The sequence below is a fragment of the Sphingomonas sp. P3_C6 genome (assembly GCF_056402595.1).
The window spans coordinates 228,124-281,739 of the sequence record NZ_JBFUHB010000001.1 but is presented as its reverse complement, the minus strand read 5'-3'; the positions used below and the strand labels follow the sequence as shown (position 1 = coordinate 281,739).

The 53,616-nt window shown below is 66.0% G+C and carries 62 protein-coding genes (2 of these 62 cut by a window edge); 36 read left to right on the top strand and 26 right to left on the bottom strand.

Annotated elements, in window-relative coordinates:
- Window positions 1–863, bottom strand: partial view of an FAD-dependent oxidoreductase gene (locus tag AC1DT7_RS01325; RefSeq protein WP_478033701.1) — the 5' portion only. The gene continues 793 nt to the left of window position 1, outside the view; the window shows 863 of its 1,656 coding nt (coding positions 1–863); it begins with the start codon at window positions 861–863; its stop codon lies off the left edge, out of view.
- Window positions 864–959: 96 nt separating this feature from the next.
- On the opposite strand from AC1DT7_RS01325, the gene AC1DT7_RS01320 reads away from it, so the two are divergent.
- Window positions 960–1,763: a DUF72 domain-containing protein gene (locus tag AC1DT7_RS01320; protein WP_478033699.1), complete on the top strand. Its 804-nt coding sequence runs from the start codon at window positions 960–962 to the stop codon at window positions 1,761–1,763.
- Here AC1DT7_RS01320 and AC1DT7_RS01315 read toward each other — a convergent pair whose 3' ends face one another.
- From AC1DT7_RS01315 to hemC, 3 genes are read right to left on the bottom strand one after another with little or no spacing between them, the layout of a single operon-like run.
- Entirely contained in the window at window positions 1,764–2,627 is an 864-nt protein-coding gene (locus AC1DT7_RS01315; RefSeq protein WP_478033697.1) for a hypothetical protein, read from the bottom strand.
- 22 nt (window positions 2,628–2,649) lie between these two features.
- On the bottom strand, window positions 2,650–3,321 hold the full coding sequence (locus AC1DT7_RS01310) for a uroporphyrinogen-III synthase (protein WP_478033696.1): 672 nt from the start codon (window positions 3,319–3,321) through the stop codon (window positions 2,650–2,652).
- Window positions 3,318–4,238 carry a hydroxymethylbilane synthase gene (gene hemC, locus AC1DT7_RS01305; protein ID WP_478033694.1) on the bottom strand — a complete coding sequence of 307 codons (921 nt, stop codon included), beginning with the start codon at window positions 4,236–4,238 and terminating at the stop codon, window positions 3,318–3,320. The genes AC1DT7_RS01310 and hemC overlap by 4 nt, the downstream gene beginning before the upstream one ends.
- Before the next feature lie 110 nt (window positions 4,239–4,348).
- On the opposite strand from hemC, the gene tsaD reads away from it, so the two are divergent.
- Genes tsaD through AC1DT7_RS01290 form a run of 3 tightly spaced genes read left to right on the top strand, consistent with a single transcriptional unit; the run spans window position 4,349 to window position 6,886 of the window.
- Window positions 4,349–5,383: a tRNA (adenosine(37)-N6)-threonylcarbamoyltransferase complex transferase subunit TsaD gene (tsaD, locus tag AC1DT7_RS01300; protein WP_478033693.1), complete on the top strand. Its 1,035-nt coding sequence runs from the start codon at window positions 4,349–4,351 to the stop codon at window positions 5,381–5,383.
- On the top strand, window positions 5,380–6,357 hold the full coding sequence (locus AC1DT7_RS01295; protein WP_478033692.1) for an NAD(P)H-dependent glycerol-3-phosphate dehydrogenase: 978 nt from the start codon (window positions 5,380–5,382) through the stop codon (window positions 6,355–6,357). The genes tsaD and AC1DT7_RS01295 overlap by 4 nt, the downstream gene beginning before the upstream one ends.
- A gap of 52 nt (window positions 6,358–6,409) precedes the next feature.
- Window positions 6,410–6,886 carry a DUF1697 domain-containing protein gene (locus AC1DT7_RS01290; RefSeq protein WP_478033690.1) on the top strand — a complete coding sequence of 159 codons (477 nt, stop codon included), beginning with the start codon at window positions 6,410–6,412 and terminating at the stop codon, window positions 6,884–6,886.
- Here AC1DT7_RS01290 and AC1DT7_RS01285 read toward each other — a convergent pair.
- Window positions 6,883–7,050: a DUF1674 domain-containing protein gene (locus AC1DT7_RS01285; RefSeq protein ID WP_478033689.1), complete on the bottom strand. Its 168-nt coding sequence runs from the start codon at window positions 7,048–7,050 to the stop codon at window positions 6,883–6,885. The two genes, AC1DT7_RS01290 and AC1DT7_RS01285, sit on opposite strands and share 4 nt — an antisense overlap.
- Window positions 7,051–7,065: 15 nt before the next feature.
- Between AC1DT7_RS01285 and AC1DT7_RS01280 the strand changes: the two genes are divergently transcribed.
- The 4 genes from AC1DT7_RS01280 to purH all read left to right on the top strand — a co-directional run bounded on the left by AC1DT7_RS01280 (window position 7,066) and on the right by purH (window position 12,567).
- Window positions 7,066–8,421, top strand: coding sequence for an RsmB/NOP family class I SAM-dependent RNA methyltransferase (locus tag AC1DT7_RS01280; protein WP_478033688.1), 1,356 nt, complete (start codon window positions 7,066–7,068; stop codon window positions 8,419–8,421).
- Window positions 8,422–8,463: 42 nt separating this feature from the next.
- On the top strand, window positions 8,464–9,126 hold the full coding sequence (gene rpe, locus AC1DT7_RS01275; RefSeq protein ID WP_478033687.1) for a ribulose-phosphate 3-epimerase: 663 nt from the start codon (window positions 8,464–8,466) through the stop codon (window positions 9,124–9,126).
- Window positions 9,123–10,856 (top strand): heparinase II/III family protein, encoded by a 1,734-nt coding sequence (locus AC1DT7_RS01270; RefSeq protein ID WP_478033685.1) that lies wholly within the window; start codon window positions 9,123–9,125, stop codon window positions 10,854–10,856. The genes rpe and AC1DT7_RS01270 overlap by 4 nt, the downstream gene beginning before the upstream one ends.
- Window positions 10,857–10,983: 127 nt before the next feature.
- Window positions 10,984–12,567, top strand: coding sequence for a bifunctional phosphoribosylaminoimidazolecarboxamide formyltransferase/IMP cyclohydrolase (gene purH / locus AC1DT7_RS01265; RefSeq protein WP_478033684.1), 1,584 nt, complete (start codon window positions 10,984–10,986; stop codon window positions 12,565–12,567).
- A gap of 7 nt (window positions 12,568–12,574) precedes the next feature.
- Here the strand turns inward: purH and AC1DT7_RS01260 are convergent, their stop codons facing one another.
- The 5 genes from AC1DT7_RS01260 to AC1DT7_RS01240 form a co-directional block, all read right to left on the bottom strand.
- Window positions 12,575–14,095 (bottom strand): lipopolysaccharide biosynthesis protein, encoded by a 1,521-nt coding sequence (locus tag AC1DT7_RS01260; protein WP_478033683.1) that lies wholly within the window; start codon window positions 14,093–14,095, stop codon window positions 12,575–12,577.
- Window positions 14,092–16,848, bottom strand: coding sequence for a DNA polymerase I (gene polA, locus AC1DT7_RS01255; protein WP_478033682.1), 2,757 nt, complete (start codon window positions 16,846–16,848; stop codon window positions 14,092–14,094). The genes AC1DT7_RS01260 and polA overlap by 4 nt, the downstream gene beginning before the upstream one ends.
- A gap of 67 nt (window positions 16,849–16,915) precedes the next feature.
- Window positions 16,916–17,986 carry a serine hydrolase gene (locus AC1DT7_RS01250; protein WP_478033680.1) on the bottom strand — a complete coding sequence of 357 codons (1,071 nt, stop codon included), beginning with the start codon at window positions 17,984–17,986 and terminating at the stop codon, window positions 16,916–16,918.
- A 270-nt stretch (window positions 17,987–18,256) separates the two neighbouring features.
- Window positions 18,257–19,843: an L-aspartate oxidase gene (gene nadB / locus AC1DT7_RS01245; protein WP_478033679.1), complete on the bottom strand. Its 1,587-nt coding sequence runs from the start codon at window positions 19,841–19,843 to the stop codon at window positions 18,257–18,259.
- 99 nt (window positions 19,844–19,942) lie between these two features.
- The gene (locus AC1DT7_RS01240; RefSeq protein ID WP_478033677.1) at window positions 19,943–20,866 is read right to left on the bottom strand and encodes an ABC transporter ATP-binding protein; all 924 of its coding nucleotides are present in this window, start codon (window positions 20,864–20,866) and stop codon (window positions 19,943–19,945) included.
- 115 nt (window positions 20,867–20,981) lie between these two features.
- Between AC1DT7_RS01240 and AC1DT7_RS01235 the strand changes: the two genes are divergently transcribed.
- The 8 genes from AC1DT7_RS01235 (at window position 20,982) to AC1DT7_RS01200 (ending at window position 26,704) form a co-directional block, all read left to right on the top strand.
- Window positions 20,982–21,215 (top strand): zinc-finger domain-containing protein, encoded by a 234-nt coding sequence (locus AC1DT7_RS01235; RefSeq protein WP_478033676.1) that lies wholly within the window; start codon window positions 20,982–20,984, stop codon window positions 21,213–21,215.
- A 19-nt stretch (window positions 21,216–21,234) separates the two neighbouring features.
- Window positions 21,235–22,665 carry a metalloprotease TldD gene (gene tldD, locus AC1DT7_RS01230; protein WP_478033674.1) on the top strand — a complete coding sequence of 477 codons (1,431 nt, stop codon included), beginning with the start codon at window positions 21,235–21,237 and terminating at the stop codon, window positions 22,663–22,665.
- A gap of 38 nt (window positions 22,666–22,703) precedes the next feature.
- Complete coding sequence (locus AC1DT7_RS01225; protein ID WP_478033673.1) at window positions 22,704–23,636, top strand: DUF5996 family protein; 933 nt, start codon at window positions 22,704–22,706, stop codon at window positions 23,634–23,636.
- Window positions 23,637–23,678: 42 nt separating this feature from the next.
- A complete protein-coding gene (locus AC1DT7_RS01220) occupies window positions 23,679–24,230 on the top strand; it encodes a pyridoxamine 5'-phosphate oxidase family protein (RefSeq protein ID WP_478033671.1) in 552 nt (183 codons plus the stop codon).
- Complete coding sequence (locus tag AC1DT7_RS01215) at window positions 24,230–24,433, top strand: putative signal transducing protein (protein ID WP_478033670.1); 204 nt, start codon at window positions 24,230–24,232, stop codon at window positions 24,431–24,433. Before AC1DT7_RS01220 ends, AC1DT7_RS01215 begins: the two co-directional genes overlap by 1 nt.
- 144 nt (window positions 24,434–24,577) lie before the next feature.
- Entirely contained in the window at window positions 24,578–24,916 is a 339-nt protein-coding gene (locus tag AC1DT7_RS01210) for a P-II family nitrogen regulator (protein WP_478033669.1), read from the top strand.
- 14 nt (window positions 24,917–24,930) lie between these two features.
- Window positions 24,931–26,277, top strand: coding sequence for an ammonium transporter (locus AC1DT7_RS01205; protein ID WP_478033668.1), 1,347 nt, complete (start codon window positions 24,931–24,933; stop codon window positions 26,275–26,277).
- Window positions 26,278–26,452: 175 nt separating this feature from the next.
- A complete protein-coding gene (locus tag AC1DT7_RS01200; RefSeq protein ID WP_478033666.1) occupies window positions 26,453–26,704 on the top strand; it encodes a DUF6959 family protein in 252 nt (83 codons plus the stop codon).
- Here AC1DT7_RS01200 and AC1DT7_RS01195 read toward each other — a convergent pair.
- The 7 genes from AC1DT7_RS01195 to recQ form a co-directional block, all read right to left on the bottom strand.
- Entirely contained in the window at window positions 26,698–26,889 is a 192-nt protein-coding gene (locus tag AC1DT7_RS01195) for a hypothetical protein (RefSeq protein WP_478033665.1), read from the bottom strand. The genes AC1DT7_RS01200 and AC1DT7_RS01195 overlap by 7 nt on opposite strands.
- Window positions 26,890–26,937: 48 nt before the next feature.
- Window positions 26,938–28,527: a GMC family oxidoreductase gene (locus tag AC1DT7_RS01190; protein WP_478033663.1), complete on the bottom strand. Its 1,590-nt coding sequence runs from the start codon at window positions 28,525–28,527 to the stop codon at window positions 26,938–26,940.
- Window positions 28,528–28,640: 113 nt separating this feature from the next.
- Window positions 28,641–29,543, bottom strand: a complete 903-nt coding sequence (locus AC1DT7_RS01185; protein ID WP_478033662.1) for a sterol desaturase family protein — start codon at window positions 29,541–29,543, stop codon at window positions 28,641–28,643.
- Between the two features lie 9 nt (window positions 29,544–29,552).
- A complete protein-coding gene (locus tag AC1DT7_RS01180; RefSeq protein ID WP_478033661.1) occupies window positions 29,553–29,942 on the bottom strand; it encodes a hypothetical protein in 390 nt (129 codons plus the stop codon).
- A complete protein-coding gene (locus tag AC1DT7_RS01175; RefSeq protein ID WP_478033659.1) occupies window positions 29,939–30,367 on the bottom strand; it encodes a protein tyrosine phosphatase family protein in 429 nt (142 codons plus the stop codon). The genes AC1DT7_RS01180 and AC1DT7_RS01175 overlap by 4 nt, the downstream gene beginning before the upstream one ends.
- Window positions 30,364–30,726, bottom strand: a complete 363-nt coding sequence (locus tag AC1DT7_RS01170) for a hypothetical protein (protein ID WP_478033658.1) — start codon at window positions 30,724–30,726, stop codon at window positions 30,364–30,366. The genes AC1DT7_RS01175 and AC1DT7_RS01170 overlap by 4 nt, the downstream gene beginning before the upstream one ends.
- Window positions 30,716–32,482, bottom strand: coding sequence for a DNA helicase RecQ (gene recQ, locus AC1DT7_RS01165; protein ID WP_478033657.1), 1,767 nt, complete (start codon window positions 32,480–32,482; stop codon window positions 30,716–30,718). The genes AC1DT7_RS01170 and recQ overlap by 11 nt, the downstream gene beginning before the upstream one ends.
- Window positions 32,483–32,624: 142 nt before the next feature.
- On the opposite strand from recQ, the gene AC1DT7_RS01160 reads away from it, so the two are divergent.
- Window positions 32,625–32,906, top strand: coding sequence for a GNAT family N-acetyltransferase (locus AC1DT7_RS01160; protein ID WP_478033656.1), 282 nt, complete (start codon window positions 32,625–32,627; stop codon window positions 32,904–32,906).
- Between the two features lie 3 nt (window positions 32,907–32,909).
- Here the strand turns inward: AC1DT7_RS01160 and AC1DT7_RS01155 are convergent, their stop codons facing one another.
- On the bottom strand, window positions 32,910–34,727 hold the full coding sequence (locus AC1DT7_RS01155; RefSeq protein WP_478033655.1) for an ABCB family ABC transporter ATP-binding protein/permease: 1,818 nt from the start codon (window positions 34,725–34,727) through the stop codon (window positions 32,910–32,912).
- Between the two features lie 95 nt (window positions 34,728–34,822).
- On the opposite strand from AC1DT7_RS01155, the gene AC1DT7_RS01150 reads away from it, so the two are divergent.
- Together AC1DT7_RS01150 and AC1DT7_RS01145 are read left to right on the top strand one after the other, a co-directional pair.
- The gene (locus AC1DT7_RS01150; RefSeq protein WP_478033654.1) at window positions 34,823–35,053 is read left to right on the top strand and encodes a hypothetical protein; all 231 of its coding nucleotides are present in this window, start codon (window positions 34,823–34,825) and stop codon (window positions 35,051–35,053) included.
- A 62-nt stretch (window positions 35,054–35,115) separates the two neighbouring features.
- On the top strand, window positions 35,116–35,514 hold the full coding sequence (locus AC1DT7_RS01145; protein ID WP_478033652.1) for a hypothetical protein: 399 nt from the start codon (window positions 35,116–35,118) through the stop codon (window positions 35,512–35,514).
- Between the two features lie 161 nt (window positions 35,515–35,675).
- Here the strand turns inward: AC1DT7_RS01145 and AC1DT7_RS01140 are convergent, their stop codons facing one another.
- On the bottom strand, window positions 35,676–36,626 hold the full coding sequence (locus AC1DT7_RS01140) for an NAD-dependent epimerase/dehydratase family protein (protein ID WP_478033650.1): 951 nt from the start codon (window positions 36,624–36,626) through the stop codon (window positions 35,676–35,678).
- Window positions 36,627–36,715: 89 nt separating this feature from the next.
- On the opposite strand from AC1DT7_RS01140, the gene AC1DT7_RS01135 reads away from it, so the two are divergent.
- On the top strand, window positions 36,716–37,594 hold the full coding sequence (locus AC1DT7_RS01135; RefSeq protein WP_478033649.1) for a LysR family transcriptional regulator: 879 nt from the start codon (window positions 36,716–36,718) through the stop codon (window positions 37,592–37,594).
- Window positions 37,595–37,682: 88 nt separating this feature from the next.
- On the opposite strand, the gene AC1DT7_RS01130 is transcribed toward AC1DT7_RS01135, so the two are convergent.
- The 3 genes from AC1DT7_RS01130 to AC1DT7_RS01120 all read right to left on the bottom strand — a co-directional run bounded on the left by AC1DT7_RS01130 (window position 37,683) and on the right by AC1DT7_RS01120 (window position 39,128).
- Window positions 37,683–38,150 carry a RidA family protein gene (locus tag AC1DT7_RS01130; RefSeq protein ID WP_478033648.1) on the bottom strand — a complete coding sequence of 156 codons (468 nt, stop codon included), beginning with the start codon at window positions 38,148–38,150 and terminating at the stop codon, window positions 37,683–37,685.
- Between the two features lie 85 nt (window positions 38,151–38,235).
- On the bottom strand, window positions 38,236–38,859 hold the full coding sequence (locus tag AC1DT7_RS01125; RefSeq protein WP_478033647.1) for an HAD family hydrolase: 624 nt from the start codon (window positions 38,857–38,859) through the stop codon (window positions 38,236–38,238).
- The gene (locus AC1DT7_RS01120) at window positions 38,856–39,128 is read right to left on the bottom strand and encodes a DUF3572 family protein (RefSeq protein ID WP_478033645.1); all 273 of its coding nucleotides are present in this window, start codon (window positions 39,126–39,128) and stop codon (window positions 38,856–38,858) included. Before AC1DT7_RS01120 ends, AC1DT7_RS01125 begins: the two co-directional genes overlap by 4 nt.
- Window positions 39,129–39,166: 38 nt before the next feature.
- On the opposite strand from AC1DT7_RS01120, the gene AC1DT7_RS01115 reads away from it, so the two are divergent.
- On the top strand, window positions 39,167–39,568 hold the full coding sequence (locus AC1DT7_RS01115) for a response regulator (protein ID WP_478033643.1): 402 nt from the start codon (window positions 39,167–39,169) through the stop codon (window positions 39,566–39,568).
- A gap of 142 nt (window positions 39,569–39,710) precedes the next feature.
- Here AC1DT7_RS01115 and rpmG read toward each other — a convergent pair whose 3' ends face one another.
- Window positions 39,711–39,878, bottom strand: a complete 168-nt coding sequence (gene rpmG / locus AC1DT7_RS01110; protein ID WP_034157855.1) for a 50S ribosomal protein L33 — start codon at window positions 39,876–39,878, stop codon at window positions 39,711–39,713.
- A gap of 165 nt (window positions 39,879–40,043) precedes the next feature.
- On the opposite strand from rpmG, the gene AC1DT7_RS01105 reads away from it, so the two are divergent.
- The 4 genes from AC1DT7_RS01105 (at window position 40,044) to AC1DT7_RS01090 (ending at window position 41,784) form a co-directional block, all read left to right on the top strand.
- Window positions 40,044–40,361, top strand: coding sequence for a hypothetical protein (locus tag AC1DT7_RS01105; RefSeq protein WP_478033642.1), 318 nt, complete (start codon window positions 40,044–40,046; stop codon window positions 40,359–40,361).
- A gap of 9 nt (window positions 40,362–40,370) precedes the next feature.
- Complete coding sequence (locus tag AC1DT7_RS01100; RefSeq protein ID WP_478033641.1) at window positions 40,371–40,937, top strand: TMEM165/GDT1 family protein; 567 nt, start codon at window positions 40,371–40,373, stop codon at window positions 40,935–40,937.
- Window positions 40,938–41,038: 101 nt separating this feature from the next.
- On the top strand, window positions 41,039–41,542 hold the full coding sequence (locus AC1DT7_RS01095; protein WP_478033640.1) for a Dps family protein: 504 nt from the start codon (window positions 41,039–41,041) through the stop codon (window positions 41,540–41,542).
- 56 nt (window positions 41,543–41,598) lie between these two features.
- Window positions 41,599–41,784: a DUF1328 family protein gene (locus AC1DT7_RS01090; RefSeq protein WP_478033638.1), complete on the top strand. Its 186-nt coding sequence runs from the start codon at window positions 41,599–41,601 to the stop codon at window positions 41,782–41,784.
- Here the strand turns inward: AC1DT7_RS01090 and AC1DT7_RS01085 are convergent.
- Complete coding sequence (locus tag AC1DT7_RS01085; RefSeq protein ID WP_478033636.1) at window positions 41,781–42,617, bottom strand: metallophosphoesterase; 837 nt, start codon at window positions 42,615–42,617, stop codon at window positions 41,781–41,783. The genes AC1DT7_RS01090 and AC1DT7_RS01085 overlap by 4 nt on opposite strands.
- A gap of 83 nt (window positions 42,618–42,700) precedes the next feature.
- On the opposite strand from AC1DT7_RS01085, the gene AC1DT7_RS01080 reads away from it, so the two are divergent.
- Entirely contained in the window at window positions 42,701–44,296 is a 1,596-nt protein-coding gene (locus AC1DT7_RS01080; RefSeq protein WP_478033634.1) for a cisplatin damage response ATP-dependent DNA ligase, read from the top strand.
- A gap of 370 nt (window positions 44,297–44,666) precedes the next feature.
- Window positions 44,667–45,500: an EamA family transporter gene (locus AC1DT7_RS01075; RefSeq protein WP_478033632.1), complete on the top strand. Its 834-nt coding sequence runs from the start codon at window positions 44,667–44,669 to the stop codon at window positions 45,498–45,500.
- A 221-nt stretch (window positions 45,501–45,721) separates the two neighbouring features.
- Here AC1DT7_RS01075 and AC1DT7_RS01070 read toward each other — a convergent pair whose 3' ends face one another.
- Together AC1DT7_RS01070 and AC1DT7_RS01065 are read right to left on the bottom strand one after the other, a co-directional pair.
- The gene (locus tag AC1DT7_RS01070) at window positions 45,722–46,225 is read right to left on the bottom strand and encodes a thioredoxin family protein (protein WP_478033631.1); all 504 of its coding nucleotides are present in this window, start codon (window positions 46,223–46,225) and stop codon (window positions 45,722–45,724) included.
- Window positions 46,226–46,368: 143 nt separating this feature from the next.
- A complete protein-coding gene (locus AC1DT7_RS01065; protein WP_478033630.1) occupies window positions 46,369–47,181 on the bottom strand; it encodes a cold-shock protein in 813 nt (270 codons plus the stop codon).
- A 198-nt stretch (window positions 47,182–47,379) separates the two neighbouring features.
- On the opposite strand from AC1DT7_RS01065, the gene AC1DT7_RS01060 reads away from it, so the two are divergent.
- The 9 genes from AC1DT7_RS01060 to AC1DT7_RS01020 all read left to right on the top strand — a co-directional run.
- A complete protein-coding gene (locus tag AC1DT7_RS01060) occupies window positions 47,380–48,174 on the top strand; it encodes a TerC family protein (RefSeq protein WP_478033629.1) in 795 nt (264 codons plus the stop codon).
- A gap of 31 nt (window positions 48,175–48,205) precedes the next feature.
- On the top strand, window positions 48,206–48,826 hold the full coding sequence (locus AC1DT7_RS01055) for a ribonuclease D (protein WP_478033627.1): 621 nt from the start codon (window positions 48,206–48,208) through the stop codon (window positions 48,824–48,826).
- Between the two features lie 29 nt (window positions 48,827–48,855).
- A complete protein-coding gene (lptC, locus tag AC1DT7_RS01050) occupies window positions 48,856–49,494 on the top strand; it encodes an LPS export ABC transporter periplasmic protein LptC (RefSeq protein ID WP_478033625.1) in 639 nt (212 codons plus the stop codon).
- Window positions 49,495–49,500: 6 nt separating this feature from the next.
- Window positions 49,501–50,037, top strand: coding sequence for an LptA/OstA family protein (locus AC1DT7_RS01045; protein WP_478033623.1), 537 nt, complete (start codon window positions 49,501–49,503; stop codon window positions 50,035–50,037).
- Window positions 50,038–50,195: 158 nt separating this feature from the next.
- A complete protein-coding gene (gene lptB / locus AC1DT7_RS01040; protein ID WP_478033621.1) occupies window positions 50,196–50,972 on the top strand; it encodes an LPS export ABC transporter ATP-binding protein in 777 nt (258 codons plus the stop codon).
- A gap of 4 nt (window positions 50,973–50,976) precedes the next feature.
- A complete protein-coding gene (rpoN, locus tag AC1DT7_RS01035; protein WP_478033619.1) occupies window positions 50,977–52,479 on the top strand; it encodes an RNA polymerase factor sigma-54 in 1,503 nt (500 codons plus the stop codon).
- A complete protein-coding gene (locus tag AC1DT7_RS01030) occupies window positions 52,476–53,141 on the top strand; it encodes a hypothetical protein (protein WP_478033618.1) in 666 nt (221 codons plus the stop codon). The genes rpoN and AC1DT7_RS01030 overlap by 4 nt, the downstream gene beginning before the upstream one ends.
- Window positions 53,142–53,161: 20 nt before the next feature.
- Complete coding sequence (locus AC1DT7_RS01025; protein WP_478033617.1) at window positions 53,162–53,455, top strand: putative quinol monooxygenase; 294 nt, start codon at window positions 53,162–53,164, stop codon at window positions 53,453–53,455.
- A gap of 43 nt (window positions 53,456–53,498) precedes the next feature.
- Window positions 53,499–53,616 carry the beginning of a SpoIIAA family protein gene (locus AC1DT7_RS01020; RefSeq protein WP_478033616.1) on the top strand. The gene runs 299 nt beyond the window's last position, so 118 of the gene's 417 nt are visible here — the first part of the coding sequence; it begins with the start codon at window positions 53,499–53,501; the stop codon falls past the right edge of the window.

Genomic DNA, 53,616 nt, shown 5'->3' with positions numbered 1-53,616 from the left:
GTGGGGAAACCCAGATAATTCTCGATCTTCGAGCTGGTGCCGGCCTGGCCGCCGGGTGCCAGCCCTTCGATCACGATCGTGTCCAGCCCCTCGGACGCCGCATAGACCGCTGCGGCCAGCCCGGCAGGCCCCGCGCCGACCACCACGACGTCATGGATGCGTGCGGGATCGAGCGTCTCGGTCAGCCCCAGGGCGTCGGCCAGTTCGCCCGTCGGCGGGTTGCGCAAAACTGCCTGGCCGGTCGGGATGACGACGGGAAGCTGATCGGGTGTGATCGAGAAACATTCCAGGAAGCCATCGGCATCGGGATCGGTGTCGGTATCGAGCAGGCGGTGCGGATAGCCGTTGCGCTCGAGGAAGCGCTGCAGCCGCTGGGTATCGCCCGAATGCCCCGATCCGATCAGGGTGGCGCCGCCATGCGCATGCTTGATCAGGCCGACTCGGCGCAGGATGAACGCGCGCATGATGATCTCGCCGATGTCGGCCTCGGTCGAGACCATGCGCCGGAAATCCACCCGGCTGATCCGCAGCACGCGGCTGTCCTCGCCGGTGCGCCCGGTGACGAGGATTGCGCGGTCGTTGAACAGGTCCAGTTCGCCGGTGAATTGGCGCGCCTGGTGCGTCGTGAAAACGCTCGCGACGCCGCATTCGTCGGTGTCGAGGACCTCGATCGATCCTTCCAGCACGACGAAGAAATCGACCCCGCGCTCGCCGCGGGTGTAGAGCGCCGTACCCTTGGCGACCGATTCTTCATGGCCATAGGGCAGCATCCGCGCCACCATCGCCTCGCTCAGGACCGGAAAGGTCTGTGCGGTCCGTTCATAGGGATCAGTCGGATCGAACTCCGTCCGGTTGGTCGCCATCGTCTTCCCCGTGCCATGTCCGATATGGTTCTAGCAGCGTCGGCCGTCTTCGCGAAAGCCGATTGCCGTCCTAGAACCCGCTCCCAGGAGAATGGCATGAGCAACGGCATGATTCGCACCGGCATCGGCGGCTGGACCTACGAACCCTGGCGCGGGACCTTCTTCCCCGATGGCCTGGCGCAGAAGCGGGAGCTTGAATATGCCTCCCGCGCGGTGACGGCGATCGAGGTCAACGGCACCTATTATGGATCGCAGAAGCCGGCGACCTTCGCCTCCTGGGCCAAGACTGCCCCCGATGGCTTCGTCTTCGCCCTCAAGGCCTCGCGCTTCTGCACCAACCGCAAGATACTGGCCGAGGCGGGCGAGTCGATCGCCAAGTTCGTCGGTCAGGGCATCGTTGAGCTGGGCGACAAGCTCGGCCCGATCCTGTGGCAGTTCATGGCGACCAAGAAGTTCGACGCGGACGATTTCGCTGCTTTCCTGAAGCTGCTGCCCGCGTCGCATGAGGGCGTCGCGCTCCGCCACGCGATCCAGGTCCGGCACGACAGTTTCCATGTGCCCGAATTCGTCGCCATGGCGCGCGCTGCCGGCGTCTCGCTGGTCTTTGCCGATTCGGCCGAATATCCCGCGCTTGCCGACGTCACGGGCGATTTTGTCTATGCCCGGCTGGAAAAGGCCGTCGAAAGCGTACCGACCGGCTATACCGCCGGGGAGCTCGACCGCTGGCTTGAGATCGCTCGGGGCTGGTCGGCTGGCGGACAGCCCGACGGCTTGCCCTATGCCTCGCCGGAGCAGCCGGCGAAGAAGGCGCGCGATACCTTCGTCTTCTTCATCAACGGTGCGAAGGTGAGGGCGCCAGCAGGGGCGATGGCGCTGCTCGAACGGATCAACGCCGCCTGATCAACGGGGGCCGGCTGCGCCCTGGCCCATGATCGCCGCCGTTTCGATCGTGTCGAGCGCCTGGCGTGCGCCGATGTAGCGCCGTGCCGCCGTGGTCCAGCGTTCGGCGCTGGAGGCGCCCGGCATCCGCGCCACCTCGGCCAGGGCCGCCTCGACATGACCTGCCTCAAGCGTGCGCCGTGCCCGGGCGAGCCGGTCGGCAGGTAGCGGCGAAGGCGTGTCCGCATGGTGCAGGACGACCAGATTGCCCAGCTCTCGACGCAGGCTGGCGAGCCAGCCATCGCGTGCCAGGCCGGTCCTCAGGTCGGGCGCGATGGCGTCGAGCCCGACGCGAAGATCCTCGATCGTCACCGGTTGCTGCGCCGCCTGGATGATCGTGCCGGTCGCCTGGGGCTGGATCGGGCCGAAGCGCTCGCGCAACTGCTCCTCGATATAACCGAGCGGCAGGCCGCGATCGATCTGGCGCCGCGCGGCGAAGGCGATCATCAGCCCTTCCGCGCGGGTGGCATAGCCTGAAGCGGCGCGCGCCTGCCCACCGACACTGGCAGTACGCGCCTCCAGGTCGGAAAGGCGCGTCGCCAGCTCGGTTTCGCGGGTCGACAGCGCGTCGAGGTCGATCGCCGGAGGTGCCGCGGTGCCGCTGCCGGGCACGATCACGACCGGCGTGCGCTTGCCGTCGGTGGTCGAGGCGATCGGCAGGGTCACGGTCGCGACCGGCTTCGGACCGAACCATTGCGGGAAGGCGTAGAGCCCAAACGCCATCGCAGCCAGGCCGGCGATGAAGGCGATTGCCCCCAGGATCGCCGTGGTGCGCCAGCCGAGCTTGCGGGGGGGAGCCGTCGGTGTCGGCAAGTCGTCGCTCATGTCACCTTATCCCCGCCCATGCTCACCCGGTCAATCGCGCGCGCGCTGCATTGATCAGTGCCGCGTCATTGGGTGCCCCGGCAGTGGCGATCCACGCCCATCCGTTTCCGGCGGCCGAGGCGACTGCCGGGCTGAACGCCGCGATGGCGATCGAGGACCGTGCGCGGCCATGGTCATCGATCAGACTACCCAGCCGGGTCGCCGCCCGGGCCGAATGCAGCAGCGCGACCGCGCCTTCCAGCGAATCCAGCTGATCTGCCGTCATCGGCAGGGGCTCACTTGCGTAAACGGCGATCGCGCGGGCTACCGCGCCACCGGCTTCAATCGACCGGTCGCGCCCGCCGAGATGGAGCAAGCGGGCAAAGCCATGGTTGCCCGCCAGCAGGGAGGTGGCGTCAGACTCTCCGACCGCCATGACGTCAAACCCTGCCGATCGGCTGATTTCAGCGGTTCTCGCCCCAACGGCCAGCACCGGCAGGTGTCGGAGCGTCTCCAGTCCGGGCCCACCGAAGCGTACCGCATTGGCGCTGGTTAGCAGCAGTGTGTCGAACTCCATGGGGTCGGGCGCTGCCCAGTCGAGCGGACGAATTTCGAACAGCGGCAACCGGATCGCGCGCAGGCCGTCCGCCTCGACACGTCTCATGGTCGCAGCGTTGCCCGGCTCCGGGCGCAGCACCGCGAAGCCCGGAGTCATGCCGCGAACAGCCGCCGCACTTTGGGCGGCGCCCGGTCGAGCAGATCCCGCGCCAGATCCGCGGCGATGTTGGTGTCGCCCACAGGACCCGATCCCTCGCCAGCGACATGGGCGCTGCCATCCTCGGCCAATAGTTCGGCGCGAATCCTCACCTGGTCGCCATCAACGGTCGCCAGTGCCGCCACTGGCGAATGGCAATCAGCCTTCAGCGCGGCGAGCAGCGCACGTTCGATCAGCACGCAGCAATGGGTCGGCGCGTGATCGATCGCCCTCAGCCAGTCCAGCGCTCGCCCATCGTCCGCGCGCGCCTCGATCCCGACCGCGCCCTGCGCAGGCGCTGGCAGCATGACGTCATTCCGGATCGCGACGCCGATATCGATCCGTCCCAGCCGGTCGAGCCCGGCGGCGGCCAGCAGTGTGGCGTCGACATCGCCGGCTGCCAGCTTGGCGAGCCGTGTATCGACATTGCCGCGGAACAGCACCGTGTTCAGATCGGGCCGAATCCTCTTTAGCTGAGCGCTACGTCGGGGCGAAGAGGTGCCGATCACGGCGCCCTGCCTGAGTGCGTCGATAGTGTCGGCCCCGATCAGCCGGTCGCGCACATCGGCGCGCGGCAGCATCGCGGCGATGGCGATGGCTGCGGGGCGGATCGTCTCGACATCCTTCATCGAATGCACGGCGCAGTCGATCTCGCCGTCAATCAAGGCCCGGTCCAGCTCCTTGGTCCACAATGCCTTGCCGCCGATCTCTGCCAGCGCCCGGTCCTGCACCCTGTCGCCGGTGGTCCTGATCGGCACGATCTCGACCGATTCGGCGTTCCAGCCATGGGCGACGCATAACGCATCCCGCACCATGCCAGCCTGGACCAATGCCAGGGGCGAACCACGGGTACCTAATTTCAGCTTCGGGCCGGACACTGTTCACTCCGTTCGACCGGGCTCGTACGAAACCCTGTCATCTCTTCCGGCCTAGAAGAAAGAGCAGCCCTTCGACAAGCTCGGGGCGACCGGGTAGGGGTTTCTCCGACATGAGTTTGATCCTCGGCCTCGAATCGAGCTGCGACGAAACCGCGGCAGCACTGGTTACCAGCGACCGCCGCGTCCTCGCGCATCGCCTGCTCGGGCAGGAGGCGGAACATCGCCCCTATGGCGGGGTGGTGCCGGAGATCGCGGCCCGTGCCCATGTCGAGGCGCTGATACCACTGGTGGAGGGGGCGTTGGCCGATGCCGGGGTGACGCTTGCCGACGTCGATGCGATCGCCGCGACCGCCGGGCCAGGCCTGATTGGCGGCGTCATGGTGGGTCTTGTGACGGGCAAGGCGCTTGCCCATGCGGTCGGCAAACCGCTGATCGCGGTCAACCATCTCGAAGGCCATGCGCTGTCTCCGCGCCTTTCCGATCCCGATCTCGATTTCCCCTATCTGCTGCTGCTCGTCTCGGGTGGGCATTGCCAGTTGCTGCTGGTCGAGGGTGTCGCGACCTATCGCCGTCTCGCCACCACGATCGACGATGCGGCGGGCGAGGCGTTCGACAAGACCGCCAAACTGCTCGGTCTCGGTTTCCCCGGCGGTCCGGCGGTCGAGCGCGCTGCCGAACTGGGCGATCCCACCGCCGTGCCGCTGCCGCGACCACTCAAGGGCTCGACCGAGCCGCATTTCTCCTTTGCTGGCTTGAAGAGCGCCGTCGCACGTGCCCGCGATACCGGCACCTGGCGTGCCGAGGATATTGCCGCGTCCTTCCAGGCCGCCGTGGTCGATTGCCTGATCGACCGCACCACGCGCGCGCTCGGCCGCGCTGACGGCGTGACGTCACTGGTCGTGGCGGGCGGCGTTGCTGCGAACCGGGCGGTCCGCACCGCGCTGCAGGGCCTGGCGACGGCGAACGGATTGCGCTTCGTCGCACCGCCTTTGTGGCTTTGTACCGACAATGCCGCGATGATCGCCTGGGCCGGCGCGGAGCGCTTCGCCGCCGGCCTGACCGATCCGCTCGACGTGCCGGCGCGCCCGCGCTGGCCGCTCGATCCGGGGGCTGAGGCAGTACGAGGCGCTGGGGTGAAGGCATGAAGATTGGAGTCGTCGGCGGTGGCGCCTGGGGCACAGCGCTCGCCAGCGTCGCGGCGAGGGAGGGCGAGCCCGTCCTGCTCTGGGCGCGCGAGCCCGAGGTGGTAGAGGCGATCAACGCTTCCCACATGAATCCCCTGTTCCTGCCGGACATTCCCCTGCCGGCCTCGATCGCGGCGACCGGCTCGCTCGACGCCGTCTCGGCATGCGACGCGCTGCTGATCGTCGTGCCGGCCCAGCATATAAGGAGCATCCTCGGCGCGATGCCGGTCGGCGCCACGCCGCTGGTGCTGTGCGCCAAGGGGATCGAAGCGGGATCGCGCCAGCTCGTCGGCGAGGTCGCCCGCACGGTGCATCCGGACGCGCCGATCGCGGTGATTTCCGGGCCGACCTTTGCCTTCGAGGTCGCTCAGGGCAAGCCGACTGCCGTTACCCTGGCCAGCGACAATGAGGATCTGGGTGCACGCCTCGCCGACCGGCTCGCCGGTCCGGCCTTTCGCCCCTATTTTTCGTCCGACGTGATCGGCGCAGAAATCGGCGGCGCGGTGAAGAACGTGCTGGCCATCGCCTGCGGCGTGGTCGAGGGCGCCGGGCTCGGGCAGAATGCGCGTGCGGCGCTGATCGCGCGCGGTTTTGCCGAGATGACCCGGTTCGGCATGGCGCGCGGTGCGCGGGCCGAGACACTGGCCGGCCTGTCGGGCCTTGGCGACCTGGTGCTCACCTGCAATTCGACCAGCTCGCGCAATTTCTCCCTCGGCATGGGGCTCGGGCAGGGCAAGTCGGCGCGTGACCTGATGGCGGATCGCCGCACGGTTGCCGAGGGCGCGTTCACTGCGCCGGTCCTGCGCGAGGCCGCGGCGGATGTCGGCGTCGACATGCCGGTGGCGGAGGCCGTCTGCGCGCTGCTCGAAGGGGCGGACGTGCGCGAGGTGGTCGGCGCGCTGCTCGCCCGGCCGCTGACCCGCGAGCATCAGTGATGCGCTGGGCTGCCCTGCTCAAGGGCATCAATATCGGGGCAAGAAGATCCCGATGACCGATCTCAAGGCGCTGGTCGAGAAAATGGGCCATGGCGAGGTCAGGACGCTGCTCGCCTCGGGCAACGTCGTATTCACCGCCGCCGAGACCGATGGCGCGACACTGGAAAAGACACTGGAGGAGGCGCTTGCCGCCTGGGGGCTGAAGACCGACGTGGTAGTGCGCAACCGCAAGGAACTGGAGGCGGTGATCGCCGCGAACCCCTTTCCCGATGCGGCGAAGGATCATCCCAACCATCTGCTGGTGTCCTTCCACCGCGATCCGGTGCCTGACGGGCTGATCGAGAAGATTCCCACCGTCTATGACGGGCCGGAACGGCTGAAGGCGATCGGGCGGGAACTCTATATCGATTATCCCGAGGATGTCGGCCATTCGAAGCTTGGGCCGGCGATGGCGAAGCTGAAATTTCCCAGGCTCGCGACGATGCGCAACTGGAACACGGTCGGCAAATTGCGGGATCTGCTCGCCTAAAAATCGACCGCGACGCCCTTGAGCGTCCAGTCGCCATAACGAGTCGGATCGAGCCCGAGCGGGTCGCCTTCGGCCTCGGGCGCCGGTTTAGGATCGGGTTTCGGCACCGGCGGGCTCTTGGAAAGATAGGCTGGTGGCTTCACATGTGGCGGGCGGCGGCCCATGGCGGTTCATCCCGGATGCTGCTCGCCACCCCATCCACCCGTCACGATACGAGTTCAAGCGATTTGACCCGACCCCCATCTCGATCTCCGCACCGATCCGCCGACCGTCCTGCCGATCCGCCCGGCATGCCGGCCCGCCGCGCGGCGTTGAAGCTGCTCGACGCGGTACTCCGCCAGGGCCTGCCGCTGGAGGCGGCGCTCGACCGCGCGACTCAGGGGATCGATCGTGGCGACGACCGCGCGCTTGCCCATGCCATCGCCGCGGAGACGCTGCGCCGCCTGCCCGATCTGGACGCGCTGATCGACTCGGCCACCCGCAACCGCCTTCCCGATGATGCCAAGGCCCGATTCGCGTTGCGAATCGCGCTGGTCCAGGCGCTTGCGCTCGGCACACCGCCCCATGCGGCCATCTCGACGGTGCTGCCATTGGTCGATGGCGGACCACGCAAGCTGGTCCACGGCGTCTTCGGCACCCTGATGCGTGGCAATGCCAGCCTGGACGAATTCCCGACCCTGCCGGAAGATGTCGAGGCGCGCTGGCAGAATGCCTGGGGCGAGGAGCGGGTCGCAGCGGCCGAGCAGGCGATCGCCGCGCCGCCGCCTCTCGACCTGACTCTGGGCGACTCGGCAAGAACGGCCGCGCTGGCGGAGGAGATGGGCGGTACTTCGCTGATGCCAGGCCATATCCGTCTCGCCAGCGCCAGCGTACGCGAGCTTCCCGGGTTCGAGGACGGCGCCTGGTGGGTCCAGGATATCGCTGCATCCTTGCCTGCCCGGCTGATCGGGAAAGGGCAGGGCAGTGCGCTCGACCTGTGTTCGGCGCCCGGCGGCAAGACGATGCAGTTGGCCAGCGCCGGCTGGACGGTCACCTCCGTCGATTCCTCGGAAAGTCGTCTGGCGCGACTTCGCGAGAATCTCGTCCGCACCCATCTCGATGCGACGGTCATCGCCGCCGACCTGCTCAAATGGTCGCCGCCCGAGCCTGCCGATGCGGTTCTGCTCGACGCGCCATGCAGCGCGACCGGCATCTTCCGCCGCCACCCCGACGTGCTCCACCGGGTGAATCCCCGCGTGATCGCCGAGATGGCGCGCGTTCAGGCGCAACTTCTCGCCCGCGCCGCCAAATGGGTGAAGCCGGGCGGGACTCTGGTCTATGCCACCTGTTCGCTCGAACGCGCCGAGGGTGAGGAGCAGCTGATGGCCTTCCTGGCGAGCCAGCCGGATTTTGCGATCGATCCGGTCGACCCTGCGGCACTGCCGGCAGGCATCGCGCCGCATGATCGCGGCTGGGTCCGCACCTTGCCGGGCATGCTCGCGGAAGAAGGCGGCTGTGACGGCTTCTTCGTTGCGAGATTACGCCGTAGCATCTGACCTGCCTTGCGGGGCGAGTCACGCGTGCTACAGGAATCGGTCATGCAACAGCCTGTCCGTATCGCCCCTTCCATCCTTTCCGCCGATTTTGCGCGCCTTGGCGAGGAGGTGCGCGCCATCGACGCAGCCGGCGCCGACTGGATCCATGTCGATGTGATGGATGGTCATTTCGTGCCCAACATCACGATCGGCCCGGCAGTGGTGAAGGCGCTGCGCCCGCACACGACCAAGCCGCTCGACGTGCATCTGATGATTGCCCCGGTCGATCCGTTCCTCGATCAGTTCGCCGAAGCGGGTGCCGACATCATCAGCATCCATGTCGAGGCGGGGCCGCATACGCACCGCAGCCTCCAGCACATCCGAAAGCTCGGCAAGCGCGCCGGCGTGGTGCTGACGCCGCAGACCCCGGCCAAGGCGCTCGATTATCTGATCGAGGATGTCGATCTTGTGCTGGTGATGAGCGTCAACCCCGGTTTCGGCGGCCAGGGCTTCATCCCCAGTGCGCTGCGCAAGATCGAAAGCGTGCGCAAGATGATCGACAAGGCGGGGCTCAGCGTCGACCTCGAGGTCGATGGCGGAATCGATGCGGTCACCGCGCGTGAAGCGATCGCTGCCGGCGCCGATGCGCTGGTGGCCGGCACCGCCACCTTCCGCGGTGGCCCATCGGCCTATGCCGACAATATCCGGGCCCTGAGAGGCGGGTGAGCGATAGCGGTCGCGATTCCGGCGCCGACGGCATCGAGGAAGGCAAGCGGTTGATTCGATTGGGGGGCGACAAGGGCCTGTCGCTTGCCGAACGTATGACCGAATATTTTCATCGCCTGACCTGGAGGACCCCGATTCACGGCATGCGGTTGAAGGGGCGCCATCCACTGAAGCTGATCGCCGTCCCCGATGATCCCTTTCTCGGCGATCCGCGTCGGGGAAAGGCATTGCTCGAGGGCAAGCTCAACCTGCGCGGCGAGGTCCGCGCCGTTGCCGAGCTCAACTTCGCCAAGCCGGATTTCTCGCGCGCGTTCAGCGACTATCTGCACAGTTTCCTATGGCTGCGGGACCTGTCGACCGTGGCGACGAGGACCCAGGCGACGCCGGTCGCCGAGGAACTGATGCGCCGCTGGCTCGCCGCCCATGCCGATACGGTCAGCGAGCCGGCATGGCGCGCCGATCTGTGGGGCCGGCGTATCATGTTCTGGACGGCGCATGCGCCGCTGATCCTGTCGAGCACCGATCTCGTCTATCGCAGCTTGGTGCTCAATACGCTCGCGCGCGGCGCCCGGCATATCGATCGCGGCGCGGACAAGCTGCCGCCAGGTGCTCAACGCGTCGCCGCGCTGTGCGGCGTGGTGACGGCCGGCCTGCTGATCCCCGGCGGCGATGCCCGCCGTTCCGCGGCCGAATCCGCCCTGGCCAAGGCACTGTCGGTATCGGTGTTCGAGGATGGCGGCAGCGTGGCGCGGTCTCCGATGGCGCAGATCGACATCATCATGCTGCTGACCAGTCTGAAGCATGTCTATGCCGCCCGCCGCCTGCCCGAGCCGGCGGCGGTCGCCGCCGTGCTGGCGCGCATGGTGCCGGCGCTGCTCGGCGTGTGTCACGGCGATCGGGGGCTTTCGAGCTGGCAGGGCGGCGGTCCCACCTCGGGCGACGTGCTCGACCCGATCATCGCGGCGACCGGGGTGCGCGCGCGGCCGCTCCGCCAGGCGCGCGACTGGGGCTATCAGCGGCTCGCGGCGGGCAGCGCCATCCTGATCATGGACGCCGCTCCCCCGCCGATCGCCCGCCTGGTCGAAGGCGGTTGCGCCTCGACCCTCGCCTTCGAGCTTTCCGACGGTCAGCACCGCCTGATCGTCAATTGCGGCGGCGCCCGCTCTGCGGTCGCGCAGCTGCCGATGGCGCTCGCCGATGGCCTGCGCACGACGGCGGCGCATTCGACCCTGATCGTCGGGGACAGCAATTCGACCGCGATCCACGCCGATGGCACGCTTGGGCGCGGTGTCGCCGAGGTCGAGCTCGCGCGGCAGGAAAGTGATACGTCGAGCCGAATCGAGGCAAGCCATGACGGCTATGCCAGGCGCTACGGCTTCATCCATCGCCGCCAGCTCGTTCTGGGGGGCGATGGCCGTGAAGTACGCGGCGAGGATATGCTGCTGCCCGCCAGCAAGAAGCGCAAGATCGCCGCGACCGCCTTTGCGATCCGTTTCCATCTCGGCCAGGGCGTCTCGGTCTCACCCACCGCGGACGGTATGGCGGCGCTGCTGCGCCTGCCGGGCGGGGTATTGTGGCAGTTCCGCTGCCGGGGCGGTACGCTGGCGGTCGAGGACAGCCTGTGGATCGACGGGGACGGCCGGCCGCAACAGACTCACCAGCTCGTCGTCTCGGGAGAATCACCGGCTGGCGGTGCCAGCGTCAGCTGGGCCTTGAAGCGCGCGACCTGAGGCGGCAGAGGAGCGCGCGACTCCTCACCCCGTTCGGGCTGAGCTCGTCGAAGCCCTGCTCCTCTTCTCCTGGGCGGGAAAACAGCTCTTCGACAAGCTCAGGGCGAACCGAAAATCGGAAGATCCCATGTCGTCCATCAAGATTTCCCGCGCGCTCCTGTCCGTGTTCGACAAGACCGGCATCGTCGATCTCGGCCGGGCGCTCGTCCGCCACGGGGTCGAACTCGTCTCGACCGGCGGCACCGCTGCGGCGCTTCGCGACGCCGGGCTTGAGGTGCGCGACATCTCCGATCTCACCGGTTTCCCGGAGATGATGGACGGCCGCGTGAAGACGCTCCACCCCAAGGTCCATGGCGGGCTGCTCGCGGTGCGCGACGATGCGGCGCATGTCGCCTCGATGGAGGAGCACGGCATCGGTGCGATCGATCTGGTGATCGTCAATCTCTATCCCTTCGCCCAGACCGTGGCGAAGGGGGCCGACCGGCCGGAGATCATCGAGAATATCGATATCGGCGGCCCGTCGATGGTCCGCTCGGCCGCGAAGAACCACGCCTTTGTCGCGATCGCCACCGACCCCGCCGATTATGACGCGCTGATCGCCGAGATGGACGAGTCGGGCGGCGCGACGACGCTTGATCTGCGCAAGCGCCTCGCCGCGCGCGCCTTTGCCGCGACCGCCGCCTATGACGGCATGATCGCAAGCTGGTTCGGCTTTGCCGATCAGGGTCAGGCCTTTCCCGAAACGCTGCCGATCACGCTGAAGCGTGGCGCGTCGCTCCGCTACGGCGAGAACCCGCATCAGTCGGCGGCCTTCTACACTGCGACCGGCCCGGCGGCGCGGGGCGTCGGCCAGGCGCGGCAGGTGCAGGGCAAGGAGCTCAGCTACAACAACTATAATGACGCCGACGCCGCGCTCGAGCTGGTCAGCGAATTCCGCGACGCGCAGCCGACCGTCGTCATCGTCAAGCACGCCAATCCCTGCGGTGTCGCCACCGCCGCGACGATCGAGCAGGCCTATGCCGAGGCCCTTGCCTGCGACACCGTCTCGGCCTTTGGCGGCATCATCGCGCTCAACCGCGCGCTGGACGAAGCGACCGCGCGCGCCATCTCGGGCATTTTCACCGAGGTGGTGATTGCCCCCGATGCCGACGAGGCGGCGCTCGCCATCTTCGCCGCGAAGAAGAATCTGCGCCTGCTGCTCACCGGCGAGCTGCCCGATCCCGTCCGCAACGGCCTGATGGCCAAGTCGATCGCCGGCGGCTGGCTGATACAGACCCGGGACAATGGCGCTGCGCCAGACCTGAAGGTGGTGACCAAGCGCCAGCCGACCGAGGCCGAGCTGGCCGATTGCCGCTTCGCCTGGACGGTCGCCAAGCACGTCAAGTCGAATGCGATCGTCTATGCCAAGGACGGTTCGACCGCGGGCATCGGCGCGGGCCAGATGAACCGCCTCGAATCGGCGCGCATCGCGGCATGGAAGGCGAAGGATGCCGCCGACAAGGCAGGCTGGGCTACGCCGCGTACGATCGGCTCGGCGGTCGCGTCGGATGCCTTCTTCCCCTTTGCCGACGGCCTGCTCGCCGCGGTCGAGGCGGGTGCGACCGCCGTCATCCAGCCGGGCGGTTCGATCCGCGACGATGAGGTGATCGCGGCGGCGGACGAGGCTGGCCTGGCGATGGTGTTCACCGGCATGCGCCACTTCCGCCACTGATTGGGGGTCAAGTCGGGATCGCGTCTTCCGCCGCGGGGATCTTGCCGAACAGGGCGCGATCCTCGGGGCCGAAGGCCCAGCGGTGCAGCACGAAGACGTAGCTGGCGAGGATCATCGGCAGGCCGATCACCAGCTCCGCCCATTCGTAGCGCTTGGGCAGCGAGGTAAAGGCAGTCCCGACCGCGATTGCCGCCAGCGCGGCCCAGATAAGCGGCCGGCGGAACCCGGACACGGGCGCCTTGAGCAGGCGCGACAACAGGTTCGCCTTGATGATCGATCCGATCCCGAGCGACACCAGCAGCGCCACCGCCGGTCCCGCCGCCTGGTAATTGACCGGCCAGCCGATCCACCGCATCGTGAAGATCAGGCCGAAGCTCAGCGCGATCTGGAAGCCGAGCATGAACAGCGAGATCGCCAGATTCCGCAGGCGCGCGATATAGACGAGTGCGGACTCGCACACCGCCCCTGTCGAGGCAGCCACTTCAGCGGTCAGCAGAAAGCCAAGCGCGGCGGTGCCCGCCACGAATTGCGGACCGACCACGCCCATCACCGCTTCGCCGGGGATCGAACCCATCAGTGCAAGCCCGGCCTGTGCCGCCATGATCCAGAAACCCACCTGCCGCACCTGCGCTGCGACCGCCTCGCGGTCGTTCCTGGCCAGGCTGGCGGTGATAACCGGTCCGAGGATCGGGTCGAAGCTGGTCTTCAGCTTGGCTGGCAGCGAGGCGACCTGTTGCGCCATATAATAGATGCCGACGATCTTCGGCTCGAACATCACGCCCAGGATGAAGCGATCGACGTTGCGCGTGCTCCATTCGATCGCATCTGCGCCCGCGAGCGGCACGTTGCGGCGCGCCATCTCGAACAACCGCGCTGGCGCCGGTCGCCAGCCATAAGGAAGGCCATAGCTGCGGATGAAGGGGATCAGCGACGCGACCAGCGCTGCCGCCATCGACAGGATATAGGAATAGAACAGCCCGTCGTGCAGCGACACGAAGGAGAAGCCATAGGCGGCGATACTGATCGTCCAGGGCTCTACCACGGCGCGGGCCGTCACCGTCGCCTTCACATTGCGACGATAGGCAAGCGCGGCCAGGCTGACATCCGACCAAGCGACGGCGAACACGATGCAGGGCAGCCATCGGTCCATTCCCTGGATCGGGCTGTTCGGGAACATGATCTCGGGGATCGCAATCAGCACGCCGCTCGCGATCAGCGAGGCGCACAGGACCACGGCCAGCGCGTCCCATGCGATATGGGCATGCGGCTTGTCCTCGGCGGAGGACAGCGCCTGCGCCAGACCGCGCTTCAGCCCAAGCGTGGCGAGCAGCGCCGCCAGCTCGACCACCACCACGGCAAGTGCAAACCGGCCGACAATGTCCGGGCCATAGACCCGGCCGGCGATGAACAGGAAAGGCAGTCGCGCCAGAAGCCGCAACGCAAAGCCGAGGATGTTGGTCCGCCCGCCCTTGGCGAGCGCCTTCAGATCCTCGGTGCCCCCGTCACCGGCGGCGCCGGAGTTGGTCAATGCGCGGCTCCCCAGCCGGCGCCGACGCCGATCTCGATGCCGAGCGGGACGCTGAGCTGGACGGCGGGCTCGGCCGCGGTCGCCATGACCCGTTCGATCACCGGCCTCGCCGCCTCGACATCGCCTTCGGGCAATTCGAACACCAGTTCATCATGCACCTGCAGCAGCATGCGCACATTTGGTAGGCCGGCCTCGATCAACGCCGGGCCCATCCTGACCATCGCACGCTTGATGATGTCGGCGCTGGTGCCCTGGATCGGTGCATTGATGGCGGCGCGTTCGGCGCCCTGGCGTTCGTGCTGGACCTTCGATTTCAGCCGGGGGAAATGCGTCTTCCGGCCGAACAGCGTCTCGGTATAGCCCTTCTCACGCGCCTTCTCTGTCGTCTCGACGATATAATGGTTGATACCCGGAAAGCGCTCGAAATAGCGATCGATCATACCCTGCGCTTCGTCCGCGGTGACGTCGAGCCGCCCGGCAAGACCCCAGCGCGAGATACCGTAGAGGATCGCGAAGTTGATCGTCTTGGCCCGGCCGCGCGTGTCGCGATTGACCTCGCCGAACAGTTCCTGCGCGGTCAGGCTGTGAATGTCGTCGCCATTCGCGAACGCCGCCTTCAGCGCGGGCACGTCGGCCATATGCGCGGCGAGCCGCAATTCGATCTGCGAATAGTCGGCCGCAAGCAGGACATTGCCGCTCTCCGCCACGAACGCATCGCGAATCTGGCGACCGATCTCGGTACGGATCGGGATATTCTGCAAATTCGGGTCGGTCGAGGACAGCCGCCCGGTCTGCGCGCCGGTCAGCGAATAGCTGGTGTGGACCCGGCCCGTCTCCGGGTTGATCTGCGCTTGCAGCGCGTCGGTATAGGTGGATTTCAGCTTCGACAGCTGGCGCCAGTCGAGCACCCGTTCCGCGATCACCTTGCCCGGCGAATCCTTGTCTGCGGCGATCCGTTCCAGCTCGTTGACGTCAGTCGAATACACACCCGACTTGCCTTTGCGACCGCCCTTGATGCCCATCCGCTCGAACAACACGTCGCCAAGCTGCTTGGGGCTGCCGATGGTGAAGGGGCCGCCGGCCAGGCCATGAATCTCGGTTTCCAGCGCGGCGATCGAATGAGCAAACTCGGTGGAGAGCTGCGACAGCTTCTCTCGATCGACCTTGATGCCGTGCCGCTCCATCTGCGCGATCACCGGCGCGAGCGGCCGGTCGACCATCTCATAGACCCGCGTCGCGCCCTCGGCCGGCAGCCGGGGCTTGAACCGGCGCCACAGCCGCAGGGTGACATCGGCGTCCTCGGCGGCGTAGCGCGTGGCGGCGACCAGATCGATCTCGTTGAACTGCAGCTGGCTCTTGCCAGTACCGACCACGTCCTTGAACGCGATGCAGCTGTGCGAAAGGTGGGTCGCCGCCAGTTCGTCCATGCCGTGGCCGTGCAGGCCGGCATCCAGGTCGAAACTCATCAGGATCGTGTCGTCATGCGGTGCGACATCGATGCCGAGGCGTCCGAGCACGATCATGTCATATTTGAGGTTGTGCCCGATCTTGAGCACGCCCGGATCCTCGAACAGCGGCTTGAGCTTGGCTAGCGCCAATGCCGGTGCGATCTGGTCCGGCTTTTCGGCGAACAGCCCGGTGCCGCCATGCGCGAGCGGAATATAGCACGCCTTGTTCGGCTCGAGTGCCATGCTGACCCCGACGAGTTCTGCGCGTGTCGCGTCCACACCTGTCGTCTCGGTATCGATCGCGATCCACCCCTGGTGCCGCGCTTTCGCGATCCAATCGTCGAGTGTCGCCTCGTCGATCACCGTCTCATAGCCGTCGTGGTTACAGGGCGGGTCCTCCTCCTGCGGCAGCATGCTCTTCGGCGCCTCGACCGGTGCATCCGCCACGGCGGAGAGCTTGGCGAGCAACGATTTGAACCCGTGATGCTCCAGAAACGCCCGCAGCGGTGCCTCTGGAATGCCCTGCAGCGCCAGATCTTCCAGCGGCTCGGCCAGCGGCGCATCGTCCTTCAGCGTGACGAGCACGCGCGAGAGCCGGGCATTGTCGGCATGCTCGATCAGATTGTCGCGCAGCTTGCCGGCCTTCATCGAAGGGGCGGCGGCAAGCACGCCCTCGATATCGCCGTGCTCCTGGATCAGCTTGGCCGCGGTCTTGGGGCCCACGCCCGGCACGCCGGGGACATTGTCGACGCTGTCGCCCATCAGGCCGAGCACGTCACCCAGCCGGTCCGGCATCACGCCGAACTTCTCCATGACATGCTCGGCGCCGAGCCGCCGGTTGTTCATCGTGTCGTACAGGTCGAGCCCCGGCTCGATCAGCTGCATCAGGTCCTTGTCGGAGCTAACGATGGTGACCGACCATCCCTCACGCAACGCCGCCTTGGCATAGCTGGCAATGATGTCGTCTGCCTCGAGCCCGTCCTCTTCGATGCACGGCAGCGAAAAGGCACGCGTCGCGTCGCGGATCATCGGGAACTGGGGGATCAGGTCTTCGGGCGGCGGCGGACGATGCGCCTTGTATTTGTCGTAAAGCTCGTTGCGGAAAGTGTGGCTCGATTTGTCGAGGATGACGGCCATATGCGTCGGCCCGTCGGCCTTGTGCAACTCGTCGGCGAGCTTCCACAGCATTGTCGTATAGCCATAGACCGCGCCGACGGGTTCGCCGTGCACGTTGGTCAGCGGGGGAAGCCGGTGATAGGCGCGGAAGATATAACCCGAGCCGTCGACGAGATAGAGATGAGGCATGGCGGGGGGATAGCAGCGTGGAGCGTCCGCCCCAAGCCCGACTTGCCTCCAACGGTGCTTGTTGGGCCTAGTTGTTCGGCACCACCGTGCCATCGGTCGGGCGGTTACCGCTGGCGACCGAATAGCCCGGCCCGCGATGACTATCGACCACCGCATTCACCACCGCCTGCATCAGCGCCTGGCGCGCGGGAATCGGTCTGGGCGTGTCGGCGATCATGATCGCGACGGCATAGCTGCGGCCGTCGGGCGCCATCAGTAGGCCGACGTCGTTATAGCCGGCGGTGCGTCCGCCCAGATCCTGCCCGGTGCCCGTCTTATGGCCGAAGCTCCAGTCGCCCGGGACCGCGCCATGCATGCGCTGCTTGCCGGTCTTGGACGATTCCATCGTGCTGATCAGGTAATCGGTCGATTGCCGCGACAGCAATTGGCCGGTCTTGAGCTTTGCGAGCGCACCGGCGATCGCGCTCGGCGCCGCACCGTCGATCGGGTCGGCGACATAGCGGTCGAATGCGGCGACCCGCGTCGCCTGGGGCAGGCGGGCACGGGCGACGGCAAAGGCGTTGCCAAAGGCGTATTCGGGTTTCCACTCAAGGCCGGCGGTGCCGCTCTGCAACAGCTTCTCGCCAGGGCCGAAGCGAATATCGCCAAGCCCCTTGCGGCGGATGAAATCACGTACCGAGGCGGGGCCGCCGACATAGCGCAGCAGCCGGTCGTTGCAGGTATTGTCGCTCATCGTCAGCGCGCGACGCAGCAGCTCGCCGATCGTGGTGTGATAACCGTCACCCTTCACCAGCGCCGCGATCGGCTGATGGAACAGGGTGAAATCGTCACGGGTCAGCACGACCGGATCGTCGAGCGTCAGCCGTCCGTTGTCGCGATAATCGAGCACGGTCATCGCCACCCACAGCTTGCTCACGCTCTGCTGCGGCATCCGCGTCTCGCCATTGCTCGAAACGGTCCATCCCTGGTCGATGCTGCGCACTGCGATGCCGACCTTGCCGTTGAAGGTCCGGCCGAGCGACGAGATGTTGGCGATCAGTCCTTCGGGTGCCCTGGGTGGCAGCGGCCTGGGCGCCGACGGCGGGGGAACGGGGACAACGACCTGATAGCCCGGCGCGACCCGGGCGGGAGGGATCACGGCGAGGTGTCTGCTGGTGTCATGGCCGCAGGCGCAGAGCGCCGCTGCGAGAAAGATGACCGATACCGGCCGTGGAAAATCAGATGGTAGAATCTGTGTCACCAATAAAGTCCCGCCCCGTTCGCGACCTTAGACACGGAATCTCCACGAGGAATCCCCGGAGCGCGAGCTTGCGACGAACCGCGGCTGGCACAAGGTGAAACGGTCGTCGCAGCATCGCACGGCAGCGATCTGAATCCATTCAGGAGTTTTACGGCGACCTTTACCCGGTCAAGGCACCAGGATCGTATCGACCGCCTCAGGCAGCATGTTGGGATAGTCGAGCGTGTAATGAAGCCCTCGCGATTCATGGCGGTGAAGCGCGGAGCGCACGATCAGCTCGGCTGTCTGGAGCAGGTTGCGCAGCTCGATCAGGTCGGGCGTCACCCGGAAATGCCCGTAATAATCGTTCACCTCGTCGGTGAGCATGCGGATGCGATGCTGCGCGCGTTCGAGTCTTTTGGTCGTGCGTACGATGCCGACATAATTCCACATGAAGCGCCGGATCTCGGTCCAGTTTTGCTTGATGACGACTTCCTCGTCCGAATCCTCGACCCGGCTCTCGTCCCAGGGGCGGATCGGCGGCGGGGTGGGCAGTTCGTCCCAATGTTCCAGGATATGGTCGGCCGCCGCTTCGCCAAACACGAAACATTCGAGCAACGAGTTGGACGCGAGGCGGTTCGCGCCGTGCAATCCGGATTCGCTGCATTCGCCCGCCGCGTACAGGCCGGGCAGGTCGGTCTTGCCGTGGAGGTCGATCACGACGCCGCCGCAGGTATAATGCTGCGCCGGGACCACCGGGATCGGGTCCTTCGTCATGTCGATGCCGAGCCCGAGCAGCTTTTCGTAGATGTTCGGGAAATGCTCCTTCACGAACTCGGGCCCGCGATGGCTGATGTCGAGATGGACATAATCGAGACCGAGCCGCTTGATCTCATGGTCGATCGCACGAGCCACGATGTCGCGCGGTGCCAGCTCGGCGCGCTCGTCGAAATCGGGCATGAAGCGATAACCGGTGTCGGGGATCAGCAGATGCCCGCCCTCGCCCCGCACCGCCTCGGTGATCAGGAAGTTCTTGACCTCGAGATTGTAGAGGCAGGTCGGGTGGAACTGCATGAATTCCATGTTCGATACGCGGCATCCCGCGCGCCAGGCCATGGCGATGCCGTCGCCCGTCGCGCCGCGCGGCGCGGTGGAGAAGAGATAGGTCCGCCCCGCGCCGCCCGTCGCCAGGATCGTCGCTCGTGCGGTGTAGAGCTCGACCCGGCCGGTCGCCCGGTTGACGGCATAGACGCCCCAGACATGGCCCGACCCCGAATAGCGTTCCTCATGCCGCCCGGTCGCCAGGTCGATCGCGACCATGTCCGGCACCAGGGTGATGTTGGGATGCGCTTCGGCCGCGCGCTGGAGCGCTTCCTGCACGGCCCAGCCTGTCGCATCGGCGACATGCACGATCCGCCGGTGGCTGTGTCCACCTTCGCGCGTCAGGTGAAGCGCGTCACCCTCGGTCGCGAAGGGCACACCCAACTCCTCCAGCCGCTGGATCGCGGCGGGCGCGCGTTCGACCACGAATTCGACGGTTGCGCGGTTGTTCAGCCCCGCGCCGGCGATCATCGTGTCCTCGATATGGCTTTCGAACGTGTCGCCCGGTTCGAGCACGGCGGCGATCCCGCCCTGCGCCCAAGCCGTCGACCCTTCGTTGAGTTTGCCCTTGGCAAGCACCATCACCTTGACCCGGTCGGCGAGATTGAGCGCCGCAGTAAGGCCGGCCGCGCCGGAACCTATAATCAGGACATCACTGGTTTTTTGATCGGGCAACCCAACCTCCGTTCGGGCTGAGCTCGCCGAAGCCCTGTCCTTCTTCGCCTGCGTTAGAAGAAACAACGGTGCTTCGACAAGCTCGGCACGAACGGAAGCTTATCCGTTGGATGCTCGCGTCAGGTTCAGGAACACGTCTTCGAGGTCGGCTTCGCGGGTCGAAACGTCGACAATACCGTAACCGTCGGCCTGTACCGCTGCCAGCACTTCACCCGCATTCACCTTGTCCTTGGCGTAGGTGATAGCGAGCACACGGCTGCCCTTCAGCTCTATCTTCTGGAAACGGGCCGACTGGGGTGGCGTCACGACGTCACGGTCGACCGTGACCTCGACAAGCTTCTCGGTCGCCTTGCCGACCAGCTCGCGCGTCGGCTCGTTGGCGATGACCTTGCCATGATTGATGATGGCGATCCGGTCGCACAGCTGCTCGGCCTCTTCGAGATAATGGGTGGTCAGCACCACCGTCACGCCCTGCTCGTTGAGGCTGCGTACATAGGCCCAGAGCTGCTGGCGAAGCTCGATATCGACGCCGGCGGTCGGCTCGTCGAGCACCAGCACCGGCGGGGTATGGACCATCGCCTTGGCCACCATCAGCCGCCGCTTCATGCCGCCCGACAGGGTGCGGGCATAGGCATTGGCCTTGTCTTCCAGATGCACCGCGCGGAGCAGCTCCATCGAGCGCCGCTTCGCCTTGGGCACGCCGTACAGCCCAGCCTGGATCTCAAGCGTCTCGAACGGCGTGAAGAACGGATCGAACAGGATCTCCTGGTTGACGATGCCGATCGACGCCTTGGCATTGCGCGGATGCTGGTCGATGTCGAAGCCCCAGATCGAGGCCTTGCCCTCGGTCTTGTTGACCAGCCCCGCCAGGATGTTGATCAGCGTCGACTTGCCCGCGCCGTTCGGCCCGAGCAGCCCGAAGATCTGCCCGCGCGGTACCTCGAACGACACATCGTCCAGGGCGCGCTTGCCGCCCTTATAGGTCTTGCACAGCGAGTCGATGACGATGGCGGCTTCGGTCATACGCGAGCGCATAGCGTGCGACTTCGCGCCGGTCATCCCCCAACCCCTCCTGCAAGCGAGAGAGGAGGAAAGGAAGAATTGCCCGACTCGCCCCACCTTGCTATCGCGCCGCCTCATGATCGCACCGCCCGAAACCCTCCGCGTCTCCCATCGCCGCGTCGCCTGTGACGGCGCGACCGACATTCCAGGCGGTGCCGCGCTCGGCCATCCGCGCGTGTTCCTGCAGATCGACGAGCTCGGCTATGTCGATTGCGGCTATTGCGACCGGCGCTTCGTGCTGATCGGCGGACCGGCCGACGGGGTCGATCAATCGACTCTTCCCGATCATCCGGCTGGCGCGAGCGTCTAACGCTCTTATATTGCGGGACATGACCAGCCTCTCAGACCCCCGCTCGTTCCTCTATCATGATGGCCAGCTCGATCCCGCTGAGGCGCAGCGCCTCACCGCGTCGGCGCTTGCCAAGGCCGATGACGGGGAGCTTTATCTCCAATATCGCAAGTCGGAAGCGTTCGGCTTCGACGACGGCCGGCTGAAGACCGCCAGCTACGATACGCATTCGGGCTTCGGCCTGCGCGCCGTGTCGGGCGAGACGACCGCCTTCGCCCATGCTAACGAGCTGAGCGCCGCCGCGATCGGACGCGCGGCCGAGACGATGGCGCTGATCGACCCTTCCGCCGCGGCCAAGGCCCCGCCGCCGCGGGCGACCAACCGTCACCTTTATACCGATGCCGATCCGCTCGATCTCATTCCCTTCGCCGACAAGGTGAATCTCTGCCAGACGATCGACGCGGCGGCTCGCGCCCGCGATCCGCGCGTGGCGCAGGTCTCCGTCTCGCTGTCGGGCACCTGGAGCGTGGTCGAGATCGTCCGGGCCGACGGCTTCGTCGCGACCGATATCCGCCCGCTGGTCCGCCTCAACGTCTCGATCGTGGTCGAGCAGAATGGCCGTCGGGAGACCGGCAGTTTCGGCCTTGGTGGCCGCTATCTCTACGACACGCTGATGCAGCCCGAGACGTGGAACCGCGCGATCGATGAGGCGCTGGCCCAGGCAGTGGTCAATCTCGATTCGGTCGCGGCACCCGCCGGCGAGATGACCGTGCTGCTCGGCCCGGGCTGGCCCGGCATCCTGCTGCACGAAGCGATCGGCCACGGCCTCGAAGGCGATTTTAACCGCAAGGGTACCAGCGCCTTTTCCGGCCGCATCGGTGAGCGCGTCGCGGCACCCGGCGTGACGGTGGTCGACGATGGCTCGATCGCCGACCGACGCGGCTCGCTCTCCATCGACGACGAAGGCACACCGACCCAGGAGAATATCCTGATCGAGGACGGCATTCTGCGGGGCTATATCCAGGACCGGCTCAATGCGCGCCTGATGGGCGTCGCGCCGACCGGAAACGGCCGGCGGGAAAGCTTCGCCCATGCGCCGATGCCCCGCATGACTAATACCTTCATGCGGGCCGGCAACGATGATCCGGCCGAGCTGCTCAGCCGCATGAAGAACGGTATCTTCGCCAAGAGCTTCGGCGGCGGCCAGGTCGACATCGTCTCGGGCAAGTTCGTCTTCTCCTGCACCGAGGCGTACAAGGTCGAGAACGGCAAGCTCGGCGCCCCGATCAAGGGCGCGACCCTCATCGGCGACGGTCCGAGCGTGCTGACCAAGGTCACCGGCATCGGTAATGATTTCGCGCTCGACGAGGGCGTCGGCATGTGCGGCAAGGGCGGTCAGAGCGTGCCCGCCGGCGTCGGCCAGCCGACGCTGCTGGTCAGCGGGCTGACGGTGGGTGGCACCGCCGTCTGATTTTCCCTGCCGTGGGGAGAGGGAAAAAGGAGCGTACAATGGCCACCTGGCCCGAACTCGACTGGCCGTCCTGGCGCGAAACCGCGATCGGCCTTCAGCTTCGTAGCCAGATCGTGGGCAAGGTTCGCCTCGCGCTGACGCCGTGGCTCAACCATAGCTGGCACGTCCCGCTTTATGTCACCGCGCGCGGGCTCGGCACTTCGGCCATTCCGTGCGGCGACCGCATCCTGCAGATCGATTTCGATCTGATCGACGAGGCGGTTGTCTTCGCCACCAGCGATGGCGGGGTGAAGGCCATTCCGCTCGCGCCAGGCAGCATCGCCGGTTTCCACGCCGAGGTGGTCGAGGTGCTGGCCGAACTCGGCATCGCGACCGCGTTCGACGGCACGCCAAGCGAGATGCCCGGCGTGCTGCCGTTCGCTGAAGATCATCAGGACCGTCCTTATGATGCCGACGCCGCCCGCCGCTTCTGGCGCGCGCTGATCCAGGCTGAGCGGGTGTTCGGCCAGTTCCGCACCGGCTTTCTCGGTAAGGCCAGCCCGACCCATTTCTTCTGGGGCAGCTTCGATCTTGCCTCGACCCGCTTCTCCGGCCGGTCGGCCCCGCGCCATCCCGGGGGCCTTCCGGGCCTGCCCGACGATGTGACGTGCGAGGCGTACAGCCATGAGGAATCGAGTGTCGGCTTCTGGCCCGGCAGCGATGCGTATCCGCATGCCTCCTTCTACGCCTATGCCTATCCGGCGCCGCCCGGTTATGCCGATGCGAAGGTCGCGCCGGCCGAGGCGAGTTACAGCAGCGAGATGGGGGAATTCCTCCTGTCCTACGAAGCCGTCCGCACCGCGGCCGATCCCGATGCGGCGCTGCTCGCCTTTTGCCGGTCGACCTATGATGCCGCCGCCGATCTCGGCGCCTGGGACCGCGATGCGCTCGAATGCCCGCTCGGCCGCCCCCGGGTGCCGCGCCAGGTCTAAAAACTTCCCGCCTCCTTTCACGGGGAGGGGTATGGAGACCCCATGGCCGAGTTCTTCGACGCGCTTACCGACGACCACCGCGCCTTTATCGCGCGCCAGCCGATCTTCTTCGTCGCCACCGCCGCGCTCGGGGCGCGGGTCAATCTCAGCCCAAAGGGCATGGATTGTTTCCGGGTGCTGGATGACAGGCGGGTCGCTTATCTCGACGTCGCTGGCTCGGGCAACGAGACCAACGCGCACCTGCTCGCCGACGGTCGCATCACCATCATGTTCTGCGCGTTCGAAAGCCCGGCGTTGATCTTCCGCCTCTATGGCCGCGGCGCGCCGATCCTGCCGCAGGACGATCGCTGGGCTGAACTGGCGGCGCATTTCACCCTGCTCCCCGGCACGCGCCAGATTTTCGAGATCGCGATCGATCAGGTGCAGACCAGTTGCGGCTGGGGCGTGCCGCATATGAACTTCGAGCGCGAGCGAGAGACGCTCAGCAAATATCACGCGAAATCTACCGACGAAGAGCGCTTCGGAAAATATGCCCGGCGGACCCACAGCATCGACGGCCTGCCCGTCCGTAATCCAACCAGGTCAGCCCGATAATGGCACTTGCAGAACTTGGTCGCTTCAACCGCAACGAAGCGCATATCGTGATTGGCAGGCTCGATTCCGAAGGCATCTATGCGGTCGCGCTCGACGGCAATTCGAGCATTGCCGATGGCAGCTATTTGTTCATCCCGGTCAGGGTGATGGTCGATGACGATGATCTGGCGGCTGCCCGCAAAATCCTGTCCGACACTGCCTGATTCTTAAGCAGCTGTTCGCAGCTGCACAAAAATTTACCTCCGCGTAATATTTCATTGCGGAAAAGCGCGCGGAAACGCGTGTTTTCGACTCTGGCACGACCATTGCTGAATGACCCCCGGGACAATTCTCAAAAGGGGGCGCCGGTGAAACTCATCATTGCCATCATCAAGCCATTCAAGCTCGACGAGGTCCGCGAGGCCCTTACCGAGATCGGCGTCGCGGGCATGACCGTGACGGAAGTGAAGGGCTTTGGCCGACAGAAGGGCCAGACCGAGATCTATCGGGGGGCCGAGTACAGCACCAACATGGTGCCTAAGATCAAGATCGAGATCGTCTGCTCGTCCGACCTGGCGGGCAAGGTGGTCGAGGCGGTTCAGGCCTCGGCGAACACCGGCGCGATCGGCGACGGCAAGATCTTCGTTCTCGATGTCGGTCAAGCGGTGCGCATCCGCACCGGCGAAACCGATGAAACCGCGCTGTGAGTAAGGGGGCAGTGATGAAGCATGCATTGAAATACGCCGGCGTCGCCGGCCTCATCGGAACCGCGGCTTTCGCAGCGCTCCCTGCCTGGGCGCAGGCTGCAGCACCCGCCGCGCCAACCGTCAACAAGGGCGACACCGCCTGGATGATGACCTCTACGGTCCTCGTCCTCATGATGATCCTTCCCGGCCTGGCCCTGTTCTATGGCGGCCTCGCCCGCACCAAGAACATGCTGTCGGTCATGACCCAGATCGGTGCGGTCGCGGCGCTCGCGATGCTCGTCTGGGTGATGTGGGGCTACACCATGGCCTTCGGTCCCGACTACACCAGCGGTCTCAGCAACATCGTCTCCAACTTCGACAAGCTCTTCCTGAAGGGTGTCGACTCCACCAGCGTGGCAGCGACCTTCACAGCCGGCGTCGCCATTCCGGAATATGTGTTCATCTGCTTCCAGATGACCTTCGCGGCGATCACCGTCGCGCTGGTACTCGGGTCGATCGTCGAGCGCGTGAAATTCTCGGCGGTGATGGTTTTCGCCCTGGTGTGGCTCACGATCGTCTATTTCCCGATTGCCCACATGGTCTGGGCAGCGAGCGGCTATTTCTTCAAGCTCGGCGCGCTCGATTTCGCCGGCGGTACGGTCGTTCACATCAACGCCGGCGTCTCGGCGCTGGTCTTCGCCCTGATCATCGGCAAGCGCGCCGGTTACCCGACCGAGCGTATGGCACCGCACTCGCTGACGCTCACCGGTGTCGGCACCGGCCTGCTGTGGGTCGGCTGGTTCGGCTTCAACGCCGGTTCGGCGCTCGAAGCCAATGGCTCCGCCGCCCTCGCCATGATCAACACCTTCGTCGCCACCGCCTCGGCAGGTCTGTTCTGGATGCTGGCCGAGCGCGTTTCGGGCCACAAGGCATCGGCCCTCGGCTTCTGCTCCGGCATCATCGCCGGCCTGGTCGCCGTCACGCCGGCCGCGGGCAACTCCGGCCCCTTCGGCGCGATCGTGCTCGGCGCGGTGGCATCGATCGTCTGCTTCATCTTCGTCACCAAGGTGAAGCCGAAGCTCGGTTATGACGACTCGCTCGATGCGTTCGGCGTGCACGGCATCGGCGGCATGATCGGCGCAATCGGTACCGCCATCGTCTATGCCCCGTCGCTCGGCGGCCCGGGCGCAGCCGATTACGACATGGGCGCTAAGCTCCTGGTGCAGATCCAGGCGGTCGGCACCACGATCATCTGGGCCGCCATCGGCACCACGATCGCCGTGTTCATCGCCAAGGCAGTCACGGGTGGCCGCGTCACTCCCGAAGTCGAGCAGGAAGGCCTCGACGTCGGCGAGCATGGCGAGCGCGCCTACAACTACTGACAAGTTCGGGGCCGGTATCCAGCCGAGCATAGGGGCCGGCCCCCCAATTCGTTCCTCCTGCGGACGACCTAAGGCCGGTGCGGCAACGCACCGGCCCTTTTTTTGCGTCGGGCGGTGTTTGACGGGCGGCGCGCGTCAACGCACTCTGCGTGACGCCCGGACCTGGAGAAGTTGCATGAACACGGCGCGCCTGCTGACGCCTCCCCACAATTATGCGGTGGTGCAGCTCCCGGAGCGGCATTTTCCGGGCGTCGTCTTTCAGGGCGACAGCCTGAACGGCCTTATCGTCGACCTCGAGACGACAATTGCCGAGTCCGATCCGGAAGAGCAGGCGGCTTGCTTCGAAGAAATCGTCGAACGACTGCACGCCATCCGTGACGGCTATGAGGCTGCTTTGAAGAAGGAGGGCATACGGCTGCCCTATTGATCAGTCATCGTTGAGGGATGCGCGGTCGTTTCGTCCTCGACTTCGTCAGGAGTCGAGTCGCTTCCCGCATCCGCCTGTTGCTTGCGATAGCGCTGGGCGGCCAAGGTCGCGCCCAGGATGAAGCCGCCGGGCACGAGCAGGATCGCGGCCGCGAGGCCGAGGCGGTTCAGGGTCTTTCTTTCCATCGGCCGGCGCTACACCCGAAACGCTGAACGCGCGTCATATGAATCCTGTCAGCCCGCCAGATCGGCCTTCACGAAATCGGCGCAGCGCTCGCCGATCATGATCGAGGGAGCATTGGTGTTGCCGGAGATCAGCTTGGGCATGATCGAGGCATCGGCGACATAAAGCCCTTCTACGCCGCGCACCCGCAGCTTCGGGTCGCACACCGCCATGTCGTCCGATCCCATGCGCGCCGTGCCGACCGGGTGATAGATGGTGTCCGCCCGCGCACGGATCAGTCGCTCCAGCGCATCATCGTCGTTCAGGTCGATCGGATAGCGGTCGCGGCCCTTGTGATCCGCGATCGGCGGCGTCTCCACGATCCGGTACATCGCCCGGATGCCCTTCTTCATCAGCTCCATGTCCCGCTGGTCGCTGAGAAAAGCCGGATCGATCAGCGGTGCGGCGCGCGCGTCGATCGACTGAAGTCGCACCGTACCGTGGCTTTCCGGACGAAGCACGCAGACATGACAGGAAAAGCCATGGCTCTTCACCTTGGTCCGCCCATGATCCTCGAGCACCACCGGCACGAAATGGAGCTGGACATCGGGCGCCGGCGAGGCCGGGTCGACCGTCAGGAAGCCGCCGGACTCGGCATAGGGCGTGGTCATCGCGCCACGCCGGTGGCGCATCCATTGCAGGATAGCACCGACCGATTTCAGCGTGCCCTTCAGCGACTGGCCGATGAAATAGGTACCCTTCGTCTCAAACCCGGCGACGTAGTCGACATGGTCCTGCAGGTTGGCGCCGACCATTGGCCGGTCGATCCGCACGGCCACGCCCTGTTCGCGCAGATGCCCGCCCGGCCCGATGCCCGACAGCATCAGCAATTGCGGCGTGCCGAACACACCGCCTGCCAGCACGACCGCACGCCGCGCCCGGATCACCTTGGCCTGGCCGTCCTGCAGATAGGCGACGCCCCAGGCGCGGCCTTCGTCGAATAGCACGCGCTCGGCCGTCACCTCGGTCAGCACTTCGAGGTTCGCCCGCTTCACTGCGCCCTCGATATAGGCGCGTGACGAACTCCAGCGCTCGCCCCCCTTCTGGGTCACCTGATAGACGCCGACACCGTCCTGCCGGGCGCCATTGAAATCCTCGTTGAGTGGGATCTGCAGCTGCCGCGCCGCTTCGACGAATTCGATCGATCCCGGATGCGGGTCGCACTGGTCGCAGACATGCATCGGGCCGTCCCCGCCATGCCAGGCATCGGCGCCGCGCTCGTTGCTTTCGCTGCGTTTGAAGACGGGCAGCACCTCGTCATAGGACCAGCCGGGGCAGCCCATCGCTGCCCAATTGTCGTAATCCCATTTGTTGCCGCGGAGATAGAGCATCGCGTTGATCGCACTCGACCCGCCAAGCCCGCGCCCGCGTGGCTGATAGCCGCGCCGCCCGTTCAGTCCTGCCTGGGGCACCGTTTCGAACTGCCAGTTGGTCCGTGGCGTCTGGAAGGCGATGAACCCGGGGATGCGCGTGCGGAACCCGGTGTTGCGGCCGCCCGCCTCGAGCAGGGCGACTTTATAGCGCCCGTCCTCGCTCAGCCGGCCGGCCGCCGCCGCGCCGCCCGATCCGCCCCCGACAACCACGATATCGGCTTCTTCCATGTGCGACCCTCCCCAAGGCTGTTTTTATCGATCGACGCTAGCGTTCGTACCGTGCGCGACAATGGTGAATGGCATGTCCCTGGCATGTCCCATCTCACGCCACGCCTTCGGCATCATGGTGCGGCGCCCCGTTCGCGCTCCCGCTCGAGCCAGCGCTCCCTGATCGTCTCGGACGTGTCGCGGCTGCCGTCATGGCTCCAGCCCGGCGGCTGCACGATATAGCCGAGCTTGGCGCGCAAGCCCGGCGCTGCCCACACATCCTTCGCGATTCCCACCCATTCATGGAACGCTGCCCATATCAGGTTGAAGCTGCCCAGATTTTTGACGATGCCATAACGCGGCCGGTCGTCGTCGCGCTCCGGCTCAAAGGTGCCGAGCCATTTGTCCCACACGATGAACACGCCGGCATAATTCTTGTCGAGATAGCGCGGGTTGGTCGCGTGATGGACGCGGTGGTGCGATGGCGTGTTCATCACCGCCTCGAACCAGCGCGGCATGCGGTGGATCACCTCGGTATGGATCCAGAACTGATAGATCAGGTTGATGCCGCCGACGAAGAACACCATCGCCGGGGGGAAACCGACCAGGAACAGCGGCAGTCGGAAGATGAAGGCGATGGAGATGAAGCCTGTCCAGGTCTGCCGAAGCGCGGTCGACAGATTATAATGCTGGCTCGAATGGTGGATGACGTGGCTGGCCCAGAACCACCGCACCCGGTGCGCCGACCGGTGGAACAGATAATAAGCGAAATCGTCGATCACGAAGCACAGCACGAACCAGTACCAGGCATAGCCGATGTCGAAGAGCCGGTACTGCGACAGCCACACCGCCAGCGTGTAGACGAAACCGCCGGTCAGCACGCCCGCCACGGTACTGCCCGTGCCGAGCGCGAGCGAGGTCAGCGTGTCCTTCGGCTCATATCGTTTGCGGTCCTTCGCCCAGGCGACCAGCATCTCTGCCAGCACCAGCAATACGAAGGCGGGCACGGCATAATCGACTGGATTCGGCAGCGTCATGCCGCCTGCTTACACTCTTGTCAGCGACGCTTCCAGCCCACGGACATCGGCTTCCAGCACGCCGAGCAGGGTCACGTCGCCGAATAGCCGCTCCCCGGTCCGGACGGTCACGCCCTCCACTGCAACGCCCAGTGCCAGCGGCGGGAGCAGCCGGCGCGCGACGACTCGCGCTCCGTGCCGCTTGAGCACCGCGATCGCGCCGTTGCCCGCGACGATCGCCGCGCCGCCGTCAAGGCTGACCAGCGCGTCATGGGCGCGGAATCCGACGAGCATGTCCTCGGCGATCTCGCGCGCTTCGGCGACACTGCCGATCCGGCTCTCGCCCAGTCGGAGCCAGCGCGCGATCCCGGCCAGGGCCAGGATCGCGGCGATCGACCCGACCAGCTGGGCCCAGTTCACCTGCCGCCCGCGAGCGTGTCGAGCAGGGGCTGAATGCCGGTCAGGTCATATCCCGTCGCCGCGGCTTTGGACATCAGCCGGTCGGGATTGTCGCCCATCTTCGCACGCGCCAGCGCCCAGAGATTGCAGGATCGGGTGCCCGACCGGCAATAGGCGAGCACCGGCCCGTTCGCCGCCTCGAGCGCCGCGACCATCGCGTCGACCTGGTTGCCCGAGAAGCCGGCATGGGTGATCGGGATCGCGGTGTAGCGGAGCCCCGCCGCCTCGGTCGCCGCGCGGATCGCCTCGCCCTCGGGCTGGCCGCCTTCCTCATCATCGGGCCGGTTGTTGACGATCGCGGTGAAGCCCGCCGCGGCGATCTCCGCCACGTCTTCCGGCGTGATCTGGGGGGCGACGGAGATGGAATCGTCGATGCGTCGGATCATAACCCTACCGTTTCATAGTTGCGCAGCAGCGCGGTGATCTTGGGATGTTTGGCGTAGCGTTTGCGCAAAGTCACGGCGCTTGCGTCCAGGCCCTTGCACGACGCGGCGATGCCCCGATCGATCTCGCGGCGCCGCGCTGCATCATAGGGTTCCTCGCCCGCCCAATGCTCGCAGTCACTGTGTTTGACGATGAACTGCTGGACATCGGCGGGCAGCCCGCGTGCCTCGGGATAGGCCTTGAGCTGCGCCTCCGTCAGCGGCTTCGGCGCACGCTGTTTCGCTGCCGCCACGCCGGGACCCGCCACCAGCAATGTCGTCAGCATCAGCCGCGTAGCGACCTGCCTTGCGTCAATAGCCATGGATCACCTCGAGGAAGCTGTCGCCATAGGCTTCGAGCTTGCGCTGTCCGACCCCCGAGATCCGCCCGAGCGCGGAGAGGTTGGCCGGCCTTGTCGTGGCCATCTCGCGCAGCACCGAATCGTGGAAGATCACATAGGGCGGCACGCCACCTTCCTGTGCCAGCTCGCGGCGCTTGGCGCGCAGCGCCTCGAACAGCGGATCGCCGGTCGGGTTCGCTGCGGTATTCCCGCCGCCACGCCGCCGCCGTTCGCGCTTGGGCGGCAGGATCAGCGCCACCTCAGACTCGCCCTTCAGGATCGCGCGCGCCTCGGGCCCGAATTCGAGCCCGCCGAAATCATTGGCGCGCAGCGCATCGCGCAGCAGCAGCGCCCGCGCCACCGGCTTGATCAGCATGGCTTCTTCGGGGCTGGAGGCGATGCCGAACACCTTCAGCGCCTCATGCCCATTCATCAGGCTGCGCTCGCTCGACTGGCCGGTCAGGATGCTCTCGATATAGCCGACGCCGAAGCTCTGGCCGGTGCGGAACACGGCGGAGAGGAATTTGACCGCGACCTCGGTGGCATTCACCGCGCGCGGCGGGCTCAGGCAATTGTCGCAATTGCCGCAGGTCTCCGGGCTGTCGTCCCCGAAATGCTTGAGCAGGATGCGCCGCCGGCACCCCGCCGTCTCGACCAGCGCGCCGAGTGCCGTCAGCCGGGTACGCTCGCCAGCCTGCCGGTGCGGCTCAACCTCGCTGATGCGCTGGCGCGCCTTGGCGAAATCCTCCGCACCCCAGAACAGATGCGCGATGGCGGGGTCGCCGTCACGCCCGGCGCGGCCGGTCTCCTGATAATAGGCCTCGATCGACTTGGGCATGCCGGCATGCGCGACGAAGCGCACATCGGGCTTGTCGATGCCCATGCCGAACGCGACCGTGGCGACCATCACCATATCCTCGGATGCGACGAAATCGGCCTGGTTGCGCGCGCGGATATGTGGCTCCAGCCCGGCATGATAGGGTCGCGCCGCCCGCCCGGTCGCCGCCAGCTTCTCGGCGAGCTGCTCGACCGCCTTGCGCGTCTGGGCATAGACGATGCCCGGGCCGGGCTGCTCGGCGATCAGGTCGGCGATCTGCCGCGCGGTGTTGTCGCGCGGGGAGATCATGTAGCGGATATTGGGCCTGTCGAAGCCAGCGACGATCATGCCGTCGCGCGGAATGCCGAGCTGTTCGAGGATATCGGCGCGGGTATGCGCATCGGCAGTTGCGGTCAGCGCAAGCCGGGGCACGTCTGGGAAATGGTCGAACAGCGGCCGCAGCAGTCGGTAGTCGGGGCGGAAATCATGGCCCCATTCGGATACGCAATGCGCCTCGTCGATCGCGAACAGGGCGAGCGGCGCCTGGCCGAGCAGATTGCGGAAGGCTTCGCCCGACGCGCGCTCCGGCGCGACATAGAGCAGGTCGAGCTCGCCCGCCCTGAACTTGGCGATCGTCTCCATCTGGTTGGTATCGACCGACGTCAGCGTCGCGGCACGAATGCCGATCGCCTCGGCCGCACGCAACTGATCGTGCATCAGCGCGATCAGCGGGGACACGATCACACAGGTGCCGTCGAGCATCACCGCCGGCAATTGATAGCAGAGCGACTTGCCGGCGCCCGTCGGCATCACCGCAAGCGTGTTCTGCGCAGCCAGCACGCGGTCCACCACCTGGCGCTGGACGCCGCGGAACTCGGGAAAGCCGAAGGTGGATTGCAGGACGGGAAGCGGATCGTTCACGCTGCTCAAATAGCCCCGCTGAATCAAAAAGCCATGCGGCCCGCCGGGATATATCGCGCGGACGGCTGCCGCTCGTCAAAAATTCGCCTTGCCCCGCCTGATTGGCTGGCGTCGGCCGGGGCTTTCCTGTTAGCGAAGGCGTATGACCGAGGAAGTCCGCGACAACACCGACCATCACCGCTTCGAGCTTGTGGTCGACCGCCATCTCGCCTTCAGCGAATATGCGCTCGACGGCGATGTCATCACCTTCACCCACACCATCGTCCCGCCCTCATTGCAGGGCACCGGCGTCGGCAGCCGTCTCGTCGAGGGCGCGCTCCAACAGGTCCGCGCGCGTGGATTGAAGGTGCGGCCGGAATGCTCCTTCGTCCGCGCCTATATCGGCCAGCATCCTGAATGGCAGGATCTGCTCGCCGGGGCCTGACGCCTATTCCGCCGCCAGCGCGCCCTCTTCGCGTTCCTGTGCCTGGCGATTCCACATTTCGGCATAGAGCCCGTCCCTGCGCAGCAGCGTCGCATGGCTGCCACGCTCGACCACCCGACCGGACTCGAGCACGACGATCTCGTCGGCATGGACCACGGTCGACAGGCGGTGCGCGATGACGATGGTGGAACGGCCACGGCCGATATCCTCAAGCGTCGCCTGGATCTCGGCCTCGGTGCGGCTGTCGAGCGCGCTGGTCGCTTCGTCGAGGATCAGGATCGGCGGGTTCTTGAGCAGGGTGCGAGCGATCGCGACGCGCTGCTTCTCGCCACCCGACAGCTTCAGCCCGCGCTCGCCGACCCGGGTCTCATAACCCAGCGGCTGGCGCTCGATGAACTCGGCTATCGCGGCGCCGCGCGCTGCACGCTCGATATCGTCCTGGGTCGCGCCCTCGCGGCCATAGGCGATGTTGTAGCCGATCGTGTCGTTGAACAGCACCGTGTCCTGGGGAACGATGCCGATCGCCGCCCGCAGCGAATTCTGCGTCACCTGTGCGATATCCTGCCCGTCGATCATGATGCGGCCGCCCGTCAGGTCGTAAAAACGGTACATCAGCCGCGCGAGCGTCGATTTGCCCGCGCCCGACGGCCCGACCACCGCCAGCGTGTGACCGGCGGGAATGTCGAGATCGATGCCCTTCAGGATCGGCTGGCCCTCGTCATAGCCGAAGCGCACATCCTCGAACCGAACATGCCCCGCGCCGACCACCAAAGGTTTGGCGCCCGGCGCATCGGTTACTTCGGACGGCGTGTCGATCAGGTCGAACATCGCGCCCATGTCGATCACGCCCTGGCGGATCGTACGATAGACCATGCCGAGCAGGTCGAGCGGCCGGAACAACTGGGCGAGCAGGGTGCTGACCAGCACGACATTGCCGGCGGTATAGCGTCCCTCGCTCCAGCCCCACACGACCAGGGCCATGCCGCCTGCCATCATCAGATTGGTGATCAGCGCCTGACCGATGTTGAGCCAGGCGAGCGAATTCTCGCTGATCACCGCCGCACTGGCGTAGGCAGCGATGCCCTCGTCATACCGCTTCGCCTCGCGCTCCTCGGCGCCGAAATATTTGACCGTCTCGAAATTCAGCAGCGAATCCACCGCATGCGCTACCGCGCCGGTATCGAGATCGTTCATCCGGGATCGGAGCGCCGCGCGCCAGTCAGTGACGATGCGGGTGAAGACGATATAGCCAGCCACCATCGCCAAGGTGCCGACGACCAGTCCGAAACCGAATTTTGTCCAGAAGATGCCGAGCACCAGGCTCAATTCCAGCACGGTCGGCGCGATGTTGAACAGCAGGAAATAGAGCATGGTGTCGATGCTCTTGGTGCCGCGCTCCACCACCTTGGTGACGGCGCCGGTGCGCCGCTCGAGATGGAAGCGCAGCGATAATCGGTGGAGGTGCCTGAACACCGCGGCTGCCAGCCGTCGTGTCGCTTCCTGCCCGACGCGCTCGAACACCGCATTACGCAGATTGTCGAACACCACCGATCCGAAGCGCGCCGCGGCATAGCCGATCACCAGCAACAGGATCAGCGTGGTCGCGCTCCGGTCGCCCGCGCCCATACCGTCGATCGCGCCCTGAAGCGCGAAAGGCGCGCCATAAACCTGCACCAGCTTGGAGGCGAGCACGAGCAGCAACGCGACGACGATGCGCAGCCGCAACATCGGCGCATCGGCCGGCCACAGATAGGGCAGGAAGCGGCGGAGCGTCGGAATCAGCGGGCGCTCGATACGGGTCGGTTCGGACATGGGGGGCATTGCCAGCCAATATAGGCGTCCTGCCCTCAATCGGAAGCATTTCACGGAACAAGAGTCTCGCTTCGTCGATTGATACCTTGACTGGGAGCCGAGGCATGGAACCGTTCTACTTCGTCATGGCGATCATGGGCTGCGCCGACGGCTCGACTCAATGCGCCGAGGCGCGGGTAGTGCCGGTGCGCTATGCGACGGTCCAGCAATGCCAGGCTGCGATGCCCGCAATGCTCCAGAACAACAGCGATATCGACTATCCGGTGATCAGCGCCGCCTGCCGCTCCAACCGACCGCAGCTCGTCCAGATGGACCGCCAGCGCCGCGCAGGCTGATAGCGCCTTACCGGTTTCGCCAACCCCTGCTAGGTTGGGCGACCGGACAAACGGGGCGGGTAATGCGCAAGATTCTGAGCATCATTCTGGGCGCGCTCGTGGCGATGCTGATCGTATCGGCCGTTGGCTATCTCTATCCGGTCCCGGAGCTGGAAAGCGACGATCCGGCAGCGCTTGCTGCAGTGGTGGGTAGCATGGCGCCCACCGCGAAAATCCTGGTTGCCGGCGGCTGGTTCGTCGGCGCACTGGCGGGCGCCTGGCTTGCGCTGCGCATCAGCGACTGGCGCATGGCTGCGTGGATCGTAACCCTCGTCGTGCTGGTAGGCAGCATCGTCAACATCGTCTCCTTGCCGCACCCGCTCTGGATGCAGGCCTGCGCGGTCCTGCTGCCGATCGCAGGCGGCGTGCTCGGTATCCGGGCGCACCGCAAGCCGTATCCGGGCGAACCGTTACTCGGCTGACCTACCCTCATGTCGCGCAGGCTCGCCGGCGGCCAGCGAATCTCGTCGCGCAGCAGCGTTTCAAGTTCGAGTGCCCCAGGATTATCCGCGGTGACCACTCGGAAGCAGGTCGCGAGCCACAATGTGCGGCTCGCGACCCTGCGTCAGAGCCCGGGAAAGCGTTATGGACGGCACCCCAGGGCAGTAAGCGTGACCTTCATCGCCTCGGCCAGCGGCGTATGCGGCTCCTCGCCGAGCACCGCCACCAGGGCGCGGTTATCCAGCGCAACCGGATGTTGCCAGAAGGGACGCATCTCGATCATCTCGCGCATCGTCGCATTGAACGGCGCGATCAGTGGCAGCAACGCCCAGGGGAAACCGCCGGTCTTGATACCCGGATTGCCCGTGGCGACGCGGATCGCATCGACCATGACCGTGCCGTCGGAATCCCACACCCCGCCAAAATGATAGCGGGCAAAGGCCGGCAGATCGGCATCGCGATCAAGCAGCCGCGCGAAGGTCTCCGCGACGTCGGGCAGATAGGCCCAGGCATGGCCGACGCCGCGCGATCCCGGACACGTTACCCGCTTCACCGGCTTGCCGGGCGTGACCAGCCCCTGCGATAGCCAGCTATTGCCGGGCCGCGGCCCAAAGAAGTCGCCCGCGCGCAGAATCACCGCGCGCATGCCTCGATCGCAGGCCGCCTCGATCGCGCGTTCCATTTCGACCCGCCACGCACCCTTTTTCGTGTTGGGCCGCTGCGGCGTATCTTCCCGCGCCACAGACACCGAGCGCGGATCATAATTGTAGACAGTGCCCGGAAGTGCCAGCCGCGCGCCTGCGCTCTCCGCCGCCGCGATGCTGTTGTGGAGCATCGGCATCACCAGCTTTTCCCAGTCGCGATATCCCGGCGGGTTCACCGCATGGACGATCGCCGAGACACCCTCGGCCGCGCGCAGCACCGCCGCGCGATCGAGCGCGTCGCCAGTGATCCACGCGATACCGTCATCGCTCGTTCGCGGTGTCCGGGTCAGGCCGCGCACCACCCAGCCATGCGCGATCAGCGCGCGCGCTGTCTCCCCGCCGACGCCGCCTGTCGCGCCGAGCACCAAAGCCGTCTTTCCGTTCATCATCACCGCCTCCATGTCTGATGCTGGTGATATGCGGCGGCGCACCCTCATTGAAAATTGTCATAGATGTGCAGGCGGCCTATACATTTCTAATGAGCATCGACTGGGAACGACAGCGCGCCTTCCTTGCCGTATTGCGCGAAGGCAGCCTTTCCGCGGCGGCGCGGGCGCTGTCCGTCGCCCAGCCGACAGTGCGGCGTCGGATCGAGGAACTGGAAGCGGCTCTCGGGCTGCCGCTGTTCACCCGGTCGGCTGGCGGGCTGTTACCGACCGAGGCCGCACTCGCCCTGCGAGATCATGCCGAGGCGATGGCGATGGCCGCCGACGCATTCGTCCGCGCCGGATCGGCGGGCGCGCGGGAGATTGCCGGCACGGTGCGTATCTCGGCCAGCGAGGTGATCGCGGTCGAGGTGCTGCCACCGATGCTCGCGTCGCTGCGCCGGGCGCATCCGGCACTGGTGATCGAGCTGTCCCCGAGCAACCGCAATGAGGACATGCTGAGGCGCGAGGCCGATATCGCGATCCGCATGGTGCGCCCGACCCAGAATGCGCTGGTCGCCCGTCGAATCGGCGCGGTGCCCCTGGGGCTGCACGCCCGGGCCGACTATCTCGCCGCGCACGGTACACCACAGACGTTCGACGAGCTCAGGGCGATCGGCATCATCGGTGTCGAGCATGACAATGTCACCTTGCGCGCGCTTCAGGCGCGCTATGCGATCGGCCGTGAGGATTTCATCTTTCGCAGCGATAGCGACCTTGCCCAGCTTGCCGCGATTCGCGCGGGGATCGGCATCGGCATCTGCCAGATCCCACTAGCCGCTCGCGACCCGGCGCTGGTGCGCGTGATGCCCGACGCCTTCGACCTGGATCTCGATACCTGGGTGGTGATGCACGAGGACATGCGCGGCGTTGCGCGAATCAGGGCGACCTTCGACCATCTCGTGAAGGGCATCACCGACTATATTGCGTGACGCCGGTGTAGAGGCGATGAGCGGAGCGGCCACAACCGTTCTGCCAACGCTGCAGAACTTTCGATCCCAAGAATCTGCCAGACTAGTGCTACGCCGAGGCGATCTGCACGATCGCGTCGATCTCCACGGCGACGCCCAGCGGCAGCACGGGCACGCCGACGGCGCTGCGGGCGTGCCGGCCCGGTTCGCCGAACAGCGCGAACATCAGGTCCGACGCGCCGTTCGCCACCTTGGCCTGATCGGTGAAATCGCCCGCAGAATTGACGAACACGCCGAGCTTCACGATCCGTTCGACACGGTGCAGTCCGCCCAGCGCCGCCTTCATCTGCGCGACGATCATCAGGGCGCAGCGTTGTGCAGCCTCCTGGCCGAACGCCAGCTCGACATCCTCGCCCAGTCGCCCGGTCATCATCGCGCCGTCCCTGAACGGCAATTGCCCCGACACATAGAGCATCCCGTTCGATTCGACGGCCGGAACATAGGATGCGACCGGCGCGGCCGGTGCGGGAAGGGCAAGGCCGAGCTCCGCCAGCTTTCGGTCGATTCGATCGGTCATGCCTACGCCCCTTCGGTGCTGAAATATGGTCCCTGCCGATGCAGGAAACCTGCCCCCGCGACAAGACAGGGCGAGTCGGCCCCGGTCAAACGGCGGGCAGGCCTGCGTCAAACCGCGCCGCGATCCATGCCTCAGCCTCGCGCCAATCGTCGATCCGCGCATGCGCAGCGGGCGCCCGGGGCACGTTCGGCGCAAGCGCGGGCTCCGAGACCATGTGCAGCCTGTGAACCTGCGGCGCATGCTTTGCGACCGAGTCGTGATGCACGCCCAGATCGTCGACGAACACGGTGACCGGATCGCCATGCTCCGCGACCAGCCGCGCCACCGGGCCACCCTTGCCGCCCTGGTTGCATTCGACCCGGTGCTCGATGCCGAACTTGGCAAGTTGCTCGATGCGCGGCTGGCGGCAGATATCCTGCAGGTTGGTCAGGATGACGATGTCCGCCGTCTCGGCCAACGCCGCCAGCGCCTCGCGGGCATGGGGCACCAGAGTCTGGCGGTCCATCTCGGCCGGGAAGAACTGGTCGAGCATTCCCCACATTTCCTCGCGGCTCGGCGCCGGGGTGCCGTCGCGGCGCTTCATGCTCGTCGCGAAGTCGGCACCGTTGGGGGAAAAGTCGATATCGTGCGTCTCGCCCAGCCACACGCCAAAATGGCGGACCATGTGCAGCAGCACTTCATCGCAATCGCAGATCAGCAGGGGCTTCATTCGGACTCCAGGGCACGGCGGGCGGCAACGATCGCCTCGGGTTTCACCTGGAGGTCTGCGGCGCAGGCGACAAGGTCGGGCTCATAGGCTTCAAGAAAGACCAATGTGGCGGCCAGTACGGCGGGATCGGTCGCCCGGGCCCGCAGTTCGGCGGGGTCGAGCCCGGTCGTGTCGAGCAGCCGCTCCGCCCGCGACGGCTCGCCCAGCGTCCAGACGAGCGCCTGCAGCGCAAGGGCTGCGGCATCGTGATTTGTCTCTGGCGCGCGCATTGCCTATCAGCGATCCGGAACAATGGGGACGAGCGGACGTGGCAAAGAAGGTGCTCGTTGTCGAGGACAACGAACTCAACCTCAAACTTTTCTGCGACCTGCTCCGCGCGCATGAATATGCCGCCGAACCGGTCCGTGACGGTCGCGAGGCGGTCGAGCGCGCCCGCGACTTCATGCCCGACTTGATCGTGATGGACATCCAGCTGCCGCATGTCAGCGGATTCGAGCTGATCGGCCAGTTGAAGGCGGATCCGGCACTGCAGGCGATCCCGATCATGGCGGTGACCGCCTATGCCGGCCGCGAGGACGAAGAGCGAATTCGCGCAGTGGGGGCCGATGCCTATGTGTCCAAGCCGATCTCGCTGCTGCGCTTCGTCGATGCCGTGGCAGGACTGGTGCAGAAATCGCCGGACCCGGCAGACGAGGCCGCACAAGGCTGAGGCCGGGGCAAGGCTGAGGCCCTGCGTTTCCGCCGCCCGTGCACGGCAGAACCGCAAAAAAGCCGCGAAGGGCGTCCCTCGCGGCTCCAGCTCCGGGCCTTGGGCCCGGATGATCGCGCGGCGGCCTGGGCCGCCGGCAAGATCACTTGATCTTGGTTTCCTTGAACTCGACATGCTTGCGCACGACGGGATCATACTTCTTGAAGCTAAGCTTCTCGGTCTTGGTGCGCGGGTTCTTCTTCGTGACGTAGAAGAAGCCGGTGTCTGCCGAGCTGAGCAGCTTGATCTTGACGGTGGTCGGCTTTGCCATGACCTGAAATCCTGTATGCTGAAAAAGCAAAAGCGGCGAACAAGCCGCCGCTCTCAAGCGCTGCCCGATGGCGGAGAGTCGCCGATATGTCAACCCTGAGAGGCTGTTTAACGCCCTGTTTACCGTATAGGGCGCAGCTTTCCTCCCGAAGACGGGGGTGATGGCATGGCACAGGTCTCGATCGATCAGGTACAATCCGAGTTGGCGGCGCGAATCGGCATGATCGGTGCGCGCGTGGCCGGACAGCGTATCGGCGACATCGCGGTGGAGATCGACGCGATTCGCCAGATCGCCCATCGCAACGGCCTGTTTCCCGCGGTCGCCGTGACCCAGGCGCTCGAATCGGCGTTGGCGCGCGGCGAGCGCGGTGCGTTGATCCAGGGATGGCTGTCGATCCTGGGCGATGCGGTCGGCTGTGACCGGCATGACCGCGCCGCGTGCGAGACGTTCGCCGCCGCCTGCTCAGTCCGCCTCTCAAGCTAGGACGACTCGATGGATGCGCTGATGGCCGCCTTCGTCGCGGCGATCCTCGCGCAGGCGAGCGACCGGACGCCCTGGCTGACCGGCATTCTGTCGACCCGATTCGGCAAACCCGGCCCGGTAATCGCCGGCACCGTGTTGGCGCTTGTCCTGATCAATGCGATCGGCGCGGTCGGTGGCGCGATCATCGGCCCGCGCCTGACGCCCAATGCACAATCGCTGCTGCTCGCGCTCGCGCTCCTGTCCGCCGGCGGATCGGCCCTGTTCCCGATCAAGCCGCCCAACCGCCTGTCCGGCTGGCGGATCGGCGCGTTCCTCACCAGCTTTCTCGGCGTCGCGATCCTGGCATTCGGCGACCGTACCCAGTTCATCACCGCCGCCCTTGCTGCGCGCAGCCCGGCGCCGGCGCTCGCGGCAGTCGGCGCGACCATCGGCGCGCTGGTCGTCAACGTGCCCGCGATCCTTGCCGGCGAGCATGCCCGCAGGAAACTGCCGCTTACGGCAATCCGCGTCACGATAGGGATTCTCTTCCTGATCATCGGCGCGATCCTCGGATTCTCGGCGTTGCGTCTTATCTAGTGTCTCGATTGCGGTGATCGGGACAAATCCGGAAGCGAAAGCGGAGCATTTGCGCTATCGGACCGTTCACGCAACGAACCGAAAAAATGAGGAACCGCACCATGGCCGATCCAGCCGCACCCGCCCCGCTGAAGACCCCGACCGACATCAAGACCAATGCGGCGAAGACCGTCGCCGAGGCGCTGAACGGCATCCTGGCCGATTCGTTCGCGATCTATTTCAAGACCAAGAACTTCCACTGGCATGTGTCCGGCCCGCACTTCCACGATTACCACCTGATGCTCGACGCCCAGGCGGCGCAGATCTTCGCCACGACCGACGCCATCGCCGAGCGCGTGCGCAAGACCGGCAACACCACGCTGCGCTCGATCGGCGATGTGTCGCGTCACCAGTCGATCAAGGACAATGATGCAGCCTTCGTGTCGGCCGAGGACATGCTGGCCGAGCTGCGCGAGGACAATCTGAAGCTGGTCGAGAGCCTGCGTGAGGCGAAGGATATCGTGGATACCGCCAAGGACAATGCGACCAGCGGCATTCTCGACACCTGGACCGACGAGGCCGAGGAGCGCGCCTGGTTCCTGTTCGAGGCAAGCCGGAAGGGCTGATCCGGAACAAGCAGGCCCGGCGCATCGTTTCGCTTCCATATTATCAGGAGAGTGACATGATTCGCTGGGCTATCATCTTCCTCGTCGTCGGGGCCGTTCTTGCGCTGCTCGGCTTTGGCGGCCTGGGCGGCACCTTTATCGGTATCGCCAAGCTGCTGTTCTTCGTCGCCATCGCCGTCTTCGTGGTGCTGCTGGTGCTCGGCCTGATGGCGGGCAAGGGTGTGAAGAACGCGATCGACTAGTGCGCGACCGGCTGCGCCGCTGGACCGAGGGTGAGCACCCAGAGGTCCGGCGGCGCGCCGAACCGCATCGGCACCGTGCTGGTGCCGAGCCCGGCCGTCACCACGATGGTGTGGCCGCGTTCATGGACGATGCCGCAGCGATATTGTGGCGCCGCGACCTGGGCCACCGGCCCATAGAATGGCAACACGATCTGCCCGCAATGCGTGTGCCCTGCGAGCAGCAGGATTACCTCTTTCGGCAATAGCGGCGCGATATCCGGCGAGTGGGTCACCATCAGGCGCGCGCCAGCCAGTCCCCGCATCGCCGCCGCCAGCTTCGCCATGTCCTGATGCCTGGTATAGGCGTCTCCCGCCCCGCCGATCGCGAGCGGACCGCGCTGCACCGCCTGATTCTCGAGCACCGTTACCCCGGCCCGCTCGAGCGCATGCCGGATCAACGCGGGATCGGTCCAGTGATCATGATTGCCGAGGGTCGCGATGACACCGAGCCGAGGGCGAAGCGCCGACAGCGGCGCGAGACTTTCCGCGAGATGGTCGACCTTCGCCGAATCATGACCCGAGGCGAAATCTCCCGCGATCAGCACCAGATCGGGCTTCAGCGCCTCCACCTGTGCCACGATGCGCGCGAGCCGGCCGGTATCCATCGTCGCGCCGCCGACATGCATGTCGCTCAGCAATATCGCGCGGACGGGCGGGGCCCCTTGCGGCCAGCCGGGGAGCGCAACGATGACACGGCGCACCACCGGATCGGCGCGCGCATTCAGATAGCCCCAGCCAAAGAACAGGAGCGCGACAACAGGAAGGGAGGCGAGAAGGAGCAGGAAACGGCGCACCAAGCGACCTTAGCCGGGCCGCCGTCCGATGCCAGTGCGATGATGCTGGCGGAACCCTTGCGGCGCGACCATGTTCCCCAGTGATGCGTGCGTTTGCCGACCTTCTCGACCGGCTGATCTATACCCGGTCCCGCAATGCGAAGCTCAAGCTGATCGCCGATTATCTGGTGTCGGCGCCCGACCCCGATCGCGGCTGGGCGATGGCGGCGCTGACCGGCGATCTCGACCTGCCCGCGATCAAGCCCGCGATGATTCGCGCGCTGATCGAGGAGCGGGTCGATCCGGTGCTGTTCCGGATGAGCCGCGACTATGTCGGCGACAGCGCCGAGACGGTTGCCCTGCTCTGGCCCGCGCCCGAGATACCGCCGAAGGACGGAGAGCCGCTCACCGTTGCGCAAGTCGTCGACCGGCTCGGCTCGCTCTCCCGCTCCGACGCGCCGGCTGCGCTGGCAGGCATGCTCGACCGGCTCGACGCCGATGAGCGTTTCGCGCTGCTCAAGATGGCGACCGGCGCGCTGCGCATCGGCGTCTCCGCTCGCCTCGCCAAGACGGCCCTCGCCCAGGCCTTCGGCCTCGACGTCGAAGCGGTGGAGGAGGTGTGGCACGGCATCGCCGCGCCCTATGCCTCGCTGTTTGCCTGGGCCGAGGGCCGCGGGGTCCAGCCGACCGCGGCCGATGTGCCGGTGTTCCGCCCCTTCATGCTTGCCCATCCGCTGGAAGACCTGCGCGTCAGTCTCGATGATTATGCCGCAGAGTGGAAATGGGACGGCATCCGGGTGCAGATCGTGCATGTCGGCGGTGAGACCCGGCTGTACAGCCGCGCCGGCGACGACATCACCGGCAGCTTTCCCGAGGTAGCGCGCGATTTCACCACGCCGGGTGTGCTCGACGGCGAGCTGATGGTGAAGGGTGAGGTGCAGGGCGCGGGACTGGACGAGGCGGGCGGCGCGGCCAGCTTCAACGCACTCCAGCAAAGGCTCGGGCGCAAGATCGTCTCGGCAAAGATGCTGGCTGACTATCCAGCGTTCGTCCGGCTCTACGACATATTGTTCGACGGGGCGGAGGATCTGCGCGAACTGCCTTGGTCAAAGCGGCGGCCGAGGCTGGAAGCATTCGCGACCCAGCTCGATCCGGAGCGGTTCGATGTCAGCCAGGTGATCGATGCGGCGGACTTCACAGAGCTCGAAGGCATCCGCGCCGGGGCGCGGGATGCATCGATCGAGGGCGTCATGCTCAAGCGTCGCGATTCGCCCTATGTCACCGGGCGCCGTGTCGGCCTGTGGTACAAGTGGAAACGCGATCCGCTGACCGCCGATTGCGTGATGATGTACGCGCAGCGCGGCAACGGACGCCGATCCTCCTTCTATTCCGACTATACCTTTGGCTGCTGGACCGATGACGGCGAACTGCTGCCGGTCGGCAAGGCCTATTCGGGCATCACCGACGAGGAACTGAAGATGCTCGACAGCTTCGTGCGGGGGCATACGCTCAACCGATTCGGCCCGGTGCGCGAGGTGGAGAAGACCCTGGTGCTGGAGATCGCATTCGATTCGATCCACGAGTCGAAACGCCACAAGTCGGGCGTCGCCATGCGCTTCCCCCGCATCGCCCGCATCCGCACCGACAAGCCGGCGGCTGAAGCGGATACGGTCGCGGCGCTGCGGCGGCTGATCACCTGACGCCACCGCCGCCGGCCACCCTGCTATTGGCCGATAACAGGGTGGAACAGGGCGACACTTTTTTCTCACCCTGTTATCTCCAACTTCGTTGGAGATAGTCTCTTTAAAGTCTCGTCTGTTGACGGGCGTTCGCCCTGTTCCCGATTAACAGGGTAGAACTCGCACGGAACAGGGCGCGTCGATTCCCGGAACAGGGTGAGTTTTCGGGAAAACAGGGACGGAAGAAACGCCAAGGTTTCAACCATCATGGGAAAGAGCGTGCCGGAGTTTGTCGCGCAACGGCCAGTCTGCACGCTGCAGCGATTCGGAGGATGGTTGAATCGAGGCTGCGCCGCTTGCCCGGGTCTCCGCCACCCTGCATGGCTGCCCAATGCCGACCTACACGCTTGCCGCGCTGATGATGATCGCCTCCGGGTCGATCCACGCGGTGGTCAATGCGATCGTGAAGGGCGGGCGGGACAAGGCTGCCGGACGCGCCATCACCGACGGCACGAGCGCGCTGATCCTGCTGCCCGCCATTCCGTTCGTGCCGTTGCCGCACGGCGCGTGGGGCTATCTCGCCGCCAGCGCGCTGATCCACGGCGTCTACCTATATTCGCTGGTGCGCGCCTATAAGGTCGGCGACCTCTCCGCCGTCTATCCGGTGTTGCGCGGCACCGCGCCGCTGGTCACCGCGGGCGTGACGATCGGTCTGCTCGGCGAGCACGCCACGACCGGCCAGATCGCCGGTATCGCCCTGATCGGTGCCGCGATGTTCGTGATGATCGCCGGGCGTCATCTCGACCGTGCTGCGCTCGGCTGGTCGGTGCTCACCGGCCTGTGCATCGCCGCCTACACCGTGATCGACGCGATCGGCGTACGCGCAGCACCGAGCGCGAACAGCTATATCGTGTGGGTGTTCATCCAGATGGGCGTGGTGGTGGTCGTTATGTTCGGCATCCTCTCACGCGGCACCATGTTCGCCGCGGCCCGCGCGCAGTGGCGGCCGGGGGTGATCGCCGGCGGCCTGTCGATCCTGACCTATGGCCTGGCGCTGACCGCCTTCTCTATGGGCCCGACCGCGCCGCTCGCGGCGTTGCGTGAGACCGGCATGGTCACGGCGCTGGTGATCTCGATCGTGGTGCTGAAGGAGCGCGCCACTACCGGGCGGGTGATCGGGGTGCTTGGGATACTGGGCGGCGCTGCGCTGGTTCTTACCGGCTAACTTGCTTCCCTTCTGCTCCCCGGCGAAGAGTGTCGGGTCGGATCGTCCCCCGGACGATCCTTGAGCATGCGGGGCATGTTCAACCCGACACTGGGCCCAGTTGGGAAGGTCGATGTAACGACGCGCAACGACAACCAGAAAAGCCCCCCAACTGGGCCCCGGCCTTCGCCGGGGAACAGAAGAAGGAAGAGGCCGAGCCAACGCCCCCGCTTACCGTCGGATCATTTGGTCCAGCCGGCTAGCCAGTCGGCGAGTGCCTGGGGCGTCATGCTGCGGGCGTCGGCCAGGGCGGCGGTGTGGCCCTGGTTGATCAGCTTGTCGGTTCGCGGATCGACGATCAGCACGCTGGGCACGCCTTCCATGCGGTCCTTGATGCCGTAATGCGCCGGGATATCGAGGTTCTTGTCGAACCGGCCGATATCGACCACCGCCACTTCATATTTGGCGGCGATGAATTTCTGGAGCTGGGGCAGGTCCATGGTGCCGGCCAGCAGGCGGCAGTCCAGGCACCAATTACCGCCGAGATCGATCAGCAGCAGCTTGTGCTTTGCCCTGGCGCGCGCCTTGGCGGCGGCGACCACGGCCTGCGCATTGGCCTGTTCGTCATACGGAAGCGGCAGCGGTTTGGCGAGTTGTTCGAAGCTGGCGATCGGCACGCGCGGCGCCGTGGCGCCAACGGGCGCGGCCAGCGCAAGGGAAAGCAGGGCAATGATGGGCGCGCGCATGAGCCGGTCCTTATCCATAGCGGTTAGCTAGGGATTAACGCCGTTCGGCCCGTAAATCTGCAAAGAAAAACCCGGCATGCCCCAAATCAGAGGCACACCGGGTTTTGATCTTATCGCCTAGGGAACAGGGTTTTGCCCCGCCCTTATGCGATCGAGGTGAGGTTCACCGCTGCATATTTGCCGCGACGATCGACTTCCAGCTCGAATTCGAGCCGGTCGCCCTCGTTGAGGCTGGTCATGCCACCGCGTTCGACCGCGGAGATGTGCACGAACGCATCGGGCTGGCCGTCGTCGCGCTGAATGAAGCCGAAGCCCTTCATCGCGTTGAAGAACTTGACGGTGCCCGTCGCCTTCTCACCGGTCAGCTGACGCGCCGGACCGGCACCGCCGGCACCTGCGCCACCGCGCGGACCGCCCGGCGCCGCGTCACGCTCACGCGGCGGGCCGCGGTCGGTGACGGGAAGGGGCTCGCCCTCGATCTTGAGGTCGGTCGCCGAGATGCGGCCGCCACGATCGACCAGGGTGAAGCCGAGCGGCTGCCCCTCGGCCAGACCGGTCAGGCCCGCCTGCTCGACTGCGGAGATGTGCACGAACACATCCTCGCCGCCGTCATCACGGACGACGAAGCCGAAGCCCTTTTGACCGTTGAAGAATTTGACCACGCCGGTGCCTTCGCCGACGACCTGCGGCGGCATGCCGCGGCCACCGCCGCCGCCACCACCGAAGCCGCCACCACCGCCGCCGCTGCGGAAGCCACCGCCACCGCCGCCGCCGCCGAAGCGATCACCGCCACCGCCGAAACGGTCGCCACCGCCGCCGAAGCGATCACCGCCACCGCCGAAACGGTCGCCGCCGCCGAAGCCGCCGCCGCCACCGAAATCGTCGCCGCCGAAACCGTCGCGCTTATCGCGGCCACGCCCACCGCGATCCCCGCGGCGTCCTTTATCGAAACTCATGCCCTGTTCGTCTTCCCGGCTCGCCCAAATCGCCATATCAACACGCCCGCGCTGGACGAAAAGCGCGGTTGTTCGAACGCCAAACCTATCGCGTTACCGAGTCGGTGTAGCGTAATTCACCCTAGCCTGCGAATAAATTCGTCCGAATTGCGGCACAGCTCGCTTGCTTCCGCTCAGGTGAGGCGGCAGAGCCACACCATGTCCATTCTCGCCATATTCTCAGACCCCGCCACCTGGGCGGCGCTGGCCACGTTGATCGTGATGGAAGTGGTGCTTGGCATCGACAATCTGATCTTCATTTCGATCCTGTCGAACAAGCTGCCGGAGAGCCAGCGGGCCAAGGTCCGCCGCGTCGGCATCAGCCTTGCGCTGGTATTGCGACTCGGGCTTCTCTCCGCGATCGCGTGGATCGCCAGCATGACCGTGCCGGTGTTCGACCTTGGCCTGACCGGCGGACTCGATTCGCGTGGCGAGCCGAGCTTCGAGACGGCTTTCTCGATCCGCGACCTCATCCTGATCGGCGGCGGCCTGTTCCTGCTGTGGAAGGCGACCAAGGAAATCCATCACAGCGTCGATCCAGACGACTCGGGGGCGACACTCGACAAGAAGGGCCGGGTCGCGATGAGTTTCTGGTCGGCGATCGTACAGATCCTGCTGCTCGATATGGTCTTTTCGATCGATTCGATTCTGACCGCGATCGGCATGACCGACGATCTGCCGGTGATGATCATCGCGGTCGTCGTCGCCGTCGGCGTGATGATGTTCGCCGCCACCCCGCTTGCCGATTTCATCGCGCGCAACCCGACGGTGGTGATGCTCGCACTCGGTTTCCTGCTGATGATCGGCGCCGTGCTGATCGCCGACGGCTTCGGCGTCCATGTGCCCAAGGGCTATATCTATTGCGCGATGGCCTTCTCGGCCGGGGTCGAAATGCTCAACATCTGGTCGCGCAATGCGCGCGAGCGGAAAAAGGCGTCGGGCGGCGGGCATTGAGCGCGGGCGCGTTCACGGCTAGGCGAACCCGATGACCGTTCATCTGCACGAAGAAGACATCCCCGCCGGCCTGTTCGAGGCAGGCGTGGACATTGCCGTCGACACCGAGACCATGGGGCTGATCACGCCGCGCGACCGGCTGTGCGTCGTCCAGCTCTCCGATGGCGGGCCCGACGAGCATCTCGTGCGCTTCTCGCCCGGCAGCGACTATGCAGCGCCCAATCTCCGTGCGCTGCTCGCCGACCGGAGCCGGGTGAAGCTCTATCATTTCGCGCGCTTCGATCTCGCCGCGGTGAAGCATTATCTGCATGTCGACGCCGCGCCGGTCTATTGCACCAAGACCGCCTCGCGGCTGGTGCGCACCTATACCGACCGGCACGGCCTGAAGGAGCTTGTCCGCGAGTTGCTCGGCCAGGATATCTCCAAGGCACAGCAATCGTCCGACTGGGGCGGGCCGGTGCTGTCCGACGCGCAGAAGGATTATGCCGCGTCCGACGTGCGGTATCTCCACAGGCTGCGCGAGGAGCTCGACCGCCGCCTTGCCCGGGAGGGCCGCACCGCGCTTGCTCAGGCCTGTTTCGACTTCCTGCCGTCGCGCGCCGATCTCGATCTGGCCGGCTGGCCGGAGATCGATATCTTCGCGCATGTTTGACGCTACGCGTTCTTCCAACGGGGACTCGCATGTCTGAAGCCGCCGTCAGCGTGCGCTCGGCGCGGCAGATCTGGGCGTCGCCCGGAAGCAGCCACGACCGCGTCGTCGGCACGCTGCGCGTCGTGCTGCCGCTGGCGATCGGCATCCTCTCGGCATTCCTCGTCATGATGCCGCTCGCCGGGACCGGCGATGTCAGCTTTCTGCTCGACAAGAACAAGGTCGACGTCGCCAAGGAGCGGCTGCGCATCCAGTCGGCGACTTATCGCGGCGAGGACGGCAAGGGACAGCCCTTCAGGCTCAACGCCGGATCGGCCGTGCAGAAGACATCGGCCGAACCGGTCGTCCAGCTCAACCAGCTGTCGGCCGAGATCGGGCTGGCCGACGGCCCGGCCCGGCTGGTCGCGGATCGCGGGCGCTATAATATGGACAGCCAGCAGGTCATGGTGGACGGGCCGGTCCGGTTCAACACCACCGACGGCTATCAGCTCGACACCCATGATGCGACGATCGACCTGAAATCACGCCAGCTCGAAAGCGGTGGCGCGGTGACGGGCAAGGTGCCGCAGGGCACGTTCAGCGCCGCGCGCCTGACCGCCGACCTGGAAAAGCATATCGTCAAGCTCGACGGCAACGCGCGCTTGCGGATCGCGCCGCGAAGGACGAGATAGGCGGCCATGTTTCGCACGCCCCGCCTGATCGCGCTCGCCGCCCTCTTTGCCGCCTCGGGCGCGATGGCGCAGAATCGCCATGATTCGGCTGCGCCGATCGATTTCGGCGCTGATCATATCGAGCTTCAGGACAAGGCGAATCGCGCGATCCTGTCCGGCAACGTCTCGGTCCGCCAGGCTGAGATGACGCTGAATTCGGCCCGCATGACCGTCGCCTATACCGGTCAGGTCGTCGATGGATCGCCCCAGGTATCGCGGCTCGACGCGGCCGGCGGCGTCACCGTCACCCGGCCACAGCAGACCGCGCGCAGCCAATATGCAGTGTACGACCTGAACAAGCGTGTCATCACCATGCTGGGCACGGTGTCGCTACTCCAGGGCGGCAACACCGTGAACGGCGGGCGGCTGACGATCAACCTCGATACCGGCCGCGCCGTGATCGATGGCGCGGCGGTAGGGAGCAGCAGCGCGGCGGCACCCGGAACCACCAGCAGCCGTGGCGGCCGCGTGACCGGCACTTTCTCCGTACCGAAACGCAATTAAGCTGCCGGCAATCGACCGGCTTTTTCACCGGTCTGGCCGCGCACCCCTTTCCTTGCCGGCGCGGCTGGTGCAGGATTTCAGTGCAGTCATGCACAAAGCCTGCCAAACGCGGTTCGGACAGGCTTTCGTAACCATATGATGCGAGCACGGGACGCAGAATGACCGATGTGACCACCCTCGACGCCATCGAGCCAATCGCCGAAGCACCGGTGATGAAGGGCCTGTCGGTCGTCTCTATCGCCAAGTCCTATGACAAGCGCGTCGTGCTGTCCGACGTGTCGGTTTCGGTCGGCGAGGGCGAGGTGATCGGCCTGCTCGGCCCGAACGGCGCCGGCAAGACCACGTGCTTCTATTCGGTGATGGGCCTCGTGAAGCCCGATTCGGGCCGGATCATGCTAGACGGCGACGATATCACCGGCCTGCCCATGTATCGCCGCGCGATCCTCGGCCTTGGCTATCTGCCGCAGGAAACCTCGATCTTCCGCGGCCTTTCGGTCGAGAAGAACATCCTGACCGTGCTCGAGCTGTCCGAGCCCGACCCCGTCATACGCCGGCAGAAGCTCGACAGGCTGCTCGACGAATTCGGGCTCACACGGCTGCGCGATTCTCCGGCCATGGCGCTGTCCGGCGGTGAGCGCCGCCGCGCCGAGATCGCTCGCGCGCTGGCTGCCGATCCGTCGATCATGCTGCTCGACGAGCCGTTCGCCGGCATCGATCCGCTGTCGATCGCCGACATTCGCGACCTGATCTGCGAGCTGAAGAAGCGCGGCATCGGCGTGCTGATCACCGATCACAATGTCCGCGAGACGCTCGAGATCGTCGACCGCGCGTACATCATCTATGACGGCCGCGTGCTGTTCACCGGCTCGCCCGCCGAGCTGGTTGCGGACGCGAATGTCCGGCGGCTGTATCTGGGCGAAGGCTTCTCGCTCTAACCTCATGAGTCTCGCCCCGCGCCTCGATCTGCGCCAGTCGCAATCGCTGGTAATGACGCCGCAGTTGCAGCAGGCGATCCGCCTGCTCGCGCTGTCGAACCTTGAGGTCGAGGGCTTCATCGCCGAGGAAATCGAGAAGAACCCGCTGCTCGACTCAAGTGCGGCGGAGGATGACGGTCCGACGATCGAGCGCGAGGCGCCACCCGAGCCGCGCGACGAACCGGCCAGCGCCGACGAGCTGCTGATGGGCGGCGACAGCACCGGCGAGGCATCGCTCGACGTCGATTTCAATGCCGAGAGCTTCCATCATGACAGTCCGGCCGATGGCGGCGGCATGGACGGATCGCTCGGGCTGAACGGCACCACCGGCGGCGGTGGCATGGGCGAGGACGGACCGGATCTCGACGGGTTCGCCGATACCGGCCTGAGCCTTGCCGATCATCTGCTGGCCCAGGCCGGGCCGGTGGTCGACGGCGCCGACAAGTTCATCGCGGCGCATCTGATCGACCAGATCGACGAGACCGGTTATCTGACGGTTCCGCTGCTCGAGATCGCCAACCGGCTTGGTGTCGCGCTCGCGCGGGTCGAGGAGGTGCTGGCGATCATCCAGACCTTCGATCCGACCGGCGTCGGTGCCCGATCGCTTTCGGAATGCCTCGCGCTGCAGGCGAAGGAAGCCGACCGCTACGATCCGTGCATGGCGCGGCTGCTCGACAATCTCGATCTCGTCGCGCGCGGCGATCTTGGCCGGCTCAGGCGGATCTGCGACGTTGACGACGAGGATCTGGCCGACATGATCCGCGAGCTGCGCAATTACGATCCCAAGCCGGGCTGCCGTTATGGCGGCGAGGCGATGCAGGCAGTGGTGCCCGACATCTTCGTCGCGAAGCGCAAGACCGGCTGGGCGATCGAGATCAACGCGGCGACGCTGCCGCGGCTGCTGGTCAATCGCGGCTATTATGTTGAACTGTCGGGCGGACAGCAGGACAAGGCGTCGAAGGCCTGGCTGTCGGAATGCCTGGCCAGCGCCAACTGGCTGGTCAAAGCGCTCGACCAGCGCCAGCGCACCATCGTCAAGGTCGCGACCGAGATCGTGAAGCAGCAGGAGGCGTTCTTCGTCCACGGCGTGTCGCAGCTGAAGCCGATGACCTTGCGCCAGGTGGCGGACGCGATCGAGATGCACGAATCGACCGTCAGCCGCGTGACCAGCAACAAATATCTGAGCTGCGCGCGCGGACTTTACGAGCTGAAATATTTCTTCACGAGCGCGATCCAGTCGTCCGATGGCGGCGACGCCGTGTCGGCCCAGGCGGTGAAGAGCGCGATCAAGGCGCTGATCGCTGCCGAGGAGCCCAAGGCGATCCTGAGCGACGACACCCTGGTGGAGCTGCTCAACGCCAAGGGCTTCGACATCGCGCGGCGCACCGTCGCGAAATATCGCGAGGCACTCGGGATCGGCAGTTCGGTGCAGCGGCGGCGGCAAAAGGCGCTGGAAGGCGTGGGTTGATCCGGGCCGGGCTTCTGGCCTGTTTGGGCCTGATCGGCGTCGCCGCCGGGCCGGCCCCCGCGCAGGACTTCTATGCGCCCGACATCGCAAAACCAGGCTTCACGCTCGCCCGCATCAAGCACGGTGCGCGAGTCTCGTTCTACCGGGGCGACGAGACACCAGGCTGTCCGGCGCTGACGGCGCGATGCCGGTTACGTGCCTATCTCGTTGCCGGCGATCTGGTGCTGATCGGAACGTCCAACGGTGCCTTGGTCGAAGCCGGCTTCGCCACCGGCTCCGGGCGGGTCACGATCGGCTGGCTGCCGGCGGGGGCGATCGAGCGCATACCGACCCCGTCCACCGTGACGTCGTCCGACTGGCTTGGCTCCTGGTCGAGCGACGAAGCCGAGATCGACATCGCACCCGCGCCCCGGCCCGGCCACCTGACGGTCAGCGGCGAGGCAAGCTGGGGTTCCCACGACCCCGAGCGAGTTCGCAGGGGCGTCAACTACGGCAATTTTTCGGGAGAAGTGCGCCCGGCGGGCGACAGCATGACGATCGTGGACAAGGAACCACCCGATTGCCGCGTGTCGCTCCGCCTGATCGGCCCCTATCTCATTGCGAACGATGCCATGACATGCGGCGGCGTGAACGTGACCTTTTCGGGAATCTATCGACGCTGACATCGGGAAGGGGAAACGACATGATCATCGTTACGGGAAGCGTCACCGCACGGCCTGATACGTTCGAGGAGCTGCGCCAGGCGAGCCTCGATCATGTCCACCGCTCCCGCACCGAGCCCGGCTGCATCAGCCATTCGGTCCAGGTCGATTGCGAAGATCCGCTGCGGCTGTTCTTCTTCGAGCGCTGGAGCGACATGGCGTCGCTCAAGGCGCATTTCGTTCAGCCGGGTTCGGCTCTGTTCATCGCGGCGGCTCGCAGTCTTGCGACCGCGAGCGACAGTATCTCGATGTATGAGGCAAGTCCTGCGGGCTGAGCGTGTTCAGCCTTTTCTAAACATTGTCCGATAATCGGGACGAATGAGCGCGAATTTCCATGTTGAGGCCGATCCGACTCGCGATCTCGTGCGGATTCGATTGTCGGGGTTCTTCACGCAGGACGATATCAAGGCGTTTCTCGACGCGCGCAGGGTAGCGC

Bases quoted from the DNA above. Each gene is read 5' to 3' on its own strand.
- AC1DT7_RS01315 (WP_478033697.1), bottom strand. From the start codon at position 2,627: ATGAGCGACGACTTGCCGACACCGACGGCTCCCCCCCGCAAGCTCGGC.
- AC1DT7_RS01065 (WP_478033630.1), bottom strand. From the start codon at position 47,181: ATGAGTTTCGATAAAGGACGCCGCGGGGATCGCGGTGGGCGTGGCCGC.
- AC1DT7_RS01135 (WP_478033649.1), top strand. From the start codon at position 36,716: ATGAGCATCGACTGGGAACGACAGCGCGCCTTCCTTGCCGTATTGCGC.
- AC1DT7_RS01025 (WP_478033617.1), top strand. From the start codon at position 53,162: ATGATCATCGTTACGGGAAGCGTCACCGCACGGCCTGATACGTTCGAG.
- AC1DT7_RS01125 (WP_478033647.1), bottom strand. From the start codon at position 38,859: ATGAAGCCCCTGCTGATCTGCGATTGCGATGAAGTGCTGCTGCACATG.
- AC1DT7_RS01155 (WP_478033655.1), bottom strand. From the start codon at position 34,727: ATGCCCCCCATGTCCGAACCGACCCGTATCGAGCGCCCGCTGATTCCG.
- lptB (WP_478033621.1), top strand. From the start codon at position 50,196: ATGACCGATGTGACCACCCTCGACGCCATCGAGCCAATCGCCGAAGCA.
- tsaD (WP_478033693.1), top strand. From the start codon at position 4,349: ATGAGTTTGATCCTCGGCCTCGAATCGAGCTGCGACGAAACCGCGGCA.
- AC1DT7_RS01140 (WP_478033650.1), bottom strand. From the start codon at position 36,626: ATGATGAACGGAAAGACGGCTTTGGTGCTCGGCGCGACAGGCGGCGTC.
- AC1DT7_RS01080 (WP_478033634.1), top strand. From the start codon at position 42,701: ATGCGTGCGTTTGCCGACCTTCTCGACCGGCTGATCTATACCCGGTCC.
- AC1DT7_RS01130 (WP_478033648.1), bottom strand. From the start codon at position 38,150: ATGACCGATCGAATCGACCGAAAGCTGGCGGAGCTCGGCCTTGCCCTT.
- AC1DT7_RS01235 (WP_478033676.1), top strand. From the start codon at position 20,982: ATGATCGCACCGCCCGAAACCCTCCGCGTCTCCCATCGCCGCGTCGCC.
- AC1DT7_RS01170 (WP_478033658.1), bottom strand. From the start codon at position 30,726: ATGGCTATTGACGCAAGGCAGGTCGCTACGCGGCTGATGCTGACGACA.
- AC1DT7_RS01285 (WP_478033689.1), bottom strand. From the start codon at position 7,050: ATGGGCCGCCGCCCGCCACATGTGAAGCCACCAGCCTATCTTTCCAAG.
- AC1DT7_RS01045 (WP_478033623.1), top strand. From the start codon at position 49,501: ATGTTTCGCACGCCCCGCCTGATCGCGCTCGCCGCCCTCTTTGCCGCC.
- AC1DT7_RS01105 (WP_478033642.1), top strand. From the start codon at position 40,044: ATGGCACAGGTCTCGATCGATCAGGTACAATCCGAGTTGGCGGCGCGA.
- AC1DT7_RS01120 (WP_478033645.1), bottom strand. From the start codon at position 39,128: ATGCGCGCGCCAGAGACAAATCACGATGCCGCAGCCCTTGCGCTGCAG.
- AC1DT7_RS01295 (WP_478033692.1), top strand. From the start codon at position 5,380: ATGAAGATTGGAGTCGTCGGCGGTGGCGCCTGGGGCACAGCGCTCGCC.
- AC1DT7_RS01060 (WP_478033629.1), top strand. From the start codon at position 47,380: ATGTCCATTCTCGCCATATTCTCAGACCCCGCCACCTGGGCGGCGCTG.
- AC1DT7_RS01225 (WP_478033673.1), top strand. From the start codon at position 22,704: ATGGCCACCTGGCCCGAACTCGACTGGCCGTCCTGGCGCGAAACCGCG.
- tldD (WP_478033674.1), top strand. From the start codon at position 21,235: ATGACCAGCCTCTCAGACCCCCGCTCGTTCCTCTATCATGATGGCCAG.
- AC1DT7_RS01150 (WP_478033654.1), top strand. From the start codon at position 34,823: ATGGAACCGTTCTACTTCGTCATGGCGATCATGGGCTGCGCCGACGGC.
- rpoN (WP_478033619.1), top strand. From the start codon at position 50,977: ATGAGTCTCGCCCCGCGCCTCGATCTGCGCCAGTCGCAATCGCTGGTA.
- lptC (WP_478033625.1), top strand. From the start codon at position 48,856: ATGTCTGAAGCCGCCGTCAGCGTGCGCTCGGCGCGGCAGATCTGGGCG.
- rpmG (WP_034157855.1), bottom strand. From the start codon at position 39,878: ATGGCAAAGCCGACCACCGTCAAGATCAAGCTGCTCAGCTCGGCAGAC.
- AC1DT7_RS01075 (WP_478033632.1), top strand. From the start codon at position 44,667: ATGCCGACCTACACGCTTGCCGCGCTGATGATGATCGCCTCCGGGTCG.
- AC1DT7_RS01145 (WP_478033652.1), top strand. From the start codon at position 35,116: ATGCGCAAGATTCTGAGCATCATTCTGGGCGCGCTCGTGGCGATGCTG.
- AC1DT7_RS01200 (WP_478033666.1), top strand. From the start codon at position 26,453: ATGAACACGGCGCGCCTGCTGACGCCTCCCCACAATTATGCGGTGGTG.
- AC1DT7_RS01280 (WP_478033688.1), top strand. From the start codon at position 7,066: ATGCTGCTCGCCACCCCATCCACCCGTCACGATACGAGTTCAAGCGAT.
- AC1DT7_RS01100 (WP_478033641.1), top strand. From the start codon at position 40,371: ATGGATGCGCTGATGGCCGCCTTCGTCGCGGCGATCCTCGCGCAGGCG.
- AC1DT7_RS01220 (WP_478033671.1), top strand. From the start codon at position 23,679: ATGGCCGAGTTCTTCGACGCGCTTACCGACGACCACCGCGCCTTTATC.
- AC1DT7_RS01175 (WP_478033659.1), bottom strand. From the start codon at position 30,367: ATGATCCGACGCATCGACGATTCCATCTCCGTCGCCCCCCAGATCACG.
- rpe (WP_478033687.1), top strand. From the start codon at position 8,464: ATGCAACAGCCTGTCCGTATCGCCCCTTCCATCCTTTCCGCCGATTTT.
- polA (WP_478033682.1), bottom strand. From the start codon at position 16,848: ATGCCTCATCTCTATCTCGTCGACGGCTCGGGTTATATCTTCCGCGCC.
- AC1DT7_RS01095 (WP_478033640.1), top strand. From the start codon at position 41,039: ATGGCCGATCCAGCCGCACCCGCCCCGCTGAAGACCCCGACCGACATC.
- AC1DT7_RS01190 (WP_478033663.1), bottom strand. From the start codon at position 28,527: ATGGAAGAAGCCGATATCGTGGTTGTCGGGGGCGGATCGGGCGGCGCG.
- AC1DT7_RS01320 (WP_478033699.1), top strand. From the start codon at position 960: ATGAGCAACGGCATGATTCGCACCGGCATCGGCGGCTGGACCTACGAA.
- AC1DT7_RS01205 (WP_478033668.1), top strand. From the start codon at position 24,931: ATGAAGCATGCATTGAAATACGCCGGCGTCGCCGGCCTCATCGGAACC.
- purH (WP_478033684.1), top strand. From the start codon at position 10,984: ATGTCGTCCATCAAGATTTCCCGCGCGCTCCTGTCCGTGTTCGACAAG.
- AC1DT7_RS01290 (WP_478033690.1), top strand. From the start codon at position 6,410: ATGACCGATCTCAAGGCGCTGGTCGAGAAAATGGGCCATGGCGAGGTC.
- AC1DT7_RS01185 (WP_478033662.1), bottom strand. From the start codon at position 29,543: ATGACGCTGCCGAATCCAGTCGATTATGCCGTGCCCGCCTTCGTATTG.
- AC1DT7_RS01240 (WP_478033677.1), bottom strand. From the start codon at position 20,866: ATGACCGAAGCCGCCATCGTCATCGACTCGCTGTGCAAGACCTATAAG.
- AC1DT7_RS01070 (WP_478033631.1), bottom strand. From the start codon at position 46,225: ATGCGCGCGCCCATCATTGCCCTGCTTTCCCTTGCGCTGGCCGCGCCC.
- AC1DT7_RS01215 (WP_478033670.1), top strand. From the start codon at position 24,230: ATGGCACTTGCAGAACTTGGTCGCTTCAACCGCAACGAAGCGCATATC.
- AC1DT7_RS01195 (WP_478033665.1), bottom strand. From the start codon at position 26,889: ATGGAAAGAAAGACCCTGAACCGCCTCGGCCTCGCGGCCGCGATCCTG.
- AC1DT7_RS01055 (WP_478033627.1), top strand. From the start codon at position 48,206: ATGACCGTTCATCTGCACGAAGAAGACATCCCCGCCGGCCTGTTCGAG.
- AC1DT7_RS01160 (WP_478033656.1), top strand. From the start codon at position 32,625: ATGACCGAGGAAGTCCGCGACAACACCGACCATCACCGCTTCGAGCTT.
- AC1DT7_RS01310 (WP_478033696.1), bottom strand. From the start codon at position 3,321: ATGACTCCGGGCTTCGCGGTGCTGCGCCCGGAGCCGGGCAACGCTGCG.
- AC1DT7_RS01090 (WP_478033638.1), top strand. From the start codon at position 41,599: ATGATTCGCTGGGCTATCATCTTCCTCGTCGTCGGGGCCGTTCTTGCG.